Source organism: Leptospira ainazelensis, assembly GCF_016918785.1.
GTDB classification, from domain to species: Bacteria; Spirochaetota; Leptospiria; order Leptospirales; family Leptospiraceae; genus Leptospira; species Leptospira ainazelensis.
The window spans coordinates 57,672-115,342 of record NZ_JAFFPT010000032.1 but is presented as its reverse complement, the minus strand read 5'-3'; the positions used below and the strand labels follow the sequence as shown (position 1 = coordinate 115,342).

The window sequence follows — 57,671 nt, the reverse complement described above, 5'->3', positions numbered from 1 at the left end:
GCTGATCCAAGGACATACCCATGATCGAAAAGAAGACGATAAAGACAGCTTTTGCGGGCGGTCCAAATTGAGATCGGATCGCGGACCTGGCTCCGAAATATCCGCCAATCAACAAGAGCGAACCTGCAAATCCTTCCAAATGGGAAATGGCCGCGATAAACAAAATCGGAGTCAGAATCACCGCAGCTAAACCGAGAAGGATGATTAGGATCCAACCAAAAGTGCCTAACGTTGTGATTCTTTGGAAAATCGTAACGGAAGAATCCGTCGTTTTAACGTCTGCTCCTTTTGTGTTTCCGCACTGAGCGCAGTTTTGCAAGTCGATCGGATTTTTATAATCGCAATGATGGCAGATCCATTTCATAAATTTATTTTGCGGGAACTCCATTTTAACTTTCTAAAAAGGACGGCAAGACCTTTTCTCGCATGGATTTGAGTTCGAAGGGGCTTCTTATAAATATCTCAAGTTATCAATTGCACTCAATTTTCAAACCCATATCTGTTTAACAAAAGTATGAATCAAAGAATTGTTACTACGATCCTGACGTTGTTCTTATTTGCAGCCTGTGCCCATGAAAAAGAAACGATCGATGAATCCTTTTTATTCTTACTTTTACCCCAACCGGATCGAGCGGAAAATTACGATCGTGACGTGGAGATTGTTACACACAGGGAAATGTCCGGTCCTATTACTTGCGACGCGACTTACTCACAAGCGGATATTGATCATTACAAAGTAATTCTTCAGGCTCAAATCGCGAAATACCCGAGAGGCTACTGGATCAAAAGTAAGGTTGAACGGGTGATACTTTGCTCAAATTTAGCCGTAGGCGGTTTGACAATCGGAGGAACAATGGATCCTTTTACTAACAGCATTTATATGAATGTAATTGCTGGCGTTGCGACAGGGACGTTGGACGATTATATTAATAGGTCGATCAACCATGAAATGACTCACAACTTTGATTTCGCATTGCGCGGGATGCTCATGGGCGTTCATTCCGATTGGGTTGCATTCAATACGGTCGGCTATGCGGCAAGTGTCGATTGGTCTTCGCCAGCATTACTTCAGTTTAATAATCCAGTTCCAGGTTTTGTGACAACATACGCGACGTCGAATGTAGCGGAAGATTATGCTGAGATAAAATCGGGTCTGATGGGGCCTCAGTCCAATTACAATCAGCTGATTCAAATTTGCCAAACGGATCCGGTGGTAGCCGCAAAAGTGAAACTGATGATTTCAGATATGAAGAATTTCTGGCCTTTCCCCGGAGCAGACGGGACATACTGGAAAATCAGGATTGAGACGACTTCTTGTCCTTAATGTGGTTTTGTCTATTTCGATATCCTTACAAGTCGAAAGCAATTTTCAGTACGGATTCGAATCCCGTATTTTGGACCTTGAAAGGATTTTCGGAATTGTTTGAATAAAAAGCACATACATTAAAATATTATGTATTTCTAAATTTACTCTTCTATACAAAGGAATTAAAACGGCTTTTTGCCTCCCGAACCAATTCTTCCGCCAATTTTGACAATCCGGGACGAATCGACTTTTTATGACAAAGAAAAAATTTTCTTTCGGCGATCAATTCCGAAATCGGAATCATCCTGAGTTTGGGTGAAATACTATATTCGGATAAGAATCCGATTCCTAACCCCGCTTCGACACTTTTGATCACGGACTCCACACTTCGGAGTTCCATTCCGATTTTAGGTCGAAATTCTTTTCCCAAAACTCGGATCTTCTTTTCCACCGCCTTACGAATCGCGGAAGCCGGATGAAAGAAAACGAAAGATTCTTCCTTTATGTCTTTGACCGTTTGTTTTTTCCTTTGGAAGATCGGATGAGTTTTTACGGCAACCGGAACGATTCTATCGGATAAAAATTCTCTCGAAATCAAACCGGGTTCGTTTACCGGACCTGTGAGAATTCCTAAATCGACTTCGTTTAATAAAATTGCTTCTTTTGTTTCAAGGGAGTCTCCCTCTCTTACAGATAAGACCAAATCAGGATGTTCCTTTTTTATTTTTTTAAGAATTTCCGGAAGAATCCACGCAGACACGGTTCCGCCCGCGGAGATGGAAAATTCTCCGGAGAGTTCGTTTCCTGTTTTTTTCATCCCTGATCTTAATTCTTCCCACAACTCCCTCATTCTGAGGGCGTAACCTAAGAAAATTTCTCCTTCATGAGTAAGCCTGACTTGTCTTGGCCCTCTTTCGAATACGAGATAGCCCAATTCTTTTTCTAAAAGAAAAATTTGGCGTGAGAGCGCCGGTTGTGTTAAACCTAGCTTGGAGGCTGCCTTTTGAAATGTGCCGGCGTCGCGAATTTCCAGAAAGTATCTTAGCTGTCTAAATTCCATTCGGTTTTCAATGTATAACTTTTAGTTATAATGTCAATCAATCCTATTTATTTGCATTATGGTTTAGTCTCTGTTATGGTTTATTTATCGGAGGGAATTATGACCGGTAAAACTTTGTATGATAAGATCTGGGATTCCAGGGTTCTTGCGCGCGACGGAGAGGAAGATATTCTTTATGTGGACCGACATCTCCTTCACGAAGTGACTTCGCCTCAGGCTTTCACGGCGCTGAAGGAAAAGGCGAGGACCGTAAGGAAAAGGGAAAGAACGCTCGCGATCATGGATCACAACGTTTCTACTAGGAACCGTGAATGGGACGGAGCGGGCCCAGTTTCCCAAAAACAAATGGAACTTCTTGTAGAAAACTGTAAAACTTTTGAAATCGAGCTTTTGGATATCAATCACCCGGATCAGGGAGTTGTCCACGTAGTCGGTCCGGAGATCGGACTTACGTTACCCGGAACAGTAATTGTATGCGGGGATTCGCATACGTCCACACACGGAGCGTTCGGCGCTTTCGCGCTTGGAATCGGAACCAGCGAAATAGAACACGTTCTGGCTACTCAAACGATTCGTCTAAAAAAATCAAAAAATCTTCTGGTACAAGTGATTGGGAAACCGGCTCCCGATGTGAGTGCAAAAGATTTGGCTCTTTTTCTGATAGGGAAAATCGGAACGAATGGAGGACAAGGTTACGTAATCGAATACGCGGGTGAAACGATTCGAAACTTGTCTATGGAAGGAAGGATGACTCTCTGTAATCTTTGTATTGAAGCCGGTGCAAGAGCGGGGTTGATCGCTCCGGATCAAACGACTTTCGACTATTTAAAGGGAAAAGACCGTTCTCCAAAAGGAGAAGAATATAATAGAAAAGTTGAATATTGGAAAACTCTAAAATCCGATTCCAATGCGGTCTTTGACAAAACCGTAGTATTGAATGCAAGTGAAGTTTCACCTATGGTAACTTGGGGAACCAATCCGGGACAGGTAGTTCCGGTGAACTCCGTTGTTCCGGATCCCGATTCTTTTGAGGATCCGGAGGCAAAAGCCGCAGCAAAACGATCCTTGGAATATATGGATCTGAAAGCGGGACAAACGATGAATTCCGTCAGAATCGATAAGGTTTTTATCGGTTCTTGTACGAATGCGCGTATAGAGGATATCAGAAAGGCCGCGAAGGTCGCTCTGGGTAAAAGAGTTTCGTCTAACGTGCAGGCGATCGTTGTTCCTGGATCCGGAAGGGTAAAACGGCAAGCGGAAGAAGAAGGTCTGGATCGAGTCCTGCTCGACGCAGGTTTTGAATGGAGATTACCGGGATGTTCCATGTGTCTCGGTATGAACGATGATTTTTTGAAACCGGGAGAACGTTCGGCTTCCACTTCCAACAGAAACTTCGAAGGAAGACAGGGAAGGGGAGGAAGAACCCATCTGGTCAGTCCGGAAAGCGCTGTAGTCGCGGCGGTCTTGGGGAGATTGGGAACGGTCTCCGAATTGCAGGAGGAAAAAGTATGAGTCAATCTTGGAAAAATCATAAAGGAATAGCGGTTCCTCTTTATCAAAAGGACATCGACACGGATCAAATTCTTCCGAAACAATTTATGAAGAAGGTAGAGCGTACCGGTTTCGGGAAACATCTTTTTCACAATTGGAGATATTTGGATGAAGACGGATTGGAAGAGAATCCCGATTTTGTATTCAATCAAAGTCGTTATCGGAACGCCTCGATACTCGTTACGGGGGAGAATTTTGGATGCGGTTCCAGCAGAGAACACGCGCCTTGGTCTCTTTCCGATTTTGGATTCCGTGCAATCGTCGCGCCTTCTTTTGCGGATATCTTTTTCGGTAATTGCGCCAAAAACGGAATCGCCTTGATTCGACTGTCGCTTAAGGAAGTGGAAGAAATTCTCACGTATGTGAATGAGAACGAAGGAGCCGAAATTTTTGTCGATTTAGTAACGTTAGTCCTCGTTGCCGGAACAAAAGAGTATCATTTTACTCTTTCAGAGTCCTTGGTCGAACGAATCACAAATGGATGGGACGACATCGACCTTACGATGAAGTTCTTATCAAAAATTAAAGAATTCGAATCATCGCTCGTCTGAAAATTTAATTTTTCTTTTCCGCTCGATCGTTTCTCAGGCGATGGAGCGTTTTTGTTTTCTGAGAAGGATCATTCCGGAAAAACTTTTTTAGAAAAGGAAAATCATTTTAAAAAAAAAGATCCGACCAGCGTTCAAACTTTTATTCTAAAGATAATGAACGGTGTCCGGTTTGAAGAAAGTTCAAAAATATCGTTTTATAAAAACACTCTTCGAGTGACTTTTATTATTCTATAATCGAGAATCGTTTATTTACAAATTAGGAAATCTAAAAAACGAGTTGAGTCCTTTTTTTAGATCGTAAAAATTTGCTTATCATGAAAGCCAAAGATTTAGCGAAAACCCTCGGGTTGGATTTAAAGGGAAACGGCGAGCAGGAAATTATCGGTGTCGGCGATATCGAAAATCATTCCCATGTTCAAGCGAATAAAATTTACTATTTCGAAGCGAAGAAGTATTTCAGCTCGAATCCAAAAGCGAAGCAGGTTCAAATTGCTCTTACGATTCCCCTCTTAGCCTCCGAATTTCCTTCGGCGCTGGTTGTACCCGAAGGCCAAGCAAGATTAAAATTTATCGAGTTACTTTCCCTTTTCGAGAAAAAGCCGAAAACAACACCTACGATTTCGACTAAGGCGAGCATTCATCCGAGCGCTAAGATCGGTAAGAATGTTACGATCATGGATTTTGCGGTGATCCAAGAAAACGTGGAAATCGGAGACGATTGTCAAATTTCTCCAAATGTCGTGATCGAAAGCGGCGCCAAGATCGGGGAAGGAACGATTCTAAAATCCGGAGTGATCGTCGCGTATGATTGTATTTTAGGAAAACATAATTTGATTCATCCGAATACGGTAATCGGAGCGGATGGTTTCGGTTTCTATGACAAAGGCGGGGTTCGTTACAAAGTTCCGCAGATCGGGACTTCCGTCATCGGAGACTATGTGGAAATGGGTGCGTGTTGTACGGTGGATCGCGCTACGATCGAGACTACTTCCGTCGGGAATCATACGAAGTTTGACGATCACGTTCATATTGCTCACAATTGTAGAGTTGGGAATTATGTTTTTATTGCCGGTGGAACGGTTCTTGCCGGTTCGGTTACTCTGGAAGACGGTGTGATCATGGGAGGTCAGGCTGCGGTTGCAGAAGGGGTTACGATGAAGAAAGGTTCCATTCTTATGGGAATGTCCGGACTAACGGAAGACAGCAACGAAAAAGTCGCCTATTTCGGAATTCCCGCAAAACCCGCGTTAGAGATGCATCGAATTCATTCTTCTATGGCAAAGTTACCCGAGCTCGTAAAAGAACATAGAAATCGAACCCGGGGTTGATTCCTTTTTTTTGAATTGAAAACGATCCTTGTTCTTCCAAGAGAAGGATCGGTTTTGATAAAAGCGCGAATTCCGAAGTAAGGATTGTATCTGATTTTCGATTTCCGAGATTGGTAAAAGGGGCTACTCCTTTATGCAATCCAAGACTAGCGCAAAATTTTATTTTTTATTAGTGATCTCTATGATCTCCTGGGGTTTTGCTTGGCCTTCGGCCAAATTGATCGTTGCAGATTATCACCCGAACGTAATCATCTTTTGGAGATTTTTGGCGACCGCCGTTTCCCTTTTGCCCATAGTAATTTGGAGAAAGGAATCCTTTCGTCTGCCGGATAATCGGACTTTTTTTCAAGTCGCTATCGGTGGAGTTCTTTATACGATCTACAACCAATTCTTTTTTTTGGGTCTGAACAACGGTCTCGCCGGAGCCGGGGGGGTTCTTGTTACGACGATGAATCCGATTTTCACCTATGTGCTCGTTCACTCGTTTCAGAAAAAACTACCCGCGGGAAGAGAGGCGATCGGTCTGATTCTCGGATTGATCGGCGGTTGTATTCTACTTCAGATTTGGAATTTGAATTGGCACTCCTTGTTTCAATCGGGAAATATTTTCTTTCTTCTTTGCGCGTTTAGCTGGGCCTTATTGAGTATGAACAGTCATAGCACGGGTCAAAATATTTCACCGCTTGTTTATAGTTTTTATGTTTTTTCGATCGGAACGGCTCTGGATTTTTTTCTCGCGATCCCTTACGGGGTAACAAACGCTCTTTACGCAGGTTTCGGTTTTTGGATTCAGATCTTGTATCTGGCCGTAATTTCGACGACGTTCGGGACGACGGTTTATTTTTTCGCTTCTTCGAAGTTGGGTTCGAGAGTTGCGAGTTCCTTTATATTTTTGGTTCCGGTCACTGCTCTTTTGGGGAGTTGGATTTTTTTGGGTGAAATCCCGAGTTTTACCACGACGATCGGAGGATTTTTTGCTGTGCTGGCGGTCTTTCTTTTGAATCGGAGTAAACCGGAAGAGAAAAAAGTCAAAACTTGAAGTCCCGCCGATCGGAAAAATTTCAAAAGAATCAAATACTAAAAATAAAAATACGGATTCTTTCCACTTTTGCGCGAGGTTTTTACCGAAATGGAAATCGAGTCCATTGAGAGTTTTTCCCGGAACCTTAAAAATGTAGGAACTCCAATGAAGAAGTAACCGACAACAAGTTTGTTAAACGGTTTAAAGGGCCTTTTCTGGGACGAAATTTGTGGGAGCTCTCACGTTTTTATTACGGTGTTGACCGAATGTTAGAAACGATTTCTTGCGAGGTTTCGGACAAACTCTTATTAAAAAACTCGATTTTTAAAAATTTGAATTTCTAAGATTCGAAAGGCCGGAATTCAACCCGGGATCGTTTTTGGAAAGCCAGGATTTTCGTTCGATTTTTGATCGGGATAAGAATTCAAAACCGGATTTTTCTAAGTAATTAATAAAAACTTAAATTATAAAAATTGAATTCTTTTAAAACGTGGCGCCGGAAAAATTTCAACCCCAGCGGCTTTGGTAATAATGATTTCCGGAAGGAGCGATTTCGAAACCTTCCGGGTGTTCGACGACAAGACTGGATTCTTTTAGATCTTCCAGATGAGGTCTGAGTTGATAGGCGGATTTCGCGGTGTTGATTTCCAAATCTCCCATCGTTATCATTCTTCCGGATTGGGAAGCGTGATAGATATCCTGAAAAATTTGAGTTGAGAGCGGATTCATAACAAAAAAAGCCATCCTTATCTTTCAAGTCGGATTCTTCCATTGTCAAAACGTTTTTATTTTTCCACGCAGAAACTCGAGTATTTTTTCAACGAATCTTCGGCTTGAATCGCAGAATCGATATCTCCCAGCAAACGGTAGATTTCGATCACGGTACGAACGCTGATCACGGCTTGGCAATTTTGCCCGATTCTAAATTGGGCGATGGATTTCAGATACAATGTCAGAGCGTATTCCTTATCTTCCCTTTCTCCCAATCGATCTTGGATCTTCAGCGATTGTTCGTAGAATCGAATGGCGGTTTTATAATCCCGAAGTTTATGTTTAATGGCGCCTAACGTTCTTAGTCTGATCGCGGATTGTTTTAGGTTTTCAGGAGAATACCGGTTCCATTCTTCTTCCAGTCTAAGAATTTCCGGTTTGGCGAAGTTTTCATCGGCGGAAAAGTTGACTTCGCTTTTTTGTTCCGCGGAAAACTGAATTTTAGATGCGGACTTTATTTCTTTACGGATGGAATTCTCCTTTTTTTGTTTTTGAATTTCGGATTCTTCCATTGAATCCTCGAAATAAACGATTCGATTTTCGGACTTTTTAGAGAAGAGAGGTTCTTCGAAAAGAGCTAATAGAAGAATGAGAAAGGAAATCCTTTTTGTGTTCGGTTTCATCTTACAAATTAGAATGCAGGATCGGGGGAGAATTTCAAGAGTCCGGTTTCATTTCTGCGTTAGCGATTGCAAAGCGATGTTAAGAATGTATTAGAATTCGTCTTTTTCTTTGCGGATAGATTTCTTGGATTCGAAACCGGTATTCTTTCCTTATTTTCTGTATTAGTTTTTTTATATAATCCGTCTATTTTCCCAAGAAAAAGAATGGAAAAGGAATCTTCTTTAGTGGATAATCGTGAACCTATGCGCAAAAAGAACCACATGCCTGAAACAAGAAATCCGACCGAACTCGTGGAATTTCTTTCCAAAGAAATGGAAAACCCCGCGTTTGACGAATGGCTTTCCGAGCTTGCCGATAAGGCGATCGAAAACGATAAGTTTGTCTGGAGTTTTTTATATCAGGTAATGAGGGACGCGGATTCCGGAAGACTTTCCTGGGGTTATCACAAAAGATTTCTTTCCGGCGTCGTTCAAATTCTTTCCAGAGTCGGGGATAGTCGCGCTTATCGCGCCATCATCAATTACGTAAAATCCTTGGACCGACAGATTCCGATCGGCGCCTTGGAATTGATCACCGATTTGCTTCCTTCATTTGCGGAAGTGGACGCGGATGAAATTTTAAAAATCGCTTCCCTTTCGGATCCTCTTAAATCCGCGTTCGGAATTCTCGCCCTATTTCAATTGATCGTTCAAGACAAACTTCCCGCGGATCGTGTGGAAGAAGTAAAGGTCTTTCTCAAAAATTATAAGAACTACGCTTATTATTTGGAGTCCGTTATCGAACAAGCGCTGGATCATTTGGAAAAAGACGATTCCAATATTCTTACTTTTTTTGAAGGGATCGCGGTCTAAAGACCGCCCGTTTCGCATTTCCCTACTTTGATAAAGATAAGAATCGGGTCTTTCCGAAGTCTCGGTTCTTTTTTTATTTCCTCGAAACTCCTCTGTCGTTTAAAAAGAATTAGACCTTTTTTCGAGTTTGCGTTATTCTTTGCAAAATCAACAAAGAATATTAGGAGATTAGAATGAACATCGTATTGAAGGGGATTCAATTTTTAAACCGATTTTCGATCCTGTATCGAATCGGCGGTGTGGGCTTGAGCGCCTTCGTCATTTTGGGAATCGCCGTTCCCGACATGAAGTTTCATTCCGCAAAAAAAAATAAGACCGAATTCACATTTGCCGAATTCGTTTCTACACCTGCGGATCAAATTCCGAGATATATCAAGATCAAAGACGGAGTGGTTCCCGCAAACAACTACGTGATCTCGACAAAAAAAGATCGGCTCCAACACATCACCTATCCGGTCGCGACTCTTGACAAAGCCGGATCGAAACACGTCAAAGTGATCGTTAAGGATAGCGCCGTGACTCAGGAAGAACTCGACAACGGAACTTATTTTTCTTCACCCGCCTTTGCGATCGAAGGAAGATTTAACGATACTTCCCTGGATAGCGAATCCGAGAAAATTTATAAGGACATGGGATACGTTTTGGATTCGCCGATCTATTTGATCGAAAGGGGAAGCGAACCCTTGGGATTTTTTCCCGCCTTGGGTCTTGCGATCGCGGCCTTTGTTTTTGGAATTTTTGTCGCGGCTTCTTTGTTACCCGAATCCGTTTTAAGAAAAATATTTCCTTAAGAACCGCCGATCTTTCCCGGAAAAATTTTGGATTCTAAGAATTCTCCAAATCGGAGAACTCGTTTTGGCGGTTTTTCCCCGGACGGGAAGAGAAGACAGACGGAGGCCTCGGTTTTCCAATGAAAACTTGGAAAGATTCTTTTAATTTTTCCGGATTCGATCTGTTCTTCCACGTCCCAGATGGAACGAAAAAGAATTCCGGATCCGCCTCTCGCGATAAATTCTGCGAGAAAGGATCCGTTGTTCGAGCGGATTCCTCTATCACTCGATAATTCGGAGATTGTCTTTTTTAATTCGGGAATTCTTACATTTGCTTGTTCGTCTACGAAAAGGATCGGATGTTTTTCCAAATCGGCAAGACGAGAGGGAGTTCCTACTTTTTCCAAGTAATTCGGAGAGGCTACCGCGACGATCCGGTTCGGTAAGAGCAACTTACAACGTTCTCCTCGAATCGGTTTCATAATTCGAATTCCAAGATCGAAACGTTCTTCGATCAGGTTGAACTTTTCATTTCCGAAAACGACTTCCAACTGAATTTCGGGATGCTGGTTTCGAAACTCCGCGAGAATGGGCGGCAAAACCCGAGTCGCGAAGGGGGCAGGGGCCGTGATTCTAATTTTCCCTTTGAGTTCTTTTTCAAAGACCGCTTCTTTTTCGGCGTTTCGGAGTTCCGTCAAAATTCTTTCAGCCCGAAGTCGAAATCGAGTTCCCGCCTCCGTCAGTCGGATCGTCCTTGTGGTTCTTTCAAAAAGTGTCACCTTGAGAGCCCTTTCCAACCTCGAGATTCTTTTGCTGATCGTCGGAAGGGAGGATCCGGTTTTTCTCGCGGCCTTCGCAAAATTGCCCTCAACACAAACGGCTTCGAACAACTCTAAATCCAAAATACTCTCAATATTCATTCTTTCCATTTTAGAAAGAATCTCTTTCAAATTCAAGCCATTGTGGAAAGAATCGTTGTAGTTTAGAATTCTTTCAAAATCAATTGGAGAATGTTTTTATGAAAGCAATGATCATCCGTCGTTTCGGCGGTCCCGAGGTTTTTGAAGAAGGTGAAATACCAAAGCCTAAAATTCTTCCGAGTCACGTTTTGATCCGGGTCAAAGCAACGAGCGTAAATCCGGTGGATTACAAAATTCGAAAGTTCGGACCGGCAATCGCACCCGCACTTCCTGCGGTTCTTCACGGGGACGTCTCGGGAATCATCGAAGAGGTGGCAGATAACGTCTCACAATGGAAAAAGGGGGACGAAGTTTTCGGTTGTGTGGGAGGATTGATCGGAACAGGGGGCGCTTTGGCGGAATACATTCTTGCCGACGAAAGGTTGATCGCTCGAAAACCTAAAAATCTGAGTTTCGAAGAAACCGCGGTTCTTCCCTTGGTATCGATTACTGCTTGGGAAGGGCTTTTTGAAAAAGGAAATCTTCAGGCTGGAAATAAAATTTTGATTACGGGAGGAGCGGGCGGCGTCGGACATATCGCGGTTCAACTCGCACGTTGGGCCGGAGCTAGAGTGTTGGCGACGGCAACGGGAGAATCAAAACAGAACCTCGTCTTAAAACTCGGAGCCGAGGCTGCGAGTGGAAGAAGCGAAGCTGAGATTCAAGAAGTCGCTCTGAAACATTTCGGTTCTTCGGATTTCGATCTTGCGTTCGACACGGGCGGTGGAAGCGGTTTTGAAACCGCGATTGCGGCGGTTAAAAGAAAGGGAAAGGCGATTACGATCAACGCGTCCGGAACGTTCGATCTCGGAAAGGCTCATTCTAAAAGTTTGGATTTGGCCGTCGTCTTTATGCTGATTCCTCTTTTGTACAACGAAGGGAGGGAAAAACACGGTGCAATTCTAAAAGAAATATCCAGACTTGCAGAAGCGGGAATTCTTCACCCCGTCGTCGATCCTGAAACCTTTTCCTGGAAAAAAGTCGGAGACGCTCATCAAAAATTGGAAGAGGGAAGAAGTTTCGGTAAAATTTCAGTAGTGATCGATTGAACCGGTTTGGAATTCTCATTTGAAATCCGAAAGGGATCAAAGATTTGAAAAACGATTGATACAAAACCGGATTGGGATTTAAACTCTTTTCCAAGAAGGTATCATCCATGCAGTCGAAACTTTTCATTCTATTTTTTGTTTTTGGAATTCTTTTTCCAATCGCCGGAACTTTCGCAAAAGGAAGCTTTTACGATTTTAAAGTAAAGGATATCAAGGGAAACGAAATCGCTCTTTCGAAATACAAGGGAAAGGTCGTTATGGTTGTGAACGTTGCTTCGAAATGCGGCTACACGTATCAGTATGAACATCTCGAAAAAGTTTATAAAAAGTTTAAGGACCAAGGATTTGTCGTCGTCGGTTTTCCCGCGAATAACTTCGGAAGCCAGGAGCCCGGTTCGGACAAGGAGATCGAAACCTTTTGTAGAATTCAAAAAGGAGCGAGTTTTGATATGATGTCCAAAATCTCCGTTAAGGGAAAAGACCAACATCCGCTTTATCAGTATCTTACTCAAAATTCTCCGATCCCGGGAGAAGTGCAGTGGAACTTCGAGAAAATTCTGATCTCGAAGGATGGAAAGATCGAAGCTCGTTATCTTTCGGCGGTGGAGCCGGACAGCGCCGATGTTTTTCAAAAAATAGAATCTCTTCTCAAGTAAGAATTTTCTTTTGAATACTAAATTCAAAGTTTGTTCGGGAATTTTCGGCTCGATTCTTTTTGTTTTGAGTTTTTCTTCCCTTCGAGCTGAAGACATTCTCAAAACGGAAGAGGTTCCTCGAGCCGCTTCCATCCGGAAAGGGTCGACCAAAATGATCGCGACTCCCGATATGATTTTTGATTCATTCAAAAATTATGATATTCTAATTTTTGGAGAGGAACACGACGACATCGCAGGTCACAAGATTCGATTGGAATGGTTTAAAAAAATCGCCGCTTTAAACGAGGTGGTTCTTTCCTTGGAGATGTTGGAGAGGGATCAACAGAAGACCCTCGACGAATATTTAACCGGTCAAATCGGAGAAAAGGCTTTTTTCAATTCTTTAAAACTCTGGCCCAATCATCTCAGAGACTATCATCCATTCTTACAATACGCAAAGGAACATCGGATTCCAGTAATCGCTTCCAACGTTCCGAGGAAATACGTGAATTTGGTTTCTTCTTCCGGGCTCGAAACTCTCTTTCCGGTTCGTTCCGTTTTTTTGCCTCCGAAATATCTAGTTCGAAAGTTCTCCCAAGAAGGTTATGAGAATAAGATCAAAAATACTCTCAAAGAACATCCGGGGGCTCATTCGGATGAAACTCTACAAAGGAAATTTATAGACGCGCAGTATCTTTGGGACGCCGGGATGAGCGATGCGATTGCGAACGCGTTTTTGACCCGGGGGAAAAAGGTAGTTCATATCAACGGAAGATTTCATAGCGACGAAGGATTCGGCGTCACATATCGACTTCGGGAGCTCGGTTTTAAGGTGCTTTCGGTTTCGATGTTTCCTCTCAAAGCCGAAGAATCGATTCCTTTAGAGACCCTCACCGGAAACGATTTTACCGTCGTTACGGAAAGGAAAGAAAAAGAGAATTAAGTGCTTGTCTGGATCTAGAAGATCCTCCGACAATTAAGAGGATGATGGAGACAGGGATTCAAACTCTAAGAAGTCCTCGATTTCTTTGCCCTGAGTGTGGGACCGCGTCGCGATTGCCGGAAGGAGTTCCTACGGGTTCGGTCTTTCGCCTGACTTGTTATCAATGCGGCCATAAAGCTTTGGTGAGAATGGAACTTTCTCCTCCACCCTTGCCCCCCCGAGATCCGATCGTTTCCTCTCCCACAGTCAATCCTCCAAGACCGACGGAACTCCCGAGAAGAGAAGTGGGACTTCAAAATGCGGGAACTCCACCGATTTCCGCTCCACAAAAAGATCCCGAACCTTCCGGTCCGGGATTCTTAGAAAGAATTTCGAACTCTTTTGTGCAGATCAGGACTTTGTTCCGTGAAAAATTGCGGGAACTCCCGCAAAAGTTCCGGAGCTTACGAAAAAGCCCGATTCCCGATCCTCTTTTCGGCGACGAACGTCCGCTTCTTCGTCGGGAAAAAATCTCCTTCGAGGAAAAACCTTTTTTTGTAGTTCGAAGGGAGATCGAAGAGAACGATCAACCCCGGGTAAAAACCTTAGCAGAAAGACTTCGGGACCAAATGTCTTCTCATCGTCTTCGACTTCCCAACTTTGTCCTGCTTTCCGCCGGCGTTGTCATATCTCTTCTCCTTTTTGGAATGATCGTTTTTTGGGTGGGGGTCATTTCTCGAGAGTCGGAACTCCAACAGATGATTTCTCTTTTTTACAATCACCAGCCTTCCGTGATCTATGATAGAGACGGAAAAAAGGTCTCCGAGATCTTTGCAAAAAAGACTAGCAATTTAGAATGGGACGCTTACCCCGAGAATCTCAAAAAGATCGTTCTTCTGGTGGAAGACAGACGTTTTTTTTCCCACAGCGGAATCAATTATCTTTCCATCGCGCGTGCGATTCTCGTAAACATCACGAGTTTTCGTTTTAAACAAGGCGCATCCACGATCACACAACAGCTCGCGAGAATCCTCTTGGACGACCGCGAAAAAAGTCTGATACGAAAAATCAAAGAAGCGCAACTCGCATTCGCGCTCGAATATACGTATGAGAAAAAGCAAATATTCTTATATTATTTAAACAACGTATATCTCGGGCATGGCGCCTTCGGATTTTCGAGCGCCGCGGAATTTTATTTTAAGAAGAATCCGAACGAACTCACGACCGAAGAGATGATCGTCCTTGCCTCCTTGGCGTCCGCGCCGAATCGATATTCGCCTCTGAAAAATCCGGATCTTTCCAGGCAAAGGGTCAATGCGATCATTCACTCCTTTCGAGAAGACGAAATCTTAAAAGAAAATCCGAAGACGAAGTTGGACGAACTCTATCTTTCCTTTCACATGCGTTCTCCGGGAGAAACCGTTTTCGGGAATCGAAGGGATCATTCTCCTTACGTTACGGAGCACGTTCGAAAATTCTTAAATTCTCTCTATCCCGATTCCAATATCTATGAGACCGGGGGATTTTCGATCTATACTACGATCGCGGAACCGGTCCAAGCCGAACTTCAAAAAATCGTAAAGTCTTACGTGGACAACGTCCAGAAGAACGGACTCGTTCGAAAGACAAAACTCACGGACAATAAGAATTCCAGCGAGACCGCGGTATTTAGAAAATACGTTCAGGATCTTTCTCCGGCTCTCGAACTTTTTATGGATACGGATTCCTTTTCTAATACTAACGAGTCAGGGCTCCAAGCCGCGTTAGTCGCCGTTGATCCTTCCACCGGTGAAATCCTTTTGATGCACGGTGGATCCGAATTTAAAGCCGACAACCAGCTGGATCGAACGACCGGGATGAAACGTCAGACCGGATCTTCTATCAAACCGATTCTTTATTCCGCGGCGATAGAAAACGGACTTATCAATGCTTCTTCCCGAATTTTGGACGCCCCTCTCATCTATCGAAATCAAACCGGAAATTGGATGCCCGAAAATATCGGAAATCAATACGACGGAGATATCAGCGTTAGACAAGCTTTGGCAAAATCCAAAAATACGGCCGCGGTTCAGATCGCTGAAAAACTCGGGATTTCAAGAATTCAGGAATTCTTCCAAAAGTTTTTCTTTCCGGATTCTAAGATGCTTCAATCCAGATTTAGAGGAGATCTTTCTCTGGCTCTCGGTTCTCTGGAAATTTCACCGCTGGAAATGGCGTCCGCATATTCTGCGTTTGCAAACGACGGGTCGATCAAACGTCCTTATCTGATTCAAAAGATAACCGATCGTTCCGGAAAGATCATCTATGAAAGAAAGGCGACGGATGAATTCGGTTTAAAAGTTCCGGAAGAGAGAAAGGTTTTATCTTCGCAAGTTGCGGAGATTATGATCGATCTTCTTCACGGGAGCGCCAACTCTGCCGGCGTAAGAAACAACGGATACAAAGGAGAAGTCGCGGGAAAAACGGGAACTACTAACGACAACCGAGACAACTGGTTCGTAGGAGTCAAACCGGGATTGTCTATGGCGATCTGGCTTGGATACGACGATCCAAGTTTCGGACTCGGTTCGTCTGCGTTAGGCGGAACTGTGGCGGCTCCGCTTTGGGGCGCGGTCGCGAAAGTATTCGAGTCTGCGGAAGACGCGGAAGAATTAAAACGAAGATATCCCGTAACCGAACACGCGATCACCGCGACCGTTTGTGAAGAATCCGGAAAACTTCCCGGCCCATCCTGCAAACATTCCAAAAAAGAACTATTTAAGAATGGAACGGTGCCTTCCGAAGTTTGTCCTCTCAATCACGGAAGCGACGCGAAACGGGAAGTTCTCAGAAATGTATTCTAAACGTCTTGGATTTATTCTTTTCTTTCTGATTTTCGTTTTGAATTTGGAATCCGTCTCTTACGAGGACGCGTATGCTATGGAAAAAGAAGATCCTCTTTTTTCGATTCCATTGTACGAAGAATTGCTTCGCACTTCTCAGAAGTCGGATATTCGAAAGACGGCTTCTTCCAGACTTTTTTTTCTCTACGAAAAATATCGCAAATACATTCCGGCGATTTTGATCATGAGCCGTTCCGGAAAGATTACTGATAAAAAAGGAAAGTATCCGTCCATTGTCACAGAACTCGCCGGGGGGTTGAACGTAAGTCCTTCCGCTTTGGTCTCGGTGATTTCAGGATGCAGCAGGCCGATCCCCGATCCCGATCCATTTTTTCAAGAGCAAACTCAGAAAGAAAATTCACCGGAAACATCGGCGGAAGAATCGATCGAAACGTCGACGGTTTTGCCCGCTAGCGAACTTCCCTTTTTATTCAAAATTCTTTCGAAAAAAGAAAACTCGTCGCTCTATAAGGCTTGTTATGCGGTAAAAATCAAAACGGGCGATTACGACGGCTGGGAAAAGATTCACACATTCGGAGTGATGAGAAACGTCCTAAATCCGGAAACTTCTCTCGCTTTGAGAATCAGTTATACTCTTCATTCGGATCGTGGAAGCGCTTATAAAAGAATCTACGCCGGCGGTAAATTAAAATCCTTAAGCGAAGACGGAAAATCGGATCTTTTATATCTCTACGGAAAGTTTTTGAGAAACTTGGGGAAGTTCGATTCTTCCGCTCGTTATTTTTGGATGAGCAGTTCTTACGGGAACAAGGAAAGAGGAAAGATTGAAACCGCAAAAACACTTCTTGCATCCGGAAGAAAACAAGAAGCCTGCGCGCAGATCGTAAAAGGATTTTCTCCCGGAGACGAATCCGAGGAACTCTTAAATAGGATCTGTTTTAAAAACTTTGAGGACGGTCATCCCGGACAAGAACTTCTGAAGGCGATTCGGATTTTAAATTCGGATTCTCCCGATCCGGTTTTTGAATATCTTCTGGGAAAAGGCTTTTCTCAGAAGACTGAGGACTCGGATCCGGAGGATTCTAACGAAAATTCTTCGCGTTATGCGAAACTTCTGGATGAAAAACTTTTTAGCGGAGATAAAAATCAAACTCCGTTCTGGGATTATCGAAAATCCGAAGTTACTTTTTTTATTTCGGCAAACCCGGCATTTCTCTGCAAACAAGGCCGTTCCTCGTTATTTAAGAAAGGTCTAATACAACCTCAGAATTGTGTTCCCTTTTCAGGATTTTCCTCGGAAGCAATTTTAGAGAGTCCGCTTTTTAATACGGATCAAGAAGAATGGAGTCTTGTTTTTGCAAATTCTTCTTACAACTCGATCCCGGGACGTCTTGTTTTTCGCAACGAAACTTCCGAAGAATCTCTTCAAGTCACAAACCTTGTCTATCGCAAAGCTTTGAATCGTTTTTTTGCGGAGGGATTTTCCGGCGACGGAAAGTATCGTTTTTATTCTTTGGATTGGAAGAATGTTCAGGCGAATGTTCCGGAAGGAAATTGAATTTCCAACGTTGATTCTTCTTATTCTTTTTCCGATGTAATTTTGGAAAAAGAATCTTTCATATTTTTCGGTTTAGAGAGTTTTTGTTTTGGTTCTCTTTGTTTTTGAATATTCAATTTTTTTAAATTAGGGGAAAACTATTGTGGGCAGGCGCGTGGCTGAACTCAGTGCAACACTCTCTATGGGTCGTGTTGCAGGATTCGCCGTTACGCAGTCTCGCGTCGTGCTCGACTAAGCTCCACGGCGTCTTTTTCGCTCACTCATCCAGAAACTCAGCAGTTTTCTCCCTATGGGTCAAAACCTATCGTGGATTCGTGTCGCGTTTTTCGCTTCTTATGGAAGCTCAAAACGCTTTCGCTCAAAAGCTTCGAATCCTTCTTTCGGATTCGTTTTTGATGATTAGATTTTTGTAAATTAGGGAAAAACTATTGTGGGCAGGGAAGGATTCGAACCTTCGAAGACATAGTCAGCAGATTTACAGTCTGCCCTCGTTGGCCACTTGAGTACCTACCCGAAGAGAAATTAGCTGCCTATAGGAATCGAACCCACAACCGTCTGATTACAAATCAGATGCTCTACCAATTGAGCTAAGGCAGCAATTTTACTATGAAAACCAGTATTTCGGGCAGTTTTCCTTGGTCAAATAAAAAATCCGAGATGGATCTTCTCTTGAGAATTGGTTTAGAAACGGAGAACCTTAAATCTTTATCTACGATGAATTGCGGTTTTCTCGGGAAATGGTCCGAAAAAGTGTTTCGAAAGTCGGAACTCATCCGAAAATGGAAAGAGATGATTTTAACCCTAATCAATGTCGGAATGGCGATTTCCCTCCTAAGTTTTTACGCGGGTTATTATTTTCGTTTTAGAAAAAATCTTCTCCATCGCATTTTCAATTTGATTGGAACCGCGCTGAATTTGACCACTGCAGTCGGACTTTTATACGTGAAATACCTGGGTGGGGGTTTGGAGAATGCGGGAATCGTTCCAAACGCGGATCGCTGGATCATCGATACCCACAGAGCGTTTGCCGCCTTGACCTTGGTCTTGATGCTTCTTATGGCATGGTCCGGGATTACGCGAAAAAAAGAATTTCACAGAAAACTACACTATATTTTCCTTCCTCTATACACCGTGATTTTTCTTTCCGGCTTGGTTTTGTTTCGCTCCACGAACTGACCTTCTTTCGGCGCCTCTTTCCCGAGGTTGGAAATCTCTATCGTAATCACATAGGAAGAATATGAACGAAATCAACGAACTCAAGAATTTCGCAAACGAACTCAGAAAGAGCGTGATCCGAATGGTGACCGCCGCGAATTCCGGTCACCCGGGCGGGCCTTTGGGTCTTGCCGATATCTATGCGGTTCTATATAAGAAAATTCTAAACCACAAACCGTCCGATCCTGAATGGGAAGAAAGAGATCGCTTGATTCTTTCCAACGGTCACGTCTGCGCGATTCGTTACGCGGCGATGGCTCATTCCGGTTATTTTCCGGTGGAAGAGCTGCTCACCTTCCGTAAGTTGAACAGCAAACTCCAAGGGCATCCTTCCACACGTTATATGAAAGGGATAGAAAGTTCTTCCGGTTCTCTCGGGCAAGGTCTTTCCGTTTCAGTCGGACTTGCGCTCGGTGCAAAGTTGAAAAAACAAAATCATAAGATCTATACTTGTATTTCCGACGGAGAATGTGGAGAAGGGATGACCTGGGAAGCGGCCCAATCCGGCGCGCACTATAAATTGGATAACTTAATCGTTTTTATGGATAAGAATGGAATCCAAATCGACGGATTTACAAAAGACGTAATGAATCTCGAACCCCTCAGTGAAAAATTTCTTGCCTTCGGTTGGAACGTCTTAGAAGCGGACGGTCACAACATAGAACAAATCGTAGAAGCCTTTGAAAAAGCGAAACTTCACAAAGGTTCCCCCACGATCATTTTGTTTAATACCATACTTGGAAAGGGTGTTTCTTTTATGGAAAACAATCCTGGATGGCATGGAACTCCTCCGAAGCCGGAAGAAGAGAAAAAAGCTCTCGAAGAATTGGCCGCGCTTTCCGTTTGAGATCGATCGCTCCTCAAGTAAATTGAGGAGCGTTTCTTTTTTTTAATTCTTTCCGAATCCTCTTTTCATTTTTTTAGCACTTTCTCCAACCGACCGTAAGACATAGTAATTTATCATTCGCATTTCATTTTTTCTAAAAATGAATTTCATTCCGAATTGACTCATTTCGTTTTTTGGAAAATGATCTAGTTTATGCCCTCATCTGATTCTTACTTTGATTCTCTTTCCTTTCCTCCCGAGAAGTTGGAAGAAAAATTCTATCAGTTAGAATTTGCGGGAGTGCAGGATAAGATTCAAGTAATGCGAGAGATTGCCGAAATGGTCCCTTGGCAATACAGGATCAGCGACTTTGTGGACGAATTTAAGGATCCTACGCTCCGAGTTTATGCCCGTTCCATCTCTTCGATCGTTCATCTCGAACGTATTAACTCGCGTTATATGCTTCTTGCGGGTAAAGGACATATCAACGACTACTCGGATCTGGAAGAAGCGGTCTTTCTTCTTTCGAGCGTAGGCGACCCGGACGCTTCTTACCACGAATTTAAAATCTATCTCGATCAGTTGGCGCTCAGGGTGGAAGAGCTCTGCGATCTCAATCCTGAATATGTTTCCGAAGAACTCAAAGTTCATTTTTTAACAAGGGTTCTTTCCTCGGAAGAGAACTTTCAGGGAAACAACGATCAGTATGACGATCCGAACAATTCTTTTGTAACTCGAATCGTCCGCACTCGAAGGGGAATTCCGATTTCTTTATCTTCCATCTATCTTCTTGTAGGACAAAGACTTTCTCTTCCCCTCTACGGGGTGAACATGCCTCTTCACTTTCTTTTACACTTCGATTCTCCGGACTACGAGACGTTTATCGATCCTTTTCACGGAGGGGTTCTTCTGGATAAATCGACTTGTATCCGTTTTTTGGAAGCCAACAGTTTTACCCCGAGTGAAAGATATTTCACACGCGCGAGCACTCTTTCCATCATCAAAAGAATGTATCGGAATCTGATCCATATCTACCGTAAGGAACAGTATCGGGATATGGAAGATATCCTCGCTCGCCAACTCCTGATTCTTGAAAACAAACTGAAAGCATAGGCTCCTCAAAGAGTTCTGCTTGAGCCTATACAGATATTTTGAATACTGGCCCCACGGGAAGAGGTAGTGAAAGTATCGGTACTGAAAGATTCTTTAGTTCGGAAGTTTGATAAAAAACTGGAGGCGATCATTCGTGAGGATCTCAAAATTCTCGCAGAAATCAAAACCTACACGATCCGATCCGGCGGGAAACGGATTCGCCCGATCTTACATTACTGTCTCTGTCAACTCCTCGGATATTCCGGTAAATACTGGCTGGACGTAGGCGCGATCGCAGAGTTGATTCATGCCGCGAGTTTGCTCCACGACGACGTTGTGGACGAGGCGGAGACCAGGCGCGGGCTCCAGAGCGTAGGTTCCAAATTCGGCAATAAAACCGCGATTCTTGCCGGAGACTATCTTTTGGCCTGCGGAATCGATCATCTCAACGGTCTTGGTTATCCGGAACTCATGGACATTTTTACCCAGGTCATAAAGGATCTATCGGTTTCGGAACTCATCCAAATGGAATGGGAAAAAAACCCGAAAATAACATTAGAAATTTATAATAGAGTAGTTTACGGAAAAACGGCCTCCCTTTTCGGGGCAGTTACTTCCGCAGCCGGAATACTTTCCGAAAAACAAGAGAAAGAAAAGAAAAAACTCAGACAATTTGGAATCGATCTCGGTTCCTTTTTTCAGAAAAAGGACGATGCTATCGATTATTTTTCTCCTGCGAGTAAGAGCGGGAAAGTTCCTCTCAAGGATTTTTACAACGGTTTGTATACGTATCCGATTCTTCTTCTTTTGGAAAGGGCGGAAAAGAATGATAAAAAGCTGGTTCATTCTTTGTTTGCAAAATCCGAACGGTCTCAAGGAGACGGAGTCGTGATTCTAAGCTTACTTTCCCGTTATCAGATTCGGGAAAAGATGGACGGAGAGTTTCAAAACATAGCGGACAATCTGATGAAATTCTTAAACGGATTTCCGGAATCCGGAATTCGCAATCTTTTAAAAGACCAAATTCTAAAACTCTTAGAAGAATAGGTTTGCATTTCTTTTCGAAACACTTTTTACTGTGTCCCCGACGTCGCAAAATTTTCGACGGATCCTTTTGTTTCACTTTTTCTGAAATGGATTCAAGTTCCTAAGAGGAATTATTCTCCTTGTTCGGGAAAAAAAAGAACCCCGAGAATCCTTATGAGACTGTTTGTAGGAGTTCCTACATTCGAGACTTTTTACTTGCAAAATTATGATTTTCTGATAGAGCAAAGTCGCCCGGGGCCCTTCCACCACCCACCCCGCCACCCAAAATCAGGGTGGGGCGCGCGACTTTTTCACTGAGGTCTGTCGTTGTTACGACGGATTTGTCTTGAGATTGCGGGTAAGGTAGGCGCCATAACGCATGATAGAAATCTTATATAGTTTAAAGAATGGGAGAAAGTAAGATGACGCCTAAAGTTTTTCCTCAGATCGATTCCGATCTGGATTTGGTTTTCGAAAGAATCGTCGACGTTCCTCGCGAGCTGGTCTGGGCCGCGTGGACAAAACCGGAACACATCGTAAAGTGGTTCACCCCCGCACCTTGGAAGACAATCGATTGTGAAATCGATCTTCGTCCCGGCGGAATTTTCCGTACTACGATGCAATCTCCCGAAGGGGAGAATTTTCCGAATTTGGGTTGTTATCTTGAAGTAATCCAGAACGAAAAACTTTCTTGGACCGACGCTCTGCAACCCGGTTTTCGTCCCTCGCCGGATCCGACAAATCCTTTCGGATTTTTTACCGCGATTCTCACTTTAGAGGTTCACGGAAAGGGAACAAAATACGTTGCAACGGCGATTCACGGAAATGAAATCAATCGTAAAAAACACGAAGAAATGGGTTTTCACGAAGGTTGGGGAAAGGCGCTCGATCAGCTTGTGGAGCTTACAAAAACAATGAAACTTTAATATACAAAGATGGCGATTCTCTAAGGCCCGCCATCTTCTTTTTTTGCCGGAAGGAAATTCTTATTGGGTGGTCGCGCTTCCGCTTGGAATCACATTCGGTGCGTTACAGGAAATCGATCCCGTAATGGTAACCGAAGTTCCGGCGGCAGACGCGGTCGAAACGCAGGTTTGATTGTCCTGGGTAAAACATTGTTGTGTGGTAGTAACGGAAGTACAATTTACGTTATCGGACGTATAACACTGATTCAGAATTCCGGTCGTCGTCGAACTTGCGAGTAGTTTTCCAGTGAGAGAAAGATCGATGTCCATATACTGGAGGGTTTGTTGTTGGGCCGCTCCGCTACTATTCGGATAAACCGGAATCCCGGAAGCTCCCCATTCTACCTTACCTACGTTTCCGGTGACGGTTCTTGCAAACGCCCCTCCGGAATAACTAAAACCTTGCTGCGGATCCACTGAACCTTGGTATTGGGAAGAATCAAATTGAAACCGTAACACCAAAGATTCTCCGGTTGTTTTCATGATCAATTGACTCGTAATCGTATAGCGTGTGTTTGTCGAACCCGATGTTGTGGTAGGCGTGCTAGTAGTAGTTCCGGTAGTTCCGGTGGAAGAAGTGGTTCCGGGAACGGCGACTCCACAAGAGGATATTTTTTCCTCATCCACTTCTCCGTTGATAAAAATGATGTCGCTTGTTCCGACGGCTAAAACCTGAAGATCGACTTTGTTTTGGTCCTTATCGTTTTGGCAATTGAGAAAAATCGCCGTGCTCAAAATCGATATAAAAAGAACGGAATAATAACGTTTCATAGGATGCCTTTAATTCATTCTGATTGGAAAGCAAAAGAAGGTCAAGAATGAAATTGAACTTGCTTTCTCGTTTCGACCCGGTATTTAGAAGATCGTTCCGTCGCACCCCGATTCTGAAATAAAAATTGAAAGAATGGTTTGACACACTCGGAAAAAGGAATGAACTCCCGGCGCATGGAAAAAAGCCCACGAGTTGCAGAATATAAACCGGGGATTTTAGAACGCTGGGGCATTCGCGTTTTACGAAATCTCGCACAAAGAGACAAAAGATCTCCCGGAAACTGGACACGTCAAGAATTTGGAGCCGGTTCTAGGAAGATCATAGGCTGGACCGTTTTTTGGTCCTTACAAACCGGTTTTTGGACTACCTTCTTTATCATCCTTGTTGAAAAAATATTTCCGGAAGCCCCGGAACTTTGGTCTTCCGTCTTTTTGGAAAAATGGTTTTGGACGGGGCTGGCTCTTTTGCTGGGAACCGTTTTGGAATTTTATCTTCTCTATCGAATCGGCCTTTCTTCCGTCTACAAAATGACTCGTCTCGCCGGCTTGGATTTGGAAGAGGATCCCGATTTGATCACCGGAGTCAGCAATCTTCTTTCTAGGCTCGCTCTCGAAATTCCGGATCCGGATCTGAGGCTTTTGGGAATCGATCCGTATCGTCTAACAAATAAACAGAGCCTTTTTATAACAACTCTTCTCTACAAGGCGAAGGTATTTCTCTCGAATTTGGTAGCTAAGATCGTAATTCGAAAAATTCTCGCGAGAAACTCGTTTCGAGTTTACGCCGACTTCGTCGCCGCTCCCATCACTGCGATTTGGGACGCAATCGTACTTTATATTATTCTTAAGGAGTTGAGAACCCGGCTTCTTACTCGAATTTTGTCCAAAGAACTCGTAGACGATATTCTTTCCAAAAAAAATTCTCTGAGTCGCGAAGCGAAGATCGCGTGTATGACCGCGATCGGAAACTCCGTGGTTTTTACTCAGAGATTTCATCCGAACTTAGAATACATTCTTATCAAACTTCACAAGGCTTTTCAGATCGAAAATTATCACTTTCGTTTGGACGAGTGGGAATCGCTCGAAAAACTTTTAAAGGACTTGAATGAAGAAGAAAAAGAACTCTGTCTAAAAATATTGAGCATAACTTGCTGTTTTGATGGTAAAATTTCATCCTTCGAAAAAAAACATCTCCCGCTCGTTTTCGGCGAGAAATCAAAGGAAAGATTGGAATGGGTAGAATCTCTTGCAAATTCGATTGGACGCGGGGACTTGGAAGAAGCGCGGGAACTTTCCAAGCTGGCTCCTTGATAGGATCATTCCAATGCAATTAGTCGTCCAGTGGTTTGAATCCATATTTCAAACGATTCCTCTTTCTCTTTTGGAGGTCTGGGGAAGTTTCGGCTATTTCATAGGTTTGATTTTTATGATCGCCGCGTTCGGAGGTTTTACGTTCAAACCCGGAGGAAAACTTGGATTCGGAAGAGAAAGACAATCTTGGGATGCGCAGGCTTTTTTAAGCATTCCCCTCACGTTCGTCCTCATCTTTATCACCGGGTATTTAGGTTCGTTTATCGTTTTGGTTCCGGGGGCTCAGACCTTCGAGTCTCTCAAGGATCTTTCGGTTTTTCTTTGTATCGTTTTGTTCGGTTATCCGGCTTTGATCGCGGTTCCTTTCGCCTACGGTCTTTCCGATCTGATAGAAGGTGTTCCGCCGAACTTTTTAGCGGATTGGTTGTTGGGATACTTTATAAATCCTGCATGTTTCTGGGTCGCTTATCAATTGATAGGAAAAGATCCGGATTTTCGAAAGATCAAAACCTGGTTTTACTATTTGATTTTTGTTTTTGTCTTTATGGCGGTCGAACCTCAGCTATGGGGTTATATCTGCGCGAATCAGTTCACTCCGGGAATTTCCTATAAGAATATAACTCCCGCTCTTTTTTTTACGACCTCGATCACTTGGGTTCTTGCGCCGTTTGCGACTCTTGTTGCTTTTCCCCTCGCGAAAAAATACGGATTGTTCTGGAATCAAATTCCGGGTCACGTAAGGGAATTCGTATTCAATCGAAAGGAGTTGCTCTGGAGCGAAGTCAAGAATCAAAACGAAGGAGAGGAAAATCCGATTCTTGGTTTGCCGATTCGGATGTTTATGGTGACTCCGTTTATTTTTCTCGTGATGGTGATGGTGGGAATGACGGCCTACCTCAATCTAAAAAGTTCCGAGAATGCGGCGGATAAGCTTGCGGGAAGATTACATCAGGAAATTTCCGAAAACATCAATCTTCAATTGGATCGATATCTTGAGAATTCTAAAAAACAGGAAGAGTCAGATCGTCTGAAGGGAATTCTTCTCCTCCTAAAATCGACGAGTATAGCGGAACACGGCCGTGCGATCATCATAGATCGATCCGGAGCTCTGATCGGTTCTTCCAAATATGAAAACGCAGGAGACTGGAAACAAGGAGTCGAAGGAGATCCTGTTTTTGTAAACGCGATTCAAACTCTGAGAAAAAATCTGGTGGATCTCAATTTGTTGAAATCTCCCGTACAATTCAGCTTTGATGTGATCACTGCGAAACCTTTGTCTTTGGAAACGTGGCTTACCCAGGCAACACCTTACGATGATAATCACGGAGATAAGAATTGGATCGTGATCACGGCGATTCCCGCCGCGTATTATTTGGAAGGAGTAAGAATCGGGAGCAGTCAATCCGCGATGGTGTTTGCGATCGCTCTTACACTTTCTCTTTTAGTAGGCGCGTTTCTCGCTGGAATCGTTACGGCTCCGATTCAAAAAATTCTGAACGCAAGCCGCGCGATGGCTCACGGAGATTTTAAACAAAGAGTTCCGAGCAGTCGTCTGGAAGAATTGGGAACTCTTTCCCATTCTTTCAATCACATGGCGGAACAACTTCAGGAATCGTTTCGAAGGACGAAGTCGAGCGAAGAAAGATTTCGAGATCTTGTGGATACGACGCCCGGAATCGTTTGGGAAGCCGACGCGACAAACTTTAATTTCACTTTCGTAAGTCAACAGGTAGTAAGTATGCTCGGTTATTCCATCGAGGAATGGAAGGAGCCGGGTTTTTGGGCGAACCATCTGCACCCTGATGATCGAATCTGGGCCGTCGATTTTTGTATCTCTTGTACGGGAAAAATGGAAGCTCACGACTTTGAATACCGATTTTTGAAAAAGGACGGAAGTTCGGTCTGGCTTCGGGATATAGTAAAGGTGATAGTTTCCGACGATCGCCCAAAGTGGTTGCGAGGAGTGATGGTCGACATAACCGAACTCAAACGAATCGAGGAGAATCTTCGGGAAAGAAATCAGTTTATAGAATCGATCCTGGATATCACTCCTGATATATTATATATTTACGATATAGTGGAGAAAAAGAACGTCTATAGCAATAACGGAATTGAAATCGTCCTAGGCTACACGGTGGAACAACTTCAATCCATGGGAGATCGAGTGATTCAAAGTCTGATGCATCCGGACGACTACGAAATTTATCTCAACGAAGTCCTTCCGCGTTATGAGAAATCGAGCGATAAGGATTTGATCGAACACCAGTATCGGATGAAACATATCCACGGAAATTGGAGATGGCTGCTCTCCAGAGAATTGATTTATAAAAGAAATTCAAACGGATCTCCCACTCAAATTTTCGGAATTACCTACGATATAACTAAGAGTAAGGAAGCGGAAGAGACCATCTTGGATCTAAACGCAAACTTGGAAAAAAAGATCGATCTTCGAACCGAGGAACTTCGAAAGTCGAACGCCGATTTGGTGGAAGCCGTTCACAATCTCGAAAAGATTATGAAGGAACTTCACGGCGCGCAGGATCAATTGCTTTTATCCGAAAAGTTAGCCGCCATCGGTCAGCTCGCCGCGGGAATGACTCACGAGTTGAACACTCCTTTAGGCGCGATCGTATCTTCGAACCGAGCCATTTTGGAAATTCTTCAGAACGAAATCAGAGAGATTCCCAACTTGATTTTTAATTTTAACGAAGAGGAAATCAGGGATTTTAGAATTCTTTTAACAGAAAGTCTACAAGACGCTTCCCAATCGGAAATTATCCCGAATCGAAGTTTGAAAAAAGAACTCGTTCAATTATTTAAAAACTCAGGGATTCCGGATTTTGACAACGTCGCGAATGCTGTGTTGGATTCGGGAGTATATCGATTGAAAGAAAAACTTCCGGAGCTTCTCAAGACCGATAAAAGAATGGAGATTTTGACCGCGGTATCCTCTTTTTCGACGATCGTAAGATTGAGCAACGTGATTTCGATCGCGAGCGGAAAGGCGTCTCATGTTGTGGAGGCTCTGAAGAATTATCTAAATCCGGGAATTAACGATCAAGAGGGGGAAATCGTTCCCGTGGATATAAAGTCGGAAATTGAAACCATTCTTACCTTATATCATACAAAGATAAAATACGGAGTCGAGGTAATTCAGGATTATCGGACGAACGAGTTCTGCCTTGGAGACGGAAACAAACTCAATCAAGTTTGGATCAATCTTTTGAATAATGGTTTGCAGTCTATGAATTATCAGGGGAAGATTGAAATCCGTATCGAAAAACAAGATTCTTGGATCATAACTTCTTTTACAGATTCCGGAGGCGGTATTCCGGATTCCGTAAAAGACAAAATTTTCGATCCTTTTTTTACTACAAAAAAACAAGGCGAAGGAATCGGACTCGGATTGGACATTTGTAAAAAAATCATAGAGAAGATGGGCGGAAAGATAGAGTTTGAGAGTGTTCCTGGAAGAACAACGTTTAGCGTGTGGCTGAAGTCCGCAGGCTCGGTATAACGGAGATACCTTTAATAAGATTATGACTAATAACGCTATTCTCTGCGTGGACGACGAGCCGATCATTTTGATCGCATTAAAACAAGAGTTAAAAAAACAATTCGGAAACGAATTTCAATACGAAACCGCGATCAATGCGCAAGAAGCCCTTGAGGTCGTGGACGAGTTGGTAGGAAACGGGATCAACGTGATTCTTATACTTTCCGATTGGAGAATGCCCGGTATCAAGGGAGACGAATTTTTAATCTTAGTTCATCAAAAATATCCGAACATACGTTCCATCCTGATTACGGGTCACGTAGACGAAGCCGCGGCGGAAAGAGTTATGAAGGAAGCGGGAACGTATGCCGTTCTTCCTAAACCCTGGGATCCAAAACAATTGTTGGACGCCGTTAAAGTTTGTTGCGGTAAGAATTAGCCGATTTCGAAATTCTTACCGCAGCGTATGGATTGAAATTTCATTTGCCCGTTGGTGGTCGCCAAAAGACCTTGTTATCAAAGGGAGAAACTCCTTTTTTGGGAGAGTTTAATGAAAATTCATCGATACGATTCCATACCCGACGTGCAGGAAATCGGAGATGGAATTTTCAAAACTGAAATTCCTCAACCGTTCTATTCGCCTAACAACATTTATATCCTTCCCGACGGCGAACCTACTATCATCGATTCGGGTTATATTGAAAATCTCGGACTTTTACAAAAGGCGCTCAAGAAGATCGGTCTTTCTCTGAGCAAGATCAAACACATTATCTATACTCACAATCATTTGGATCATATGAGCGCGGCCCTAACTCTTCGCTATTATACGGACGCAAAGTTATACGCTATGGCGGGAATGGCGGCGGGTATCGACAACTACGTGGAATTTGTTCAAGTATTTCAAAGGGCGATGAGAAGATTGGTTTACAAAGGACATCACGATAATTCCGTTCGTGCTCAGGAACTCAAAAGAGTGGACACGGGGATTTTTGAATTTCAGGACGCTCTCAACAATTCGGAAAGAGTCGATCCCTATCTAAACTTCGACGTCGAACTGGTGGAAGGCGATGTGATCGTAGCGGGCGGGAGAGAGATCGGAATTCTTTATACACCCGGACACAATCGATGGCATCTGACTCCTTACATTTTAGGAGAAAAAATTTATTTCACAGGCGATTTGGTTTTACAAAACATTTCCTCCATCTATGCGGAGATCGACGGAAATCTTTACGACTATCATCAATCCTTGGATCGACTTTCCAAACTGCCGATTCGAAGACTTCTCCCCGCACACGGACCGGAACCGGAAGACCCGCAAAGGGCGATCAAACTTCTTTCAAAAACTCTCAACCTCTTGGAAAGGGGCGTGGTTCGTCGTTTAAAGGAAAACGATCAGGATCTTTCCACTCTTGTGTTGGAGGCAATGGGAGAAAAGGTGGCGAATAGCGGTTACTATAACACCGCTTTGGCGATTATGCATTCTCTGATTCGCAAACTGATCGATCAAGGCCAAGTGCGGATAATGGAAATCGATCCTCCGTATGAAAAGTATCACTGGATCGGCGGAGAATAAGATTTTTCTTTTGTTAGAAAATCAGATTATTTTTTCGATAGCGAGATGTCTTAAAAATAAATAGAGCGAAAAGTAGATAAAAAATAAGAATCCTGAATAAAGGAAAACGGAAATCCACATTCGTATCCGGTCGTTTGGATTTTTCCGAAAATAAATTCTACCCAAATAACCGCTCACGACGATGACAATCGGTAACGTAGCGTTGAATATCGGCGCGACGGTCAGAATCGCATATATCCCTGCGGCCTGACTGAGACTCAGGTCGATTATGCCGAATTCTTCCGCTAAAGCTTCCAGGATCGATATGACCGGAAGTAGGGGATACAATCCGATCGTAAAAACGCTCATAAACAATGAGAATAAAGCGAATAAATAATAAAGTTCCAAGGATACGCCTAATAACGATAACATTCAATTTTCCTAAAGTTGAATCGGAAATTTTAGAATGGTTTCTATCTTATAAGGTAGGCTGCCGTTCCAGGAATTAAATTTCAAAATTTCTTAAAATCGGAAGTCTCCCGGTTCTCGAATGATCTCTCCGTAGAACGGAGTTTCTTTGATTTTTAAATTGTATCCTTTGATAAATAAGATTTCAAGATTCACCGTATCTTCCCGGTTGTAACCTTCCAAAATTCTCAGAGCTTCCGTATCGTCGTAATCGACATACTGTCTCCAGAGTTTGACCGCGTCTGCGCCGTTGATTGCGGCTTCTTCCGGTCTGCTGATCCCTAAGGTTTTTTCACAACCTTTGAGTCCGCCCTTGATTCCCAAGGATCTTAAGAAAAACATAATATCGATGTGGTTGTTCCGGAAACGAACGTTAAATTCCCTTTCTAAAAAGGGAACGTCAAAAGCGATTCCGTTGTATGTGACGAAAATTCGATCGGGACTTACGTTGTCCAAAAAAAAATCAAGATTGAATCCTCGAGTGTAAGCCTTGTATTCAGTGCCGTCGTAAGTGCCGATCATTGTGGTTCTGTCCTCGTTCGCCAAACCGGTCGTTTCTATGTCAAGATAGAGCAGCTTTTCACGGATGATAGGAAACAGTCTCCAATGATGTTTTGCGGAAAGAACGTGGAAGAAGTAAAAAAAATTCTCCCGTTCCAATTCCTTTTTAGAAAATTCTAATGCGTCCAAGATGAGATTTTTGATCGGAATTGATCCCGTTTTTAAATGATCCTTTAGATCTTTCCAGTTAAGAATTCCCTTTTCCCAGAGATTTTTTTCCTCGACCGAATCTATCCCCGGTAAATGACAAAACGTATGCTCGAGCATTCAAATTTTCCTTCCGCTTCGAAAAACAATCATTAAACGAAGTAGAATAACGAACGCACATCCTATCCAAAGAAATGAATTTCCTATTTTTGTATATAGAGTCGCCTTGGACGGGTTGAGCTGAATTACAAACGTTCGGATCGCTGTTTCATGAAAGCCTATCGGTTGAATCAAAGAAATTCCTCTCGAATCCCAAACGTCCGTAATTCCCGAAACCGTAGAACGAATCATCGGAATTCCCGTTTCTATCGCACGCAAACGAACGGTCCCGGAATGTTGATTGGCTTCCAGTTCGGAATCAAACCAGGAATCGTTTGTGAGATTGACCAAAAGATCGGGACGTTCTTGGGAATTAAAATAATCGAGCACAAGATCCGTAAACATCGCTTCGTAACACAACAAAGGAAGAATCGAATAAGAATATTCTAAATTATTAATTTTATCGGATTGTATTTTTGGAGAATCAAAATCGGTTCTTATCGCGTCCGGAGCGCCGATTTGAGCAAGATCTCGTCTATTCGGAGGAGAAACCCGCGATCTGTTTTTTGCGATGGTTCCGGTTAGAAGTTTCGGAGAAACTCCCGGAACGTATCGAGAGGTTTCCCGAAAAACGTTTCTTAAAAGCGGAAACTCCGATTCGAAAGGAAGATATTCTCCGAAAGCCAAAAGCCTTCTTTTATTATAACGTTCAGTGATTCCGTCCAAGTTTTTGAAAAGGCTGATCTGATTTCTCAATTTACCTTCTTCCATATTCAATTCGTTAAAAAGAACGTCCGCACCGGTTTGTTTGGAAAGATAAAGAACAACCCCTTCCATCGTGGAAGAATAAATGTGTTCGTTCTTATTTTCTTCGGAGTGAATCGTTCCGTGAAACGGTATCGCCGATTCAGGAAGAATGATAAGCGAAGGAGATTTTTCGGAAGCCATACTTCCTTGAAGCGAGAGGGAAAGAATTTTGCTCATCGTGCTTGCAAGAAAGATTTCGTCGGTTTGAAGATTCTTTGTTCCGGGAGAAGTATCAGGTTGGATCATCACAACCGAAAGGTTTTTTGTTTCTCCTTCGGCGATCGAATCGGAAACGAATCCGATCTTATACAAACCGAAAATATAAACGACGGCGATAAGTAGAAGTGAAACGATCGCGATCTTAAATTCCTTTTCCTTTCGATCCTTAAAATGAGCGATCAAAACCATCAGAGTGGAGGAGATAAAAAGTAAAAGGAAACTCAATCCGTAAATTCCGAGAACGGATGCGAACTGTTCGAATACGATCGAACCGGAAACGAGATTTCCCCAATACCAAGGAAAAATCTGATATGTGATCAGATCCGAGAGTGTGCCCGCGGCAGGGAACAAAAGTAAAATCCACGGTTTGGAAGAATTTTGAATATTAGAAAAACGGAATAGAACATAGAAAGGAACAAATTTGATATGCGAAATCAAACCGTAAAAAAGAAAAAAAAGAAAGGAAACCGTAGGTCCGGCGCCGGAGATACGAGAAACCGATCCCGGAATCCAAAAAAAAGTGGTAAAGTTTAAAATTTGGGAGAGAAGCAAAAGCCAAAGAACGGCGCGGATCGGAGATTCTCGGTTGAGGGAAAAAAATAAGGAAAGTGTTGAAACGGAAGCTACGATTCCCGCGCTGAGAAAGGAAAAAGGGGAAAGTCCTAAAAGAACGCCGAATCCGACTCCAAAACAAAGAAGGAGCCGGTAACGAAATGAATCTAAGGGAATGAATCGATAAAACATCAATTTTGATTTTTCTTTAGTTCCTCTTCATACTTAAGTCTTCTTGAATATTCTTCAGCTTCTTCTTTTCCGAGATTTTTGATGCGGATTTCCATAAGAGCTTTTTCTCTCGCCTCGCCTTTTACGTTCGAATTTTTCTGAAGCCAATCGGATTCTTCGGTATGAGTTTGTTTTTCCTTTTTTTCTCTTTCTTCGATTTCCTTATAAACGGCGTCCATACGGTCGGCTCCGTCCTTTCCGAAATACTTTTCCCGAATCGCCCTTGTTTTACCGTTTTTATCGGAAAGATTCATCTTTTCCAATTCCTTATCTCTTAAGAACATTTCGGTTTCGTAGGTATTGTATTTCGGCTCCCGAGTTTTAACGGTATTATAATATTGACCGTAGACGTTTTTTCTATAATCTTCGTATCGTTCCATTCTTTTATCGCCGCTGAGAGACTCGGTGTCTTTTAAAAACCCGCTCAAAGAATCCTGATACGTTTCCTCGGCTTCTTCCAAACCGAAGATCAGCTTTGCGTCGTTATCCGAGAAAATCTCCCTTCTTTTCTTTTTGACGAGCTCGTATTTTTCAGCGCGGCTGAGTTTATCAGGAAGTTCGAATTCTCTCATCGTGGTTTCGTATCTCAAGTAGCCCGAAAAAAGTTTCATCAGATAATCTGCGTCTTTACCGGAGTAGTGATCCGCGATAAACGCGCGAATGATTTCGTTACACTGTTCGTAAACGGTGTTCTCTGGACATTGTCTACGGAGCGCCCAGAGTTCGGAGACAAGATTGACTTCTCCGGTTGCAGCGTATTGCATGAGTTCGTCGAAGGTCAGCCAATTGCCGTTCTCGTCAAAAATTCTTCTGGAAGTATCCACGACGGCCTGGTTTAAAATCCATTCTCCCGATTCCGATCTTTGAAGAGTGAATTCTGTTTGAGAATCCGAAGAGCCGCTTTTGGAGCCGGCACCTCCGCTAAAAAAAACGAACCAGACCAACGCGATGAGAATCACGGAGATCAAAACGATGACTGCTGGGAATGTAATTCTTTCCTGGAGAGATTTCATGGACCTGTGATTCTCGAAGAATTCTTTCTCAAGGCAAACCTTTTTTGTTTTTTCTGAAAAAGAGGGTTCGGATGAAATGACAAAGTAGTGCAACAGAAAAGACCGATTCTCTATTACCCGGAAGGGACGACGGGAGCGAAGCAGATTTTCTCCCGTTTGGAAAGATTGGATATCCGTTCTTACGTTCCCGATCAGATCTTGGAATTATACAAAGAGTCGCCGGAGATTCTCATCGCGAACACAAGGTTGAAAATAAACGGGGACACAATTCGGAAATATCCGACGGTAAGAATTTTTGCAACCGTGAGTTCCGGTACGGATCACGTGGATTTTGCGGCTCTCAAAGAGACGGGAAGAATTTTTTTGAACGCTCCCGGTTGTAACGCGGGTTCTGTAGCCGAATATTGTTTTGCGGGACTCAGGAGCCGATTTTCGGTAGAAAAACTCAAAGGACTTAGGGTGGGAATGATCGGGCACGGTTATACCGGAAAAGAATTTCATAAAATTCTAAAGTCATTTGAAATCGAATCCGTATTTTACGATCCGTTTTACAAGGCGGAATCTTCTCCTTTGAAGGAGGTTTTGAGTTCCGATATCGTAAGTTATCACGTTCCTCTGACGAAGGAAGGTCAGGAACCGACTTTTAGGATGATTACGGAATCGTTGATCGATTCTTTCAGACTTCAAACCGTCCTAATCAATACGAGTCGCGGAGAAATTTTTACTTCGGAAGCGTTCGCAAAATTAATGGAAAGAAAAGATATATTCAAAATATTGGATGTGTTTGATCCGGAACCTCCCACGGAAGAATTCGGAGCCTTTCTCGCTCGTGCGGAAAATTCAGTTTTTACTCCTCATATCGCCGGTTATAGTCAGATAGGAAGAATGAGCGGAACCCATCGTGTCGCAGAAAAATTGTCGATTCTTTACGAGGATCGACCTTTGCCGCCGCTTGAAAATTTTTTGGAAACAAAGGGAGAATTCAAAACCGAAACTTTTCTATTGGAGGAGGATCGTCTTTTGAGGGAATCTTGGAAGAACGGAGATTTTGGCTATTTCGAAAAAAGAAGAAATTCTTATCCGATACGATTGGACTGGGGATTGTTTTGAGGATTTTCTATTCTCTTTTTGGAGACTCTTTTCAAGGTAGATCGATCGTAGATCGTATCGGGTGTGGCTTTGGGGCCGTTATCCTCTGCAATTAAAATTTTACGTTGATACTTTGTAGGGACAAGTTTGAGTTTTGACTGGATTTGGTTTTCAAAAAAAACTTCCGAACTTTTTCAAAGGACTCTTCTTAAAATTTTTTCCGAAACAGAAAAATTCATCGTTTAGAATATTCTGTTAAAATTGTAATGAAAACGATGGAGTTCCCACACATTCCGTCTCTTCGGCAGTTTTTGAACTTTCTACAAAGTTTCTTGTCGATAAATTTTATTGGAGTTCCCACATTTTAAGGTTTCGGAAGAATTCTTACTGATTCCCCCAATCGATAAACTGTTGTCCCTTTGCCTTCTGACAGTTCGGACAAAAAAAGGAATCGTAACCTAACACGTTCGCCCTGCGGATCGTAGTTCCGCAGACGGGGCAGGGTTCGTTTTTTCGATTTCTGACTTTGACGTGTTCCCTTACCTTTACTTCCAAGGGAGCGTTTTTTTTTCGGATAAAATCGATCGAAGTGGAAAGAACTTCTTTGATACTTTTATAGAGTAAGGATTTGTCTTCGGGAGAGAGTTGGTTACACGGAGTTTTTGGGTGAATCTTCGCGGCAAAAAGAATCTCGTCCGCATAAGCATTTCCTAATGCGCTCAGTTTGGTCTGATCCATCAAAAAGACCCTCGTTTGTTTTCGGCTTTTATCCATCAGTTTTAGAAAGAGAGATTCGGTGAATTCTTCCGAAAGAAGATCGACTCCCTGTTCTTTGTATTTCGGGATTTGCCCCAATTCTTCGGGCTTGAGAAAATAAACCTTTCCCATTCTTGTGTCGTCCATATAATTCAGGACCGGTCCGTCCGTAAAGATTCTAACACAAAGATCCTTTCGTTTGTATTTCGGATCCAAGGAAAATCTGCCCGACAACATCGGATGAATCACAATATTCATTTTTTCGAATACGAAATTGAGAAAGGGGCCGTTTCTTTCTATTTTCCGAAAAACCTCGCCCTGAAAAAAACTTTCAATCGCGCCTCCGGTAAGATCGCGGACGACGATCGGATCTATGATCTCGATGGATTTTATTTTTCGATCGATCAATTCCGGGATAAGTCTTTCTTGAATGATCACCAGATCCGGCAGTTCGGGCATATCTACGATCGGATTCTATATTTTACTTTCGTCAAGAAGATGTTAGTTCTCCGGTTTACACATCCTAAAAATGGAAAGGAGTTTTAATTGAGTTTGAAGATTCCTTTTTGTAATCCGTATTTCGCGCACAACTCGTTTGTTTTTTCTCTGAGCGCGGTTTGGTAATACGCCGGCAGTTCATATCCCTGAGAAAAGAATTTTCTATATTTGTCGATCAGACGGGGAAATTCTTTTTCGATCGTTTTGAAGAATAGGGATTTGTTATCGGAAGAATATTCTCCGCCAAAAAGAGTAAGGCTCGCGGGAAAAATATATTTGATACCCGTGTCGCGAAACGTCCGGAACATAAATTCCAAATTTTCACCGGTATCGGAAATGTGAGGGAGTAGGGGCATCAAACTCATTCCGCTGAATAATCCGTGTGTAAGAGTTTCTTTCAGTTCAATTTTACTCGGATCGGCTCTCGGTCCTTTGTAAGTTACAGTTTAGTTCTTAAAACCGGTTCGTTTTTTGAGTTCAAATCCGATGGAAACCTTTTTTTTGCGTCCCTATATCCTTGTTCCGACAAACGATTTCGTCGTAAAATGGCTAAAAAACAGGAATCAAGGCTCATATTCTTCAGCCTAAAGAATGAATTCTCCCGTAGGTTTTTGAGTTTTTCAAAAACCGGTTGACAGGATTTTACCATTGTGTGCAAATACACATGTGTGAATACATGTATGTATATGCACAGAAAAGTTTTGGAGGCTTTTATGCTTTCTACATTGGAAAAAACTGAATTATCTCCTTCCGGGCTTTATCGAATCCGTTTTCAGGATTGTGATCCTTTCGGGCACCTCAACAACGCTCGTTATATGGATTACTTCTTAGAAGCGAGGGAAGATCACCTGAGAGATTCTTACGGATTCGATTTGTTCGAACATTCGTCAAGAGAAGGGAAATCCTGGGTCGTGACTCGGACTCAAATCGCTTATATCGAACCGGCGAAACAAAACGATCTCGTTCATATCGTTACAAGATTGGTTTCGAGGAGCGACGGAGGCATTCGAAACGAAGATTTGATGTATGATCAAGCCGGAAAAAAATTAAAGGCTTTGATATGGATTGATTTTGCTTTTATCGATCTTAAAAGAGGAAGGCCGACCCGGCATGGAGAGGAGTTGACTCGGTTTTTTGATTCGGTTCTCTATACGGATTCCGGTTTACAAAGCGGAAATTTTGAAGAGCGTGTTCGTGAGATGAGGCGGACTATGGCTCCGGGATTGGAAGCCGTTCTCGTTTAAATTTATTTCGGAGAATTTTATGGTCAAGAAGGCGGAATCGACGGTTTTGAAAAAGAGTTCAAAGAAAGAATCTTTAAATCCGACCCGCGACGAACTTTTGACCGTAGGTCTGGGATGTCTCAACTTCAATTTGAAAAGGGCGTCCCGGGCCATCGCTCAATACTTTGATCACGTCTTGGATCCCGTCGGTCTGACATCGGCTCGTTTTAACATTCTTATGACTTTGGGAACAACTGAAGGTATGGAATTAGCCCCTATGGCTGAACTCCTTGTTTTGGATCGAACCACTCTTCTTCGAAATTTGGACCCCTTGGAAACGTTAGGTTACGTCAAAGACATTCCATCGGAGAATAAAAGGGCGAGAAAGGTGGCGCTTACGGAAAAAGGTTGGGAAACCCTTCGAATTGCTTATCCCGTTTGGAAAGAGGCTCACGATCACGTCGTTCAAAATCTCGGAATTCCGGAATGGAAATCCATCATCAAAGGTCTTAGAACGATTTCCAAAAAAAGAATATTCGAAAATTCTTAATTATTATTTTTCCTGTTTTCTAAGCCAGCCATTTCAGGATGACTTTTGTAAAATCCGCTTGTATCGCGGGTTTGCTTACGTAGTCGTCCATTCCAGCTTCGATACACTTTTCCCTTTCTCCGGATACGATTCCCGCAGTGAGTGCGATGATCGGAACTCTTCTTTCGATTTCCAAACCTCGAATCGCGATCGTCGCTTCGTATCCGTTCATATCCGGCATCTGGATGTCCATAAAAATCAAATCCGGTATCGACTTTAAATTTTGTTCCACTGCTTCGAGTCCGTTGCCGGCTTCGATGATCTTTGCAGCGGGGATAATTCTCGCGATGATACTTTTTGTGAGAAGCATGTTGACCGGATTGTCCTCAGCTATCAATATTTTTACGGCTTTTCGAATCGCAGGGGTAGTTTCTCCAGTTTTGATTTCGTTTTTTCGCATCCGAGGTTTTTTAAGAATTTGGTTTCTTCCGATCAAATCATAGAATTCGCGGATATAAACCGGCTTTGTGATCACTTCTTGAATTTCGACCTTTTGAGATTCTTCGATCGTGTCCGAATCGTCGGAGGCGCTACTCAGTAGGATGATCGGTTGTTCTTCGGCGGGAACTTTGAGTTTTTGACGAATGATTTTTGCGGTTTCCATTCCGTCCATCAACGGCATGTGATAATCCAGCAAGATAAAATCGTATCTGCTTCCCGAAGCGATTTTTTCGATCGCCTCCGTTCCGCTTTTTGCGAGTTCGCAGGGAATATTAGATAAATTTAACATTTCCTCCAAAATTTTAAGGTTGGTATCGTTATCGTCCACGATCAATATATTTTTTACGGTTTCGAATCGCGGCCATCTTTGCGTCTGATCCGATTCCAGATTTTCCATCTTGAGGTCGAAAAAAAATATACTTCCGGTTCCGATGTTACTTTCCAATTCCAATTTACTTTTCATCATCGCAAGAATTTGATTGGAGATGGTAAGACCCAAACCCGTTCCGCCGAACCTTCTAGTTGTGGAAGCGTCTTCCTGGGAAAATGCGTCGAAAATTTTCCTCTGATTTTCCTTTGCGATTCCGATTCCGGTATCACGGACTGAAAATCGAATCAAGGATTCGGTTTTGGATATTTCCTTGAGAACTTCGATTTTAAATTCGATTTCTCCTTCTTCGGTGAATTTGATCGCGTTACTGAAAAGATTTACGAGGATCTGTTTTAATCGAATATTGTCCGTGTTTACGAACTTCGGAACCGAAGGCGATATGTTCACGAGCAATTCTAAATTCTTTTTATGAGCCTGAAACTTGATCGTGTTTACGACTTGACTTCCCAATTCCCAAATGTCGATCATTTCAGGGGAAAGTTCCAATTTTCCCGCTTCAATTTTAGAAAAATCTAATATATCATTGATGACGTCGAGTAACGATCCCGCCGATTGATAGACTGTCATCATATATTGGTGTTGGGTCGCGTCCAAGTTTGTTCTGAGTAATAAGTCAGTAAATCCGATGATTCCGTTGAGGGGAGTTCTAATTTCGTGACTCATATTCGCTAAAAATTCGGATTTTGCGCTGCTTGCCCTTTCCGCGACCACCTTAGCTTTTTTGAGTTCTTCCCTTTGTATGCAGCTTTCGGTGATATCCTGCGTGAACATCATGATCCCGCCGATCGTTCCATCCAATTGATACCAAGGCCGGACCTCCCATCTCAGATATTGATCCTGATCCCAACCCGCCGGTCTCCATACGTCCTCATCGTTTTTGAGAACCTCTCCGGAAAGACATCTCTGATGCGTTTCTTTCCATTCTTGAGATATATTTGGAAATACCTCGTAGTGTGATAAGCCGAGGATATCTCTTCCTTGAAGATGGTATTCTGCGAGCCATCTTTCGCTCACGGCGATGTATCTGATTTCTGTGTCGAGCATCGCAACCGCCGCCGGTGCGTGTTCGACGAAAGCTAATAGTCTCGACCTTTCTTTAAAGAGTGCGATCTCGGTTTTTTTTCTTTCGTCGATATCGTATAACGCGCCGTAGATTCTCGTACAAACTTCGTTTTCAAATTCCCCGTTGGCGACGGAACGCACCCAGAGTTCGTTCCCTTTTGCGGTTACAAGTTGCATTTCAACGTCGTAAGGAATTCCTTCCGTGACGAGTTTTTGAATCGCTTCGCTGATTTTGGTTCTACTTTCACCTTCTTTTACGAATTGGAGTCCGTTCTCCATCGTAGGAATAAAATCCGGCGGTACCTCGTGCATCTCTTTTGTGACCGCCGACCAAGTGCCGATTCCCGTTTTTAAGTCTGCGTCCCAGGCTCCGATTCGAACGAGTCTGCTGGTTTGTTCTAAAAGTCCCTTTGCTTTGATCAACTCGCTTTCAAAATTCTTGCTTTCAGTGATGTCGTAAGTAAGGATCATCACCGAGTAATCCGGGAGATCTAAAGGTATTGCCGTCACCTTTGTCCAGATAACCGATTCGTCCTCGATTTGAATTCCTACGATTTCGTCTTTGATTACGTCTTTTTTAGTTCTTGCCCTATAACTCGGAAGTTCGGCCTGGGTATAACGCGATCCGTCAGCTTTGTAGTATATTCTATTTTTATAATACCCCTTTGTCAGGTTTTCGCCGCTGAGTAAAAGTATTCGTTCCAATGCCGGATTGATTTTGACCACTTCGTGATTATGATTTAATAAGGTTACGCCGATTGGAAGAGATTCTAACAAAGTATTCAGTTCGATTTCGCTTTTTTGCAAAAGTTCGGTCGTTTGTTTGATCGAAGTGATGTCGTTTACAATTACAAAAAAGCCGCAGAGTCTGCCGTCTTTTAGATCGGGAATGTAATGAGCGATCGTATCCTTAGCGGATTTACCGTCCGGCATCGGGATTTTTCTTTCAAAACTCTGGGCTTCTCCTTGGAGAACCTTTTCGATGTAAGGAAGATTTTTTTTATAAAGAGAATCCCCTAATACTTCTCTGATATGTTTTCCTGAAATCTGCTGCGGCAAAATTCCAAACCATTCAAGGTAAGCCTGATTTGCAAATCTGTTTATAAGATTGGTATCCCAGTAACCGATGAGAGCGGGGAGGGCGTCTAAAATCGATCGAAAGTAACCGTGCAGATTTTTAGAATTCTCAGAGTTTTGAATCTCTTCCGAAAGATCAATTCCACCTAATAAACGATAGGCGACTCCGCTATCGTTATATACGATCTTTAGACGGTTCTTAAATACTAAGCCTTTCTCTTTGGAGTGAAAGGAGAAATACTCTTCGTTGTCCGCGGATTTATTTTTCTCTATCGCAGACACGATTTCCGGAATTTTCCGGATAGTTTCCTCGGTTAAAATTGCGGCGGGATTTTCGATCGCTTTGTCAAAACCCAGCGTTCTTAAAAATCTTTTGTCACACCAAAAAGTTTTTCGGAATTCCAAATCTAAAATCCACAAACCGTCTAACGCTCGATTTTGAATCCAGTCAAAGAGCGCGGAATCTTTTTGAATCCATCGATGGAGTTCGTGTTCCAGAAAATTTGGCATATATGTAGATTTTGACGGATGAGAACGCCAGTATAAAGTATCGAGGATTCTATAAACGGGAGAAAAAAATCCAAGTCAAATGAAAATTAATCTTCATCTTATCCAAGACTCTTTGTTTTAATAAGTCTCGGATAGACGGGAAAGGATTTCTAAGATACGATTTCTATCCGGTTCCGTCCTGATTTTTTTGATTCCTTTTTGTTCGATTTATGTCAAAATCAAGTTGTATTACGTCCTAACCCGCGTAGAAATCTTTTTGAATCGGATAACCGAAAAATATTCCTGCCAGGATCCCGGTTTTCCCACCAATCCACCGTAACATCCGCGATAAAATGGATCCGCAAATTTAGGTAAGAATATTCAAAAAATCGAATTTACTTTCGAAAATTAAAGGATATCCTAAAAAAAATAATTTCCAATGAAATCAAGCTTTGCCTTTAAACGATTCTAGATAAAAATGGCGCCCCGAATTCCACTAAAATTATGATTCGTTTTAATATACCTTCCTTTTTAAGACGGCCGGTCTTTTCGGATGCGGAGAAAGATTTTTCCGTTCGGCTGATGTACGGAATCATGATCGCTTGTTTGGCGACGGCTCTGAGTTATCGGATTCTTCATCCCATTCTCGCGGAAAAACCGAAGTCGATTTATATCGCAGCCTATCTCATTCCACTCGCGGTTTTAGTATGTCACCTAATAGCGAAGACGGGAAGAATTTTACTCGCCGCTCATATCATGATCGGAATCGAATGGTTGGCCACTTTCGGAATTATGTTTCGGGAAGGCGCTACTCAAACGGTCGTATTTCCTTTTAGTCTTGTTTTAATTTTAATCTCCGCGCTTCTTTTAGGAACGAGGGCGGTTTATTTCTACGCAACTCTTTCGATTTCCCTGGCGGTTTTCAGCGAATATCTGATTCAGAACGGGATCATTCGTCCGGTCGAGAGTCCAAAAGGGCCTTGGTCCGTTCTTATGGGGGAAATTTCCGCGTTTATTCTCGTAGCGATATTGATGAGATATACATTGCTCGGCTTCGGCAAAGTCAAAAAGGAACTTTCGGAAATTCAACGTTATGCGAAATTGGGTGGTTGGAGTTTAAATACTCACACCTTGGAACTTACTCTCACAAAGGAGTATCAATTCCTTTTGGGGGATCAAAATGCGACCGAATCTATATACATTTCCTTTTCCTCTTTTTTAAATACTTACGTTGTGGAAGAAGATAAAACAAAACTTCTCACGATTCTCGCCGAAAGTTTAACTCATAAGGAAGATCCGAATTATACGGTGGAGTTCGTTTATCAAATCAAAAGGACCGACGATAAAAAACGTTTTCTTGCAGTGAGCGGTAGATTCTTAAATTCGTTTATTGCGTTCGGGACGGCTCAGGATATCACTGAAAAATATTTAGCCGAAGAAGCGTTACGCCCTACTCAAGAAATTTATTCCAAAGTGTTTACTTTGAGTCCGATTTCAACGACGATATCGACGGTGGAAGAGGGGCGATATATCGAAGTCAACGACAGCTTTGTGGCTCTTTTCGGTTATTCCAGAGAAGAGTCGATCGGCAGAACGAGCACCGAGTTGAACATTTGGCCGGATCCGAACGTAAGAAAGGATTATTTGGAAAGACTGAGTCGGGAAAAAATCCTTTTGGATCAGGAATTGATTCTACAAGCCAAGGATGGAAGAGTCATCCACGCAGAATGTTACAGTATGTTCGCTGAAATCAGCGGGAAACTTTGTATAATCAATCTCGTAAAGGATATCTCCGAAAAAAAAGAAGCCGAAGCTTTAAGAAGATTGAATAAGGAAATCTCCGATCAAAAAGGGCTGATCGAAAAACAGAAGCAGGACTTGGAGGAAATTCTTCAGAACTTAAAAAAAACCCAGAACCAGCTTATCGTCTCGGAAAAGATGGCCGCCTTAGGTCAGTTAGTCGCTGGGATCGCCCACGAAATCAACAATCCGATCGGGGTTATCAAAGCGGCCAACGATTCGATTCAGAATTATTTCGAAAATTCCACCGATCGTTTGTCCCGTCATTCCGACATCATTCAGAGTTTGGATATTTCGGTCTTAAAGGATCTTTTCGCTTTTTTGAACAAAGGAAAAAGAAATCAGGAAATTCTTTCTCCGAAAGAAGTCCGTTCCAGAATCAAAATACTCGAGACAAAACTCAAAGATAAAAAAATAGATAACTCACATTCGGTCGCTCAGGATTTGGTGGAATCCGGTTTGGAAAACGCGTTAGACGAATTCCCGAATCTATTCTCGGGAGAATACGTTCCGATTCTTTTAAACTTCGCGATGCAGGAGATTCAGGCCGCGAAAAGTTCCAAGTTGATCGATATGTCGGTGAACCGAACTTCGAAAGTGGTTTTCGCGCTTCGGAAATTCTCTCATTTCGGTTCGGAAGGAATCAAAACATCCGTGATTCTTCCGGAAAGTTTGGAAACGGTTCTTACGATCTATCAAAATCAATTAAAGGCGGGAGTGGAAATCCGGAAAAACTACGAGGACGTTCCGCCTATTCAGGGTTATGCGGATGATCTGATTCACGTTTGGACAAATCTTATTTATAACGCGGTTCAAGCGATGTCCTTTCGAGGTGTTCTTGAAATAACGATTCGTAGGAGCGGCGAAAACGAATTGGAAGTGGTCGTCTCCGATTCGGGGCCCGGGATTCCTCCGCAAGTTCAGGATCGAATTTTCGAACCTTTTTTTACCACAAAGGCTCAAGGAGAAGGTTCCGGTCTCGGTCTGGACATCGCGCGTAGAATTATCGAAAGCCACGGCGGTTGGATTCGTTTTGAAACCTCGTCTTCCGGAACCAAGTTTTTTGTTTCCCTTCCGATCGAGTAAACGGGGCTGGACGTTCGGATGGTCACTCGTTCGAAATTTTTGATCGAGCGGATTTTCCTCACCCTTTCTTCATCACCGATAGCAACCAAAAAAAGATTTTAGGAGTTCCTACATTCAGGGCTTTTTACTTGCAAAATTATGATTTTCTGATAAAGCAAAGTTTCCGGAATTTTTCCGCCTCCCTCCCCACCACCCGAAATTTGGGCGGGGCGCGCGATTTTTACAGAGGATTGTCGTTGTTACGACAAATTTTTCGGAAGATTCAAACAACCTTCTTCGAATTTCGTTTTAGATTCTATATTAAAAAAAAAGAATTTGTTTTCGGGAAAAATTTTGCGGATGGGAGGAAGGATCAAGAACTCAAAAACATTCTTCTTTTGTAAAAAACGGAATTCTTTCAACGGACTAAAGTTTTATCGTTCGGAAACATTCGATTCTTATCCCTTATGATTGCGAGAATGTCGTCGATCGCAAATAGATCTCTGGTTCCGCGTTTCATCTCGAAAGGCGCCTCGTAGAGAAGTCCTAAAAATTCGACGGGAGCTTGTTTTGTAAAAACGATATCGTCCTGTCTGATCTTTCTCACCACGTTGAGTTTGATTTTTTTCCATCCCTCGAAACTGAGATGCGTAATTAGTATTTTCTTAACTTCTAAAGTAGAATCTCTCAACAAAACGTAGAGCGAAGCTCCGGAACCGGAAGAATAGACGTGAAATTGGAATTCCTGAACAAAACCTCGGGTTCTCCAAGGAGATTCCCAGAGGATTTCAAAGGATTGATTTTTTTCGGCTGGCACTTCCAAAAGAAGACTTTTGGAAGAATTGCGCTCCGGACTGAGCAAAAGGGAGGACGTTCTTATGTCCGGAAAATATTCTTCGGCCAATCGTGTCTTGAGATTTTTCGTATTCCATTCTTTGGTCTCGAAATCTTCTACGACCACTTGTTTCCAAATTTCCGCAGCTGATTTTTCCTGAGCGTCCACCGGATCGGACAATTTGAAAAAAAGGAGCACCACTAAGAGAACGTAATTTTGAATCCAGGTCTTTCTTATGGAGGAGAAGGATTTTTTTTTCATAGAATCGGTTGACACGCTCCTTCCAAAGGTTTCCACTATCCGAATATCGTCAAAAAACTAATTAACCTAATTCATAGGAGTGTAAAATGAAGGGTTCTTATCTCGCAAGACTCGCAATCGCTTTTTTAATGTCCTTTTCCGTGGCTCTCGTAGCCCAGGAAGATCTGGACGAAAATTCTACCCCTCAGGCAACGACCCAAGGGCAATCAGGGGCAACCGCACCACCTGCGGCTAGCACTAAAAATGCGGGAAATACTCAAAGTGATGAAGTAAAGAATGCAGATCTTTATGTGAACTCTAAAAGTTCTTTTGAAATTTCCGCAAAAGACGATTCCAGCACAGTGGATTATATTGAATACAAGATCGGCGACGCTGATTACGCAAAGTATACTTCTCCCATTGCAATTCTGAAAGAAGGTGTAAACCGCCTTACTTACAGAGCTGTGGATAAAGCTGGAAACAAAGAACCTGCAAAGGCTCTCGTCGTAGTCGTAGACAACACCGCTCCTACCGTTAAGATCGCTCCTAGCGAAATTCTTTACAATCTCGACGGATACAATTACGGTTCTAAAAACGTAACGTACACCATCACTGCCATCGACGGTCTTTCCGGAGTGAAGGAAGTAAAGTATTCCATCAACGGCGGAGATCTGAAAACTTACGACAACCAGCCTATCAAACTTGAGAAAGCCGGCGTAAACCTGATCAAGTATTCCGCAGTGGACAATTCCGGGAATTCGACTTCGGAAGCGATTCTTGTGGTTACTCTGGACGACGTAAAACCGGAAGTTGAAATTCAAGGGAATACTCCTCTTGTGATCATCGACGGAAAAACATATTCCAGAAAAGGAAACTCTTTCACCATCAAAGCGGTGGACGGACAATCCGGAATCAAAAGAATTCTGATCAAAATGGACAATGCTACCGATTTCGTTCCTTATGCAGAATCGATCGTAATTGATTCTCAAGGTGAGCACACAATCGAAGCAAAGGCGGTTGATAATGTTGGAAACGAAAGCGAAACTAAAAAAGTGAGCTTTTCCGTGGATGTAAATCCTCCAACTACGGAAATTCGTAAAGTGGATGCGGGTTCAACCAGCAACACTCAGCCTACCGCTCAACCTGCGCCAGCGCCTGCACCGGCTCCAACAACTTCCACACCTCCCGCAAGATAAGAATTTAAAATTTTTTTCTGAAGAAGGCAAAAGCCCGGATTTTTTCCGGGCTTTTTTATTGTTTCCTCACACTTCCGAGAACCGGTTCGGTTAATGGGACTCTGGAAATTCTTAGATTTATTTCTTCCTTCTTCTTGCGAGTTTTGCGGACGTTACGATTTCTTTTCCAAAAAGATCGGGGTCTGCAAACTCTGCCATTTCGAGAACCGAAATACGGAAACGTTTGTCGGAACCGAATGTAAGATTTGCAAAGAATGGAATCTTGGAGAAGAATGTTCCTTCTGTTCTTCGAGAAATCTTTTTTTCGAAGAATTGAAGTTTCTAAAAAGTAGAACTCCGTTTTCGGCCAAGGTCGTCAACTACGTCAAGTTTCAATCGGTCTATTTGCTTTCAGTCTATCTAAGCCTTGGAATGAAAAGAGAACTCGTTTCTTGGAAAAAAATTTCCTTTTCTGGAATTATTATGATGCCATCCACGGAAACACGTTGGTATCAAAAAAAGAAAAAAAGACCTTTCGAATCCTGTGACTTTGCACTGAAAAGATTGAGAAACATTCTTCCGTTTCCTTTGATCGCGCCTGTCACAAAGATAAGCGGCGAAAAACAGGCGGGCAAAAGTTACGCAGATCGATTTATCCACGCAAGACTTGCGTTCCAAATCAAAGAGGAGTATAAAGGAAAGCTAAAGGGAAACTATCTTCTCTTGGACGACGTCTTTACGACCGGAGCTTCGGCAAACGAACTCGCGAGAATCCTTTTGGAAAACGGAGCCGACTCGGTTCGGGTGTTGACCTTGATTCGAACGGAAGGAAAAAGTGCGGTTTAAAAAATAGGTTACAAACGTTTAGTATTTTATAATTTGACCTGAGTTAAAGATGGAACCACGAAAAATCATTCATGTGGATATGGATGCCTTTTATGCTTCCGTGGAACAAAGGGATTTTCCCGAGTACAAGGGGAAACCTCTGATCGTAGGAGGTCCGCCTGGAAGCCGTTCCGTTGTGGCGGCCGCTTCTTACGAGGCGAGAAAGTTCGGCGTTCGTTCCGCGATGCCTTGTTCCAGGGCCGCTCAGTTGGCTCCGCAGGCGATTTTTGTCTTTCCGCGTTTTGAGGCCTACAAAGAAGTTTCCAGACAAATTAAGGAAATTTTCTTAGAATACACAGATCGAGTCGAGATGTTGTCCTTGGACGAAGGTTATCTGGACGTTACATTCAATAAAAAGAATATTCCTTACGCGGTTACGATCGCAAAGGAGATCCGAAGTGAAATTCTAAAACGAACCAATCTCACCGCTTCCGCCGGAGTCGGCAATTCAAAGTTTATCGCAAAGTTGGCTTCCGAAAAAAATAAACCGAACGGCCTCACGGTCGTATTGCCGGAAGACGTGATTTCGTTTATCGAACCTTTACCCGTGAGCAGTTTTCACGGAGTCGGTAAGGTGACGGCTCAAAAAATGGAAGAATTGGGAATCCGCACGGGAAAGGATCTCAGGACTAAAAGTATCGAGGAACTCGTTCAACACTTCGGTAAGATGGGAATTTATTATTATAAAATTTCGAGAGGAGAAGACGATAGAGAAGTGGAATCTTCGAGAGAACGGAAATCTCTCGGCGCCGAAATCACATTCGATCAGGATCGGATCGAAAAAGAGGATCTTTTCAACCAACTCAAATACGTCGCCGGAGAAGTGGAGCGCCGTTTGAAAAAAAGGGATTTTTCAGGCAGAACCTTAACTTTGAAAATCAAGTTTTACGATTTTACTTTAAAAACGAGATCCAAAACTCTTCCTGAAATGATTTTTTCCGCCGAGGATCTTTTCAACACATCTTCTTCTCTTTTGGAAGAATTTATGGAAACAAAGGACGGAAAACAGGTCGCAACCAAAGCGATCCGTCTTTTAGGAATCAGCCTTTCTCATCCGAATTCCGCCGAAGAAGAACCGAGCTTATTTCCATTATTCTAATATTCTTATCTACATTCTTATACCGGCGCCGAACAAAACCAAAGGTTCGGTGAACTCATACGAGTGAACGGATGCGTTCAAATAAGTTTTTCTATATTGGAAAATCAGATTAAAAAAATAGGATTGGAACTCCGCTTGTAGGCCGGTTCCGATCAAAGCGGCTCCATAGATCAATTGTCGCGAATAAATTCCGCTATTATAACTTTTGCCGACCCCTACGCCGGCCTGTGCAAACCATACGATTGAATCCGAAATCGGAATCATATATTTTAGGCTTGGTAAAAGCGAAAGTGTGGAAACGGTGAATGCCGAACCTGACGATTTACTCCCTTGATACGCGCTGGAGTTCGTATTAAAACTCTGAGACAAAGTAGATATGAAAGCCAACGTTTGATATTCGGGAGATTGATTCAAACTCGCGCTGGTCGCGATTGCTGCGAAAGGAGAAACTTCGGTATTTGGAAATAGAAAGTTGGTATGTTCTAAGGCGAGGGCAAAAGCAACGTTTGGACTGCGGCGATATTCCCCCTGCAACGCGAGGGATTGGACGTTTACCGAATATTTTTTCTCCAGATAAGGATCGATATAAAGGGCGGTCGTCACAAGATCGGTAAGAGTATAATGACGATTGAGATCCATAGGTTCGGAAACCCGGGAATTCCATTGGGACCCGATTAGAGAAAAGTAGAAATTTTTAGAATTCTTGTTATTTTGAATTTCTCCTTTTTTGATTTCGGAAACCAGAATTTTTTCAACGAGTTGTAGTTCGATTTTTTCAACGTGGCCGAATTCATCTTCGACCAATACGTGATCTTCTTTTAACGCGGTTTTTACGTTTTTTAAAACGGATCCGTTTTTTAAGATCACCGAATTCCCGAATAGCAGCTTTGGAGTGGTAACCAAGGACAAAAACAGAATCCAAGCAAGAATTCGAACGCGATATACGAAGAGAAATTTTCTCATAAAGTCTTCCGATTTAAAAAGAAATGGATTCCACGTCCTCGGCTTTGATGACTTTTTTCTTTCCTTCCATTTCCAGAACATATTCATTTTCATATTGGATCAGATTCCCTTTTAATTCGGATCCATCCTTCAGCTTGATCGTCTTATTTCCCAATCGAACGGGTTCTTCCTTTTGGGATTCTTTCTTTTTCTCGATAACGGGTGCTATTTCTTTTTTTTGGTTCGGGATCGGTTCACGAATTTTCGAATTTAAATCAGGAAGATCCGGACGGCCGAGGCTCTCCGAAACCTTCTCCAATTTTTCAAGGTCTTCCGGACTCAAACTACTCGTTTTGTTTTTTTTGAGACCGAGCGAGAGAATATTCCGAATTTGTCCGAGTTCAGTTCGGATCTTTTCTTCGGCCTCCGCCTTAGGATCGTTTTCGGAAACAAAGAAAATCTTAGAATCTTCGGAAAAAACGACAGGACTTGTTTCCAAGGAAGAATTCGAAAGTATTATCTCCTCAATGTCGTTTAATAATTCTTTGTTCTTTTCGCCGAAGTTTTGAATCCAGTTTTTGGAAGGAGTGAGTAAGAATGGGAGTAGATATCGAACGCCGGAACTAACGGAAGCGGATCCGTTCCAAACTTTGATACTTCTTCCGTTTTTCGTATCTTCGATCAGAACTTTCGTGCCGAGCAATTCGATCCGAGTTCCGTTCCAATAGAGTTTTGTTTTTCCGGAAGACGAAACGTTTTCGTTTAACAAAAGTCCCCCCTTTTCAAAAAATATGGAAAGGGATTCTTTGGAATCGTTTGATTTGGGGAGATGCAGAATTCTTACTTCCGAGTTTGGGAAAATTTTAAAATGAATCGAACCTTGAGTTCGTAAGATTTCAACGTCACAAAAGGAATTTTCATCCAATCGGATCGAGTTCGTCGTTTGGATAGATTGTGCATCACAAGCGCCCAAGGTCCGGATCGCGACTGAGTTCGGTTTTCGGAAAATCTGAGATTGAATGATCATAAAAATGGAAGCAATCAACGGAATGATAGCGGCTAAGAGTAGAATTCTATTTTTAAAAAGTTTTTCCGCAAAGGATACACGAGAAGAAGAAAGGTTTTGATGTTTCGATTCGGATTGTGAGAGCGCGGTTTTATGGAGTCTCAGACCTGCCTGCATCTTGATATAGTTTTCGTATCGTTCTTTCAAGGATCGATCTTGGTCGACGATTTGATTCAATCGTGTTGTCTGCTCCTCGGTGATTTCGCCGAAAAGGGCTAAAGACATTAGGTCTTCGAATTCTTCTAATAGATCGTTTCTTTCCATCTTTACAAAGCCACTTTTCTTCTTTCTAATTCTTCTCGGAGCAGATCCAAGGCCCTTAGTAGTTTTCGGCTAACGGTTCTCGAAGATATATTCAAAGCCTGCGAGGTTTTCTCCAACGTATAATTGTTGAATTCTTTTAATAGGATGATGCTTTTTTCAGGTTCGGGTAAGGAAGAGATAATATCCCTCAGCTCCTCTTCCAAAATTTTAGTTTCTAAGTCCTGAATGAAATCATCTTTCACTCGCAGCGCTTCCAATGATGTATTTTCTTCTAAGTTAAATTCCTTTTTACGTTTTTTAAGATAAGTAGAATACGTATTTTTTGCGATGGTCGCAGACCACGTGTAAAAACTTCCTTTCTCTTCGTTAAAATTTGGAAAGGCTCGATAGAGATTGATGAATACCTCTTGCGCTATGTCTTCCACTTCGTCCGGGTCCGTCGATAGATATCGAATCACCTTATATATCGCGTCTTTGTATTTTTGGTAAAACAGAGAAAAATCGTGGTCTTGACTTAACTTCATTTTAACCTTTCAAGAGCAAAAACACAAAAACACATAGATAATAAGATAGACGAATACAATACGAATAAAATGGCGAAGTTGGAAATCTGGTTTTTATTTTTTGAGCTTACTTGCATGTCTCTCATTCCTTCGCACTCAATGAAAGACTCTCATTTGTAAGGTCGCAGAATGGACGTTGTTTGATCGAGTCATAATTATTCTTACTCCGTACGTTTTATCATTTGAAAAAACGAAAACGATCTCTGTTTAGATTTTCTCGACGAGGAAGGCCCGCTCGGGCTTGTTTTTTGCAGAATTTAAACCGACATTCTTTTTTGCGAGGTCATTCTAAACGAACACAGAAAGGAGCGATAGGCTCCTTTCTGTGTTTACGGATCGTAAAGATTCGTTCTTTTGGGATTCAAATAGAATGGTTACTTTAGGTTTCTATCATTTGTACTCGCTCAGGATCGTAGGTAAACGGAAGATAAGATTTCTTCTTGCCGTATTCGTTAAGTTATCATTTCCATCAGTAGCATTCGGTCTATCGGCCGCGTCGAGTTGCGGTGAAAAAATGTTATCACCCGCGCTCGAATCCCAAAAAAGAACGTTATCGACGGAAATATTGAAAAGTAGATTCAATTTTCCGGGGTTCGAGTTATCCAAATCGACTACGAGTATATAAGGTGTTGTAGAGGGAATTCCGTTCATACTCGCTGGGCTTTTGAATTTCAGTTTTTGACTCGACGACGTGTAGTTTACTCCCGGGTTCGAAGGCGCGTTTAAGAATGTTCCGGGATTACCGAAGTAATTGAATCCTGGGACTGTAAGAAACGATCCGGAGGAGGAATCCACGGCGGATTCTACAAAGGTACAGGAGTTTGTAAGCGTTTCTCCGGCAGGAATCAGTTGATTGAAAATGAAACTTGCCGAATTTGTAAAGGACGCCGGACAACCGGTGCCGAAAATTTTTGTACTGACTTCTCCTCTACTCATCTGAGGAGAAGGGTTGTTCAGAAGTAAATCCACGTAACGATAGGAATTCTCAGGGACAACGTTCGGTTCGAAATAATAAGAAAATCCTCTTACGATGATTCCAATTCTATCATAATCTCCGCTTTCTTCGGAAGGAATCATTTGGATCGGTAAAGACGCCGAGTCCGTTCCCGCTTGGCCGCCTTTCAGAGCGAGCGGCATAAAAGATGTACAAGGACCTAAAGAAGGAGCGCCCGGAGGAGGAGATGTCTGTGTTACGTTCGTTTTAAATAAGATCCGTCCCGCATTTTCCAAACTCTCGGTTCCTCGAGCCGGTCCTCCCTTTACCGCTGATTTGTAAGCTAAGATTTGACAGACTTCCATCGATACAGCCGCAGGTGTTAAAAAATGGTCCGAAAAGCCGTCCCCGTCTCCATAGTTGAGAGGGTTGTCTCCTGCTAGATCTGTTAGAAATCCGGAAGAGTTCGATCCGATGAGAAAGTTGGAAGAGTTCGAAACGCGGTTCGACGCCATTGCTGTCGCTGTGGACAATTTGAATTCAGCCTTGCTTCCGACGAATCCGCTTCCAAGCAACGCCAACAACAGATTGTTTGTATCATCCTTTTTTTTTGAGCCGCAACTCATGAGAAAAACGAATACGGTCAAGAATGCGAAAAATTCTAAAAAACCCCGTTTCATTTTATTTCTATTCTGTTTCATCGTGTTAAACCTCCAATGAAATCACGAAAGAAATATAGAGAAAGTCGGCGAAGAGTGAGACAGTTTTTGAAAGAAAATAGGAAAGTTATGAGGGGAATGGAAAACTGATTTCTAAGAAAGACAAAGTCGATTTATAATTATACAAGCGTTCGCAATCATGTAAACCAAGGACGGAAACTCAGCTGCAAATAAAGCGATCCGGCTTTTAGAAATCAGCCTTTCTTATCCGAACGCCGCTAAGGAAGAATTTATCTTATTTCCATTTTTCTAATATTTTTAGAATCTCGTTTCCGAATTTTTCGACTTTGGCGGAACCCATTCCTCGGATGAGAGAAAGATCTTCCGGAGTTTCGGGCATTGCCTTCGCGATTTCCGCGATGACCGGATTTTGAAGAACCATAAACTTTTTCCACTTTCTTCGTCTTGCTTCCCGATCTCTAAAATTTTTGAGTTCTTGGATTACGTTTTTCGCCGGAATGGTTTTTCGTTCGGAGTTCGGGTCTTCTTCTTTTTTCTTTCTTGGGGTTTTTACGATCACGGTGGATGCAAGTATGAGCTTCGGATATTTGTCTCCGACGATTTTTACTTTTTTCTCGGAGATCCATTCGTCCAGGATTCTTAAGATGGCTTCTTCCGGAATGGAGCGTAACGCGCCGTACATCGGAGTCCGATCCAATTTTTTTCTAAGAATTTCGTTGGAGCGCGAACCTCGCAAAACTCCGGCGATCATTCTTTTTCCGAATTTGCCGGGAATGAGTTCGAGCAATTCTTCGACGGTTCTTAATTCTTCATTAGAAAAATCGTATTTTTCCTTTTGTTCTTTTTTCTGTTTTTTATCTTCTTCCCTTTTGAGAAACTCTTCTCTTCCCGAGGGTTCCTCTTCGGATTCTTTTTCTAAACAGATGTCGCAGGTTTTACATTCCGAAATTTCTTCTCCGAAATACGAACAGAGAATTTGTTGTCGGCATTGATTCGAGACCGCGTATTCCTTTACGTAAGAGAGGAGTGTCTCTCCTCCTTTGCGGTTGGATTCTTTTCCGATGATAAAACTTTGTGTGACAAGATCGGATGGATGGTAAAAAAGAATACAATCCGAATCCTTTCCGTCCCTTCCGGCTCTTCCCGCTTCTTGATAATAACTTTCCAGAGACGCGGGTGTTTGATAGTGAATCACCATTCTTACATCCGGGCTATCGAGGCCCATTCCGAACGCGTTGGTCGCGACGAGCACGTTTGTCTTTCCGGTAGAATAACCGTCTTGCGCTTTTTCCCGGCTCGAATCGGTTCTTCCCGCGTGATACTTTCCGACCTTGAAGCCGTTCTTCTTTAGAAAATCGTAAACCGATTCCACTTTTTGTCTGGTAGCGCAGTAGATGATGGCTCTTCCACTCGTCGATTTTTGAAAATTACCTCGGACGAGAATTTTCAAAAGCTGACTTTCTCGGAAGGTTTCGTTCTGGGGAAAAAGAATGGAGAAGTTCAGATTTTCTCTGTAAAAGCTTCCTTTGATAAGCGAAGGCTCTTTAAGACCTAAAGAATCGGAAATGTCTTTGATGACTCTTTGCGTCGCTGTGGCGGTTAACGCGATGACTGGAATTTTTTTCGGGAATTTATCCCGAAGTTCGTAGAGTTTTCTGTACTCCGGTCGGAAGTCGTGACCCCATTGGGAAACACAATGTGCTTCGTCCACGGCGATTCTTTTGAGAGGTAGTTTGGGAAGAATTTCGAGCACCTGTCTGCTCAACGCCTTTTCTGGCGATAAATAAAGGATTTGGATTTTTCCGGTGGCGGCGCGGCTCAGAATCCGCAACTGCTCGAGATCGTCCTGTGTGGAATTGCAATATTCCGCAGTGATCCCTTTTGCTTTGAGAGAATCCACCTGGTCTTTCATCAGAGCAATCAGAGGAGATATGACGAGAGTAAGCGATCCTTCCTCTAAAACTGAAGGAAGTTGATAGATGAGGGATTTTCCTCCTCCTGTGGGAAGGATGACTAACGTATCGTTTCCGTCGAGGACGGATTCGATCGCTTCTTTTTGTCCCTTTCGAAAACGGGAAAGTCCCCAGACTTCTTGCAGAGCCGATTCTAAATCTTTAAACTTTTTATTTACTTCTGAGTTCATGGAATCCGTTTTTGTAAATTTCTTTCATTGGATCTGGAACCGGGTTTATCGATTTTTATTTTTTCATCAACCAATCATCGAAGTCGTATTACTCCTTTGATTCCGCCCCGAAAAGGAAACCTTGGTCCGTAACCAGGAGAAGGTAAAAGGGTCAATCCAGAGTTCGAATCTTCCGATACAAGAATCGACTCGGGTGTAAGGATTCTAATAACGAGGATTCTACGGGAGCGGGTTCATCCAGTATCAAAGAAGCTAAAATCTCTGCACCCAAAAAAGAACTCAAAATTCCTCGAGAACCCAAAGCCCCGAAGACAAAAAGACCGGGAATCGTTTTTAAGATCGGATAACTTTTGGTTCGATTCCGAGGAAGTTCGATTCCTTTATAAACTTTTGTAAACTCTTGAGGAGAAACTACCGGGCCGAGGATCGGGAAACGATCCGGAGTCTGCGCTCGAAAACCGACCTTTTCGGATCGAACCGATTTTTCGTTCCATCCAAGACTCGGGTATTTTTTTTGAACGTATTGTAATAGTTCTTTTGTGTCCTTTGTTCTCGTTTTGGGATCGAGATCGAATTCGTCAAAGGTGGAGCCGAGGATATGTTCCCCTTCGATGGAAGGGGTGAGATAGTGTTCCGCGCAGAGAATATTCGAGAATCGGGAAGAATTTTCGGTTTCCCCTAAGACGAGCAATTGACCTCGCACTTTTTTGATCGGTAAGAATTTTTCCCCGAGAACCGGAAAAAGAAGATCCTCTATTTCATGAGAATTGCAGAATATAATAGAATCCGAATGTATCTCCTCGTTCGAATCGGATAAAACCGATTTCCAGCCCGATCCGCTTTGTTGAACCGAAACCACCTTTTGAGGAATCACCTCGATGGAAGACGAATCCACCATCCTTTTTGCGAGAGATTTCGGTTGTGTCCAAAATCCTTTGGGAAAAAGAACACCTTCTCCGATTTCTTTTCCGAGATCGTTTTTGTTTTGTGAGTTCTCCGATATTTCTTTCCAAGCTGCGATCTTTTCCGAAAGCCGGTGATTTTTTAATCCATTCCTGAATCTTTCCGAACTCATCTCTTCGGTGACTCCGTGAAAAAGACCGGAAGTTTTGAATTCTTTTTTATCGGCAAAAAACGACAAAAACTGCAAAGCATATCGAAAGGCGCGTAACGTGAAGAGGCTCGTAGGAGTCGGAAGTTTCGTGATATGAGGATGGGAAATCGCGCCCGGAATTCCGGACGCTTCGTTTGCGATTCCGGAAGGATCGACGAGGGTCACTTTTATTTCGCGTTTGGATAAGGAATACGCCAAAGCGGAACCTGCGATTCCCGCTCCGATGATCGTGGCCGTTTTTGTTTCCCGCTCCGTAAAAGAACGTCTACACCAGGGTTTTTCTTTTGGAATCGATTCTTCGGATTCGTTTTCGTTTCCGGAATAGTTTCCCACCAGCATTTCCCTTTTTTTTCCGAATCCCGGACGTTTTTCAAGAACGAATCCGCAGGAAGTCAACGAGTCTCGGACCATTCTTGCGACGGTGAAAGTGGAGAAGGTAGTTCCTTTTTTACAAACACGTCTTAGATGGATCAGGACCGATTCTTCCCACATATCCGGATTTTTGGAAGGTGCAAATCCATCCAAAAAAATCGCGTCCACTTTTCCTGAAATTTCGACTAACGCGTCTTCGACGTTCCCGAGATAAAGTGTGAGATGGACGTTTCCGTTTTGAAATCGAAAGTAATTCATTCCCGGAATCAGGTCTTCGTAAGAATTTAAAAATTCTTCCTGGGTCGTTTGAAGTTCCGGAAAAACGGAGAGGGCTTTGGAGATTTCCTCTTTGTTTAGAGGAAACTTTTCAATGGAAATGTAATGGAGTCGAAATCGATCCTCGTGTTTGGTATATTCTTTCCAAGTCGTTAAGAAGTTGAGTCCGGTTCCGAATCCCAATTCTAAAATCGAAAAGGATTTTTGCGGAATCTGCTCTTCCCATCTTTGTAAGAGTTTGTTCCCTTCGATAAAGACGTGTTTGGTTTCTTCCATTCCGTTTTCGGGAGAAAAATAAATGTCCCCAAATTCTTCGGAGACCGGAGTTTGATTTTCTTTCCAAGATAACATCAGATTCTCGGAGGCAACGGTTCGGTTTGTTTCGGCGGAGTCGATTCCCGGGGCGGATCGCTGTCTCTTCTCAAGGATTCTTCGGACAAGGGACGTGACAAT

Annotated in this window: 48 protein-coding genes, 2 tRNA genes and 1 pseudogene (2 of these 51 cut by a window edge); 28 read left to right on the top strand and 23 right to left on the bottom strand. The window is 42.8% G+C overall.

Going from position 1 to position 57,671, the window contains the following annotated elements; genetic code table 11:
* On the bottom strand, positions 1–364 hold the 5' portion of the coding sequence (locus JWG44_RS09055) for a zinc finger Ran-binding domain-containing protein (protein ID WP_205274647.1). Its footprint begins 266 nt before the window's first position; the window shows 364 of its 630 coding nt (coding positions 1–364); its start codon is at positions 362–364; the stop codon falls past the left edge of the window.
* 150 nt (positions 365–514) lie between these two features.
* On the opposite strand from JWG44_RS09055, the gene JWG44_RS09050 reads away from it, so the two are divergent.
* Positions 515–1,324, top strand: a complete 810-nt coding sequence (locus JWG44_RS09050) for an LIC13305 family lipoprotein (protein ID WP_205274621.1) — start codon at positions 515–517, stop codon at positions 1,322–1,324.
* A gap of 151 nt (positions 1,325–1,475) precedes the next feature.
* On the opposite strand, the gene JWG44_RS09045 is transcribed toward JWG44_RS09050, so the two are convergent.
* Complete coding sequence (locus JWG44_RS09045; protein ID WP_205274620.1) at positions 1,476–2,366, bottom strand: LysR family transcriptional regulator; 891 nt, start codon at positions 2,364–2,366, stop codon at positions 1,476–1,478.
* Between the two features lie 99 nt (positions 2,367–2,465).
* Here JWG44_RS09045 and leuC point away from each other — a divergent pair, with 99 nt between their 5' ends.
* The 4 genes from leuC (at position 2,466) to JWG44_RS09025 (ending at position 6,835) form a co-directional block, all read left to right on the top strand.
* The gene (gene leuC, locus JWG44_RS09040) at positions 2,466–3,878 is read left to right on the top strand and encodes a 3-isopropylmalate dehydratase large subunit (RefSeq protein WP_205274619.1); all 1,413 of its coding nucleotides are present in this window, start codon (positions 2,466–2,468) and stop codon (positions 3,876–3,878) included.
* Complete coding sequence (leuD, locus tag JWG44_RS09035) at positions 3,875–4,468, top strand: 3-isopropylmalate dehydratase small subunit (protein ID WP_205274618.1); 594 nt, start codon at positions 3,875–3,877, stop codon at positions 4,466–4,468. Before leuC ends, leuD begins: the two co-directional genes overlap by 4 nt.
* Before the next feature lie 314 nt (positions 4,469–4,782).
* Positions 4,783–5,796 (top strand): UDP-3-O-(3-hydroxymyristoyl)glucosamine N-acyltransferase, encoded by a 1,014-nt coding sequence (gene lpxD, locus JWG44_RS09030; protein WP_205274617.1) that lies wholly within the window; start codon positions 4,783–4,785, stop codon positions 5,794–5,796.
* Between the two features lie 133 nt (positions 5,797–5,929).
* Positions 5,930–6,835, top strand: a complete 906-nt coding sequence (locus JWG44_RS09025; RefSeq protein WP_205274616.1) for a DMT family transporter — start codon at positions 5,930–5,932, stop codon at positions 6,833–6,835.
* 489 nt (positions 6,836–7,324) lie between these two features.
* On the opposite strand, the gene JWG44_RS09020 is transcribed toward JWG44_RS09025, so the two are convergent.
* Positions 7,325–7,546 carry a hypothetical protein gene (locus JWG44_RS09020; RefSeq protein WP_069609078.1) on the bottom strand — a complete coding sequence of 74 codons (222 nt, stop codon included), beginning with the start codon at positions 7,544–7,546 and terminating at the stop codon, positions 7,325–7,327.
* Between the two features lie 56 nt (positions 7,547–7,602).
* Positions 7,603–8,211 carry a tetratricopeptide repeat protein gene (locus JWG44_RS09015; RefSeq protein WP_232371571.1) on the bottom strand — a complete coding sequence of 203 codons (609 nt, stop codon included), beginning with the start codon at positions 8,209–8,211 and terminating at the stop codon, positions 7,603–7,605.
* A gap of 243 nt (positions 8,212–8,454) precedes the next feature.
* Here JWG44_RS09015 and JWG44_RS09010 point away from each other — a divergent pair, with 243 nt between their 5' ends.
* Positions 8,455–9,063: a hypothetical protein gene (locus tag JWG44_RS09010; protein ID WP_205274643.1), complete on the top strand. Its 609-nt coding sequence runs from the start codon at positions 8,455–8,457 to the stop codon at positions 9,061–9,063.
* 173 nt (positions 9,064–9,236) lie between these two features.
* A complete protein-coding gene (locus JWG44_RS09005; RefSeq protein WP_205274615.1) occupies positions 9,237–9,854 on the top strand; it encodes a hypothetical protein in 618 nt (205 codons plus the stop codon).
* Here JWG44_RS09005 and JWG44_RS09000 read toward each other — a convergent pair.
* The gene (locus JWG44_RS09000; RefSeq protein ID WP_205274614.1) at positions 9,851–10,753 is read right to left on the bottom strand and encodes a LysR family transcriptional regulator; all 903 of its coding nucleotides are present in this window, start codon (positions 10,751–10,753) and stop codon (positions 9,851–9,853) included. The genes JWG44_RS09005 and JWG44_RS09000 overlap by 4 nt on opposite strands.
* Before the next feature lie 98 nt (positions 10,754–10,851).
* Between JWG44_RS09000 and JWG44_RS08995 the strand changes: the two genes are divergently transcribed.
* The 5 genes from JWG44_RS08995 to JWG44_RS08975 all read left to right on the top strand — a co-directional run bounded on the left by JWG44_RS08995 (position 10,852) and on the right by JWG44_RS08975 (position 17,799).
* Entirely contained in the window at positions 10,852–11,841 is a 990-nt protein-coding gene (locus tag JWG44_RS08995) for a zinc-dependent alcohol dehydrogenase family protein (RefSeq protein ID WP_205274613.1), read from the top strand.
* A 107-nt stretch (positions 11,842–11,948) separates the two neighbouring features.
* Positions 11,949–12,497 carry a glutathione peroxidase gene (locus tag JWG44_RS08990; RefSeq protein ID WP_205274612.1) on the top strand — a complete coding sequence of 183 codons (549 nt, stop codon included), beginning with the start codon at positions 11,949–11,951 and terminating at the stop codon, positions 12,495–12,497.
* A 10-nt stretch (positions 12,498–12,507) separates the two neighbouring features.
* Complete coding sequence (locus tag JWG44_RS08985; RefSeq protein ID WP_332460782.1) at positions 12,508–13,419, top strand: ChaN family lipoprotein; 912 nt, start codon at positions 12,508–12,510, stop codon at positions 13,417–13,419.
* A 44-nt stretch (positions 13,420–13,463) separates the two neighbouring features.
* Positions 13,464–16,241, top strand: coding sequence for a transglycosylase domain-containing protein (locus JWG44_RS08980; RefSeq protein ID WP_205274641.1), 2,778 nt, complete (start codon positions 13,464–13,466; stop codon positions 16,239–16,241).
* On the top strand, positions 16,231–17,799 hold the full coding sequence (locus tag JWG44_RS08975) for a hypothetical protein (RefSeq protein WP_205274611.1): 1,569 nt from the start codon (positions 16,231–16,233) through the stop codon (positions 17,797–17,799). The genes JWG44_RS08980 and JWG44_RS08975 overlap by 11 nt, the downstream gene beginning before the upstream one ends.
* Positions 17,800–18,230: 431 nt before the next feature.
* Here JWG44_RS08975 and JWG44_RS08970 read toward each other — a convergent pair.
* Positions 18,231–18,312: transfer RNA gene (locus tag JWG44_RS08970), tRNA-Tyr, on the bottom strand.
* Between the two features lie 11 nt (positions 18,313–18,323).
* Positions 18,324–18,396 (bottom strand) — tRNA-Thr (locus JWG44_RS08965).
* Between the two features lie 192 nt (positions 18,397–18,588).
* Between JWG44_RS08965 and JWG44_RS08960 the strand changes: the two genes are divergently transcribed.
* The 5 genes from JWG44_RS08960 (at position 18,589) to JWG44_RS08940 (ending at position 22,884) form a co-directional block, all read left to right on the top strand.
* Entirely contained in the window at positions 18,589–18,975 is a 387-nt protein-coding gene (locus tag JWG44_RS08960; RefSeq protein WP_205274640.1) for a hypothetical protein, read from the top strand.
* Between the two features lie 61 nt (positions 18,976–19,036).
* Positions 19,037–19,861 carry a transketolase gene (locus JWG44_RS08955; RefSeq protein ID WP_205274610.1) on the top strand — a complete coding sequence of 275 codons (825 nt, stop codon included), beginning with the start codon at positions 19,037–19,039 and terminating at the stop codon, positions 19,859–19,861.
* A 192-nt stretch (positions 19,862–20,053) separates the two neighbouring features.
* Complete coding sequence (locus JWG44_RS08950) at positions 20,054–20,953, top strand: transglutaminase-like domain-containing protein (protein ID WP_205274609.1); 900 nt, start codon at positions 20,054–20,056, stop codon at positions 20,951–20,953.
* 66 nt (positions 20,954–21,019) lie between these two features.
* Positions 21,020–21,979: a polyprenyl synthetase family protein gene (locus JWG44_RS08945; protein WP_205274608.1), complete on the top strand. Its 960-nt coding sequence runs from the start codon at positions 21,020–21,022 to the stop codon at positions 21,977–21,979.
* A gap of 401 nt (positions 21,980–22,380) precedes the next feature.
* The gene (locus JWG44_RS08940) at positions 22,381–22,884 is read left to right on the top strand and encodes an SRPBCC family protein (RefSeq protein ID WP_205274607.1); all 504 of its coding nucleotides are present in this window, start codon (positions 22,381–22,383) and stop codon (positions 22,882–22,884) included.
* A gap of 60 nt (positions 22,885–22,944) precedes the next feature.
* Here JWG44_RS08940 and JWG44_RS08935 read toward each other — a convergent pair whose 3' ends face one another.
* Positions 22,945–23,694, bottom strand: coding sequence for an LIC10920 family plasminogen-binding lipoprotein (locus JWG44_RS08935; protein ID WP_205274606.1), 750 nt, complete (start codon positions 23,692–23,694; stop codon positions 22,945–22,947).
* A gap of 159 nt (positions 23,695–23,853) precedes the next feature.
* Between JWG44_RS08935 and JWG44_RS08930 the strand changes: the two genes are divergently transcribed.
* From JWG44_RS08930 to JWG44_RS08915, 4 genes are all read left to right on the top strand, one after another.
* On the top strand, positions 23,854–25,005 hold the full coding sequence (locus JWG44_RS08930) for an LBF_2804 family protein (protein ID WP_232371570.1): 1,152 nt from the start codon (positions 23,854–23,856) through the stop codon (positions 25,003–25,005).
* 13 nt (positions 25,006–25,018) lie between these two features.
* Complete coding sequence (locus tag JWG44_RS08925) at positions 25,019–28,522, top strand: PAS domain-containing protein (RefSeq protein ID WP_205274605.1); 3,504 nt, start codon at positions 25,019–25,021, stop codon at positions 28,520–28,522.
* A 22-nt stretch (positions 28,523–28,544) separates the two neighbouring features.
* A complete protein-coding gene (locus JWG44_RS08920) occupies positions 28,545–28,940 on the top strand; it encodes a response regulator (RefSeq protein ID WP_205274604.1) in 396 nt (131 codons plus the stop codon).
* Between the two features lie 111 nt (positions 28,941–29,051).
* The gene (locus JWG44_RS08915; protein WP_205274603.1) at positions 29,052–30,074 is read left to right on the top strand and encodes an MBL fold metallo-hydrolase; all 1,023 of its coding nucleotides are present in this window, start codon (positions 29,052–29,054) and stop codon (positions 30,072–30,074) included.
* Between the two features lie 21 nt (positions 30,075–30,095).
* Here JWG44_RS08915 and JWG44_RS08910 read toward each other — a convergent pair whose 3' ends face one another.
* The 4 genes from JWG44_RS08910 to JWG44_RS08895 form a co-directional block, all read right to left on the bottom strand.
* Complete coding sequence (locus JWG44_RS08910; RefSeq protein WP_205274602.1) at positions 30,096–30,485, bottom strand: hypothetical protein; 390 nt, start codon at positions 30,483–30,485, stop codon at positions 30,096–30,098.
* Positions 30,486–30,575: 90 nt separating this feature from the next.
* Complete coding sequence (locus JWG44_RS08905) at positions 30,576–31,349, bottom strand: ribonuclease H-like domain-containing protein (protein ID WP_205274601.1); 774 nt, start codon at positions 31,347–31,349, stop codon at positions 30,576–30,578.
* Positions 31,350–33,098, bottom strand: coding sequence for an apolipoprotein N-acyltransferase (locus JWG44_RS08900; RefSeq protein WP_205274600.1), 1,749 nt, complete (start codon positions 33,096–33,098; stop codon positions 31,350–31,352). It lies immediately after the preceding gene.
* Positions 33,098–34,150: a lipase secretion chaperone gene (locus JWG44_RS08895; protein WP_205274599.1), complete on the bottom strand. Its 1,053-nt coding sequence runs from the start codon at positions 34,148–34,150 to the stop codon at positions 33,098–33,100. Before JWG44_RS08895 ends, JWG44_RS08900 begins: the two co-directional genes overlap by 1 nt.
* Positions 34,151–34,237: 87 nt before the next feature.
* Between JWG44_RS08895 and JWG44_RS08890 the strand changes: the two genes are divergently transcribed.
* A complete protein-coding gene (locus tag JWG44_RS08890) occupies positions 34,238–35,260 on the top strand; it encodes an NAD(P)-dependent oxidoreductase (protein ID WP_205274598.1) in 1,023 nt (340 codons plus the stop codon).
* A 363-nt stretch (positions 35,261–35,623) separates the two neighbouring features.
* Here the strand turns inward: JWG44_RS08890 and JWG44_RS08885 are convergent, their stop codons facing one another.
* Positions 35,624–36,454 carry an Fpg/Nei family DNA glycosylase gene (locus tag JWG44_RS08885; RefSeq protein WP_205274597.1) on the bottom strand — a complete coding sequence of 277 codons (831 nt, stop codon included), beginning with the start codon at positions 36,452–36,454 and terminating at the stop codon, positions 35,624–35,626.
* Positions 36,455–36,537: 83 nt separating this feature from the next.
* Positions 36,538–36,894: pseudogene (locus tag JWG44_RS08880) on the bottom strand (radical SAM protein); the annotation flags it as partial.
* A gap of 285 nt (positions 36,895–37,179) precedes the next feature.
* Here JWG44_RS08880 and JWG44_RS08875 point away from each other — a divergent pair.
* Positions 37,180–37,737: an acyl-CoA thioesterase gene (locus JWG44_RS08875; RefSeq protein ID WP_232371569.1), complete on the top strand. Its 558-nt coding sequence runs from the start codon at positions 37,180–37,182 to the stop codon at positions 37,735–37,737.
* Positions 37,738–37,756: 19 nt separating this feature from the next.
* Positions 37,757–38,266, top strand: a complete 510-nt coding sequence (locus tag JWG44_RS08870) for a MarR family winged helix-turn-helix transcriptional regulator (RefSeq protein WP_205274596.1) — start codon at positions 37,757–37,759, stop codon at positions 38,264–38,266.
* 19 nt (positions 38,267–38,285) lie between these two features.
* Here the strand turns inward: JWG44_RS08870 and JWG44_RS08865 are convergent, their stop codons facing one another.
* Positions 38,286–41,786, bottom strand: coding sequence for a response regulator (locus JWG44_RS08865; RefSeq protein WP_205274595.1), 3,501 nt, complete (start codon positions 41,784–41,786; stop codon positions 38,286–38,288).
* 483 nt (positions 41,787–42,269) lie between these two features.
* Here JWG44_RS08865 and JWG44_RS08860 point away from each other — a divergent pair, with 483 nt between their 5' ends.
* Positions 42,270–44,651 (top strand): PAS domain-containing sensor histidine kinase, encoded by a 2,382-nt coding sequence (locus JWG44_RS08860; RefSeq protein ID WP_205274594.1) that lies wholly within the window; start codon positions 42,270–42,272, stop codon positions 44,649–44,651.
* A gap of 397 nt (positions 44,652–45,048) precedes the next feature.
* On the opposite strand, the gene JWG44_RS08855 is transcribed toward JWG44_RS08860, so the two are convergent.
* Entirely contained in the window at positions 45,049–45,726 is a 678-nt protein-coding gene (locus tag JWG44_RS08855) for a flagellar filament outer layer protein FlaA (RefSeq protein ID WP_205274593.1), read from the bottom strand.
* An 86-nt stretch (positions 45,727–45,812) separates the two neighbouring features.
* On the opposite strand from JWG44_RS08855, the gene ompL47 reads away from it, so the two are divergent.
* From ompL47 to dinB, 3 genes are all read left to right on the top strand, one after another.
* Complete coding sequence (ompL47, locus tag JWG44_RS08850; RefSeq protein WP_205274592.1) at positions 45,813–46,901, top strand: multi-beta-barrel domain surface protein OmpL47; 1,089 nt, start codon at positions 45,813–45,815, stop codon at positions 46,899–46,901.
* 93 nt (positions 46,902–46,994) lie between these two features.
* Positions 46,995–47,726 (top strand): ComF family protein, encoded by a 732-nt coding sequence (locus tag JWG44_RS08845; protein ID WP_205274591.1) that lies wholly within the window; start codon positions 46,995–46,997, stop codon positions 47,724–47,726.
* Between the two features lie 49 nt (positions 47,727–47,775).
* A complete protein-coding gene (gene dinB, locus JWG44_RS08840; protein ID WP_205274590.1) occupies positions 47,776–48,864 on the top strand; it encodes a DNA polymerase IV in 1,089 nt (362 codons plus the stop codon).
* Between the two features lie 9 nt (positions 48,865–48,873).
* Here the strand turns inward: dinB and JWG44_RS08835 are convergent, their stop codons facing one another.
* From JWG44_RS08835 to JWG44_RS08805, 7 genes are all read right to left on the bottom strand, one after another.
* Positions 48,874–49,827, bottom strand: coding sequence for a hypothetical protein (locus JWG44_RS08835; protein ID WP_205274589.1), 954 nt, complete (start codon positions 49,825–49,827; stop codon positions 48,874–48,876).
* A 13-nt stretch (positions 49,828–49,840) separates the two neighbouring features.
* On the bottom strand, positions 49,841–51,136 hold the full coding sequence (locus JWG44_RS08830) for a transcriptional regulator (protein ID WP_205274588.1): 1,296 nt from the start codon (positions 51,134–51,136) through the stop codon (positions 49,841–49,843).
* Between the two features lie 2 nt (positions 51,137–51,138).
* On the bottom strand, positions 51,139–51,660 hold the full coding sequence (locus tag JWG44_RS08825; RefSeq protein WP_205274587.1) for an RNA polymerase sigma factor: 522 nt from the start codon (positions 51,658–51,660) through the stop codon (positions 51,139–51,141).
* A 429-nt stretch (positions 51,661–52,089) separates the two neighbouring features.
* Positions 52,090–53,334 (bottom strand): sigma factor sigX-regulated lipoprotein SrpA, encoded by a 1,245-nt coding sequence (gene srpA, locus JWG44_RS08820; protein ID WP_408611935.1) that lies wholly within the window; start codon positions 53,332–53,334, stop codon positions 52,090–52,092.
* 253 nt (positions 53,335–53,587) lie between these two features.
* A complete protein-coding gene (locus JWG44_RS08815; RefSeq protein ID WP_205274586.1) occupies positions 53,588–55,456 on the bottom strand; it encodes a RecQ family ATP-dependent DNA helicase in 1,869 nt (622 codons plus the stop codon).
* Between the two features lie 151 nt (positions 55,457–55,607).
* A complete protein-coding gene (gene mnmC, locus JWG44_RS08810; RefSeq protein WP_205274585.1) occupies positions 55,608–57,569 on the bottom strand; it encodes a bifunctional tRNA (5-methylaminomethyl-2-thiouridine)(34)-methyltransferase MnmD/FAD-dependent 5-carboxymethylaminomethyl-2-thiouridine(34) oxidoreductase MnmC in 1,962 nt (653 codons plus the stop codon).
* Positions 57,569–57,671, bottom strand: partial view of an LIC10647 family lipoprotein gene (locus tag JWG44_RS08805; protein WP_232371568.1) — the final stretch only. Its footprint extends 893 nt past the window's final position; only the last 103 of its 996 coding nucleotides appear in the window; its start codon lies off the right edge, out of view — the gene reads right to left on this strand; its stop codon occupies positions 57,569–57,571. The genes mnmC and JWG44_RS08805 overlap by 1 nt, the downstream gene beginning before the upstream one ends.

Bases quoted from the DNA above. Each gene is read 5' to 3' on its own strand.
- JWG44_RS09050 (WP_205274621.1), top strand. From the start codon at position 515: ATGAATCAAAGAATTGTTACTACGATCCTGACGTTGTTCTTATTTGCA.
- JWG44_RS09045 (WP_205274620.1), bottom strand. From the start codon at position 2,366: ATGGAATTTAGACAGCTAAGATACTTTCTGGAAATTCGCGACGCCGGC.
- leuC (WP_205274619.1), top strand. From the start codon at position 2,466: ATGACCGGTAAAACTTTGTATGATAAGATCTGGGATTCCAGGGTTCTT.
- leuD (WP_205274618.1), top strand. From the start codon at position 3,875: ATGAGTCAATCTTGGAAAAATCATAAAGGAATAGCGGTTCCTCTTTAT.
- lpxD (WP_205274617.1), top strand. From the start codon at position 4,783: ATGAAAGCCAAAGATTTAGCGAAAACCCTCGGGTTGGATTTAAAGGGA.
- JWG44_RS09025 (WP_205274616.1), top strand. From the start codon at position 5,930: ATGCAATCCAAGACTAGCGCAAAATTTTATTTTTTATTAGTGATCTCT.
- JWG44_RS09020 (WP_069609078.1), bottom strand. From the start codon at position 7,546: ATGAATCCGCTCTCAACTCAAATTTTTCAGGATATCTATCACGCTTCC.
- JWG44_RS09015 (WP_232371571.1), bottom strand. From the start codon at position 8,211: ATGAAACCGAACACAAAAAGGATTTCCTTTCTCATTCTTCTATTAGCT.
- JWG44_RS09010 (WP_205274643.1), top strand. From the start codon at position 8,455: ATGCGCAAAAAGAACCACATGCCTGAAACAAGAAATCCGACCGAACTC.
- JWG44_RS09005 (WP_205274615.1), top strand. From the start codon at position 9,237: ATGAACATCGTATTGAAGGGGATTCAATTTTTAAACCGATTTTCGATC.
- JWG44_RS09000 (WP_205274614.1), bottom strand. From the start codon at position 10,753: ATGAATATTGAGAGTATTTTGGATTTAGAGTTGTTCGAAGCCGTTTGT.
- JWG44_RS08995 (WP_205274613.1), top strand. From the start codon at position 10,852: ATGAAAGCAATGATCATCCGTCGTTTCGGCGGTCCCGAGGTTTTTGAA.
- JWG44_RS08990 (WP_205274612.1), top strand. From the start codon at position 11,949: ATGCAGTCGAAACTTTTCATTCTATTTTTTGTTTTTGGAATTCTTTTT.
- JWG44_RS08980 (WP_205274641.1), top strand. From the start codon at position 13,464: ATGGAGACAGGGATTCAAACTCTAAGAAGTCCTCGATTTCTTTGCCCT.
- JWG44_RS08975 (WP_205274611.1), top strand. From the start codon at position 16,231: ATGTATTCTAAACGTCTTGGATTTATTCTTTTCTTTCTGATTTTCGTT.
- JWG44_RS08960 (WP_205274640.1), top strand. From the start codon at position 18,589: ATGATTTTAACCCTAATCAATGTCGGAATGGCGATTTCCCTCCTAAGT.
- JWG44_RS08955 (WP_205274610.1), top strand. From the start codon at position 19,037: ATGAACGAAATCAACGAACTCAAGAATTTCGCAAACGAACTCAGAAAG.
- JWG44_RS08950 (WP_205274609.1), top strand. From the start codon at position 20,054: ATGCCCTCATCTGATTCTTACTTTGATTCTCTTTCCTTTCCTCCCGAG.
- JWG44_RS08940 (WP_205274607.1), top strand. From the start codon at position 22,381: ATGACGCCTAAAGTTTTTCCTCAGATCGATTCCGATCTGGATTTGGTT.
- JWG44_RS08935 (WP_205274606.1), bottom strand. From the start codon at position 23,694: ATGAAACGTTATTATTCCGTTCTTTTTATATCGATTTTGAGCACGGCG.
- JWG44_RS08930 (WP_232371570.1), top strand. From the start codon at position 23,854: ATGAACTCCCGGCGCATGGAAAAAAGCCCACGAGTTGCAGAATATAAA.
- JWG44_RS08925 (WP_205274605.1), top strand. From the start codon at position 25,019: ATGCAATTAGTCGTCCAGTGGTTTGAATCCATATTTCAAACGATTCCT.
- JWG44_RS08920 (WP_205274604.1), top strand. From the start codon at position 28,545: ATGACTAATAACGCTATTCTCTGCGTGGACGACGAGCCGATCATTTTG.
- JWG44_RS08915 (WP_205274603.1), top strand. From the start codon at position 29,052: ATGAAAATTCATCGATACGATTCCATACCCGACGTGCAGGAAATCGGA.
- JWG44_RS08910 (WP_205274602.1), bottom strand. From the start codon at position 30,485: ATGTTATCGTTATTAGGCGTATCCTTGGAACTTTATTATTTATTCGCT.
- JWG44_RS08905 (WP_205274601.1), bottom strand. From the start codon at position 31,349: ATGCTCGAGCATACGTTTTGTCATTTACCGGGGATAGATTCGGTCGAG.
- JWG44_RS08900 (WP_205274600.1), bottom strand. From the start codon at position 33,098: ATGTTTTATCGATTCATTCCCTTAGATTCATTTCGTTACCGGCTCCTT.
- JWG44_RS08895 (WP_205274599.1), bottom strand. From the start codon at position 34,150: ATGAAATCTCTCCAGGAAAGAATTACATTCCCAGCAGTCATCGTTTTG.
- JWG44_RS08885 (WP_205274597.1), bottom strand. From the start codon at position 36,454: ATGCCCGAACTGCCGGATCTGGTGATCATTCAAGAAAGACTTATCCCG.
- JWG44_RS08875 (WP_232371569.1), top strand. From the start codon at position 37,180: ATGCACAGAAAAGTTTTGGAGGCTTTTATGCTTTCTACATTGGAAAAA.
- JWG44_RS08870 (WP_205274596.1), top strand. From the start codon at position 37,757: ATGGTCAAGAAGGCGGAATCGACGGTTTTGAAAAAGAGTTCAAAGAAA.
- JWG44_RS08865 (WP_205274595.1), bottom strand. From the start codon at position 41,786: ATGCCAAATTTTCTGGAACACGAACTCCATCGATGGATTCAAAAAGAT.
- JWG44_RS08860 (WP_205274594.1), top strand. From the start codon at position 42,270: ATGATTCGTTTTAATATACCTTCCTTTTTAAGACGGCCGGTCTTTTCG.
- JWG44_RS08855 (WP_205274593.1), bottom strand. From the start codon at position 45,726: ATGAAAAAAAAATCCTTCTCCTCCATAAGAAAGACCTGGATTCAAAAT.
- ompL47 (WP_205274592.1), top strand. From the start codon at position 45,813: ATGAAGGGTTCTTATCTCGCAAGACTCGCAATCGCTTTTTTAATGTCC.
- JWG44_RS08845 (WP_205274591.1), top strand. From the start codon at position 46,995: ATGGGACTCTGGAAATTCTTAGATTTATTTCTTCCTTCTTCTTGCGAG.
- dinB (WP_205274590.1), top strand. From the start codon at position 47,776: ATGGAACCACGAAAAATCATTCATGTGGATATGGATGCCTTTTATGCT.
- JWG44_RS08835 (WP_205274589.1), bottom strand. From the start codon at position 49,827: ATGAGAAAATTTCTCTTCGTATATCGCGTTCGAATTCTTGCTTGGATT.
- JWG44_RS08830 (WP_205274588.1), bottom strand. From the start codon at position 51,136: ATGGAAAGAAACGATCTATTAGAAGAATTCGAAGACCTAATGTCTTTA.
- JWG44_RS08825 (WP_205274587.1), bottom strand. From the start codon at position 51,660: ATGAAGTTAAGTCAAGACCACGATTTTTCTCTGTTTTACCAAAAATAC.
- srpA (WP_408611935.1), bottom strand. From the start codon at position 53,334: ATGAAACAGAATAGAAATAAAATGAAACGGGGTTTTTTAGAATTTTTC.
- JWG44_RS08815 (WP_205274586.1), bottom strand. From the start codon at position 55,456: ATGAACTCAGAAGTAAATAAAAAGTTTAAAGATTTAGAATCGGCTCTG.
- mnmC (WP_205274585.1), bottom strand. From the start codon at position 57,569: ATGTTATCTTGGAAAGAAAATCAAACTCCGGTCTCCGAAGAATTTGGG.